The organism is Acuticoccus sediminis (genome assembly GCF_003258595.1).
Classification (GTDB): domain Bacteria; phylum Pseudomonadota; class Alphaproteobacteria; order Rhizobiales; family Amorphaceae; genus Acuticoccus; species Acuticoccus sediminis.
Window position 1 is genome coordinate 1 of record NZ_QHHQ01000015.1, and the last position, 49,732, is coordinate 49,732.

Here is a 49,732-nt window from a genome sequence, read left to right on the forward strand (position 1 = left end):
TCGCCGACGGGATCACCCAGCTTCAGGGGGTCAAAATTGGACGCCGATAAGGGGTCAAACTTCCGCGCCGATTGACAATCGTATGGGCACACGGCTCGAACTCGCGCCCCAGAACCTCCACGCTGCGACCCGCGCGCGCCAAGGCGACGATCTATTCGCGGAACTCCATTGGATAGGGACTTCTCGTTCTCGGCATCGCGGCACTCTCCAGTCAGGGCGAGTGTGTCCAAGAAACCGGGGGAACTCCAACTCAACTCCCCGCACAGTCGTGCGCTCAGACACGGACCTGCTGGCGGGCCGTGATATCGGCCAGCCGAAGACCGCGCCTCAGCACCTCGGCGCGAACTTCGTCATATACCGGCGCAGCGCCTTTCGGATCGGTGATGGTCATCAGCAGGGCGAAGCCGATGCCCTCATCTGGGATTACGGCCCCGGCCCGCGTCAGGGCGGTGAGTGACAAACGCCAGTCGCTTCTATTGCCGACACCCCGCATCTGCCTGAAATATTGCTTGATCGGCGTCCATTTCAGGCCGCTCTCCAGCAGGTATTTCTCCGTGTAGTCCAGATTCTGCGGCAGCTCATTGTCATAGTGCTTCAGCTGCGACACGTAGTTGGGGGTGAGCTCACCATCATCGGTCATTGTCTCGTTGAGCTGATGCAGCGTCGCGGCCAGCTGTACACGCTGACATTCGGCGTCGAATGCCGCATCGACCACCGGCGAATAGGCCAGCGTGATGTCTACGGCCCCGCGGCATTTGCCATCCGGTGCGGTCAGGGAGGGCGGCCAGGTGAAGACAAATGACAGCTCGCGTCTCGCCGGCAGGACATCGGCAAAGACCAGGGTGATGCTGTGGAGATCGTCGGCAAGGCAGGCTTCGGAGTCGCCGGGTACGCCAAAGCCGACGAACTCCCGGGCAATCGAGCGCAGCGGCTTCTCCATCATCGCCGGATGGCGTGTCGAGCGATGCACCGGAAGCGCCATCAGCAGCTCCCGTGACACCTGCCCCCCGAGCCGATGATCCAGGGCCGCCACCGTTGCCGCCACCAAGGGGGCCGCAAAACTGGTCCCGGATTTTTTGACCACCGATCCGTCGGCATCGAGCGAAGCAAGACCCGTGTCGTTTCCTGTTCGCTGCGCAGCACCGCCGTAGTGAACCAGTTCCGGTTTGCGGGCCCCGCCCGCGCCAGGACCCCGTCTTGTGTAGGCCGTGGGCAATCCATCCACCGCCGCCGTCAGCCCCGGTGGGTTCACGGCACCCACCGATAGCCCGAACATGTGTTCGGCCGGTGCCGTGATGCCATCATCGCGCGCACCCCGCTGCGCCAGCATTTCCAGCGCCTTGTCGGTCTCTGCCGGCCATTCCGGCCGTCGCTCAACCCCATCAAGATTGCCGGCAGAGATAACGAAGATGACGTCGTGAAGCCGCGCGATCTCATCCAGCCGGGAGGCAAAAGTTGAATAGCTGTGGCGGGTGCGTGCGTTCGGGGATCCAAGGCTGAAATTGAATATCCGCGTTCCCGCCTCCGTCTTGGCGTGCACCACGAGCTCCTCCAGCTGGTCGAAGAACTCATCCGGCGTGCTGTAGTATTGCCCCAGCAAGGGCTTGCGCGGCATGATTGCCAGATCGAAGTATCGGCACGGCTCGCGTTCCAGGCGATCGGCGAAACCCGGGTTGAGCGCAGAACCTGCCGCCACAAGCCCCGCGATAAACGTGCCATGCTCGTGATCGCTGTCCCCGGGCAGCAGCGGGCCGGCGACCCCGGCGCACCAGGGGTCGAGCGCATCCAAAGCGGAGATACCGCCATCAATCACGCCCACCACAGGATAATCCCGGTCAGCGAGCGGAGCCGGCAGGTCGATGGCTATGCCCGGTTCGGAAGCGCCCGTGGGGGCTGGCTCGATTTCCATCGGCAAGGCGATCCGCCGAACCAGCGGTTCTTCGGCTAATTGCTCGAGCAAGAGCTGATGGCGCCTTACAGACCTGTCGCGGGGGACAGGGGCGACGGCCCGTCGGGCTGAACGATCCGGCGCGGCTGTCGGGCCCTCTGGCGCCAACAGTACGATATCGTTCGGGGTGCCGGCCGGCAGCAGGTCAATACTGAGCGCAAGCCCGGTCGGCCGGCGCTCCCGCAGGCCGGCCACAGGCCGCACCAACAGGCTGCCGACGCTTGCCAGCCGCTGTTGCAGGGCGTCCAGCTGCGCGCGAACGGCATCACCGGTGACCGTGGGATCGGGCCGGAACAGCTCAACCAGATAGCCGCCGATAGCCCCTTCCTTTTCAAGGGCTGCGACGGCCTCGGACGCTGAAAAGTCCAGCCGGTCCGATGCTTCGAGCAAGCCAATGCCGGCGATGCCACTAAGCTCGCTGCGATATCCGGAAACACGTTCTTCGAACTCTCCGGTGCGCGGGTTTTCCCGCTCCTGCGGCACGTCCTCTGCCCGCTCGGCGATCAGCGTGTCGAGCGCGTCCAGCGCGTCCGGCGTGGCCTGGAAGAACATCTCCCCGACACCGCGGCCGCCAACGAGTGCGAACCGGTTCCGCTCGCAGAACAGCCTCTCGATCGGACGATAGCTCTTCGCCAGGGCCTCCTCTCGCATCTGCACTAAAACGAAGCCCAGGGCTGAGTGCTGTTCCCGCAGCCGCAGGCTGCTGTCGCGGAGCTGCTCTCGCATCTTTTGCTTATGACGGCGGAAACCCTCATTATCGCCCTGAAAGAAATCCCTGCTGGGGCCGCGCTTGCCGGGCGCCGGCGGGTGAATGAAGCGCCGGGTGTCGAGGAAGACCTGAACCGGGCGCTGGATACTGTCCCGTTCAGCCATCGCTCACCGCCTCTCTCCCCGATGATGTCTCTCGCGCTGCCTGGCTGCGCTCCCGCAGGCGGCGCGACACCGTCGACTGGGATAAACCGACGATGGCGCCCGCTGCATTCTGGGTCAGCCCGGCCTGCTCAACGAAGGCAGCAGCAAGATCCTCCTCTGGTCCAAGCAGGAGTGCCTTACGAATGCCACCGAACAGATGGCCGTTGAGGGTTGCTTGCCGTCGAAGCCCCGCCAGCATGGATTGGCCGCGACTAGCGCAGCTGCTGCTGGCCTTCGGCTGATGCAGTACCAGGAAGCGTTTGCCCCCGGCGACAAGCGTTTCCAGATCGGCACCGCTCATGCCTTCCGTGAGCCAAACCAGCATGTCGATTTCTTCGCGGGTCAGCTCGATCGGACGCACAAACCGCTCGAGCAGAACCCGGCGCGCGGTTTCATCCGGCAGCGCGATCTCGATGCGCCCGTCGAACCGGCGCCAGACAGCGGGGTCCAGAAGATGCTCATGATTGGTGGCTGCCAAGGTGAAGCCCCGGTCCCCCCGTGCATCGAGGCTTTGCAGAAGCGTATTCACCACCCGCTTGATCTCGCCCACTTCCTGGGCGTCATCGCGAGCCTTGGCGACGGCATCGAATTCATCGAGGAACAGGATGCAGCGATAGCGATTTGCGAAATCGAACAGGGCGCCGATATTGCGTGCCGTGGTTCCGAGGAAGGACGAGACAAGGCCATCCAGGCGGGCTTCGACAAGGGGAAGACCGAGCTGCGCTCCGATATATCGGGCAAGCATGGTCTTGCCGACGCCCGGAGCGCCATAGAGCAGGCAACGCAAATTCGGCTGCACGCCAAGCGCTGCGAGCTCCTTCACGCGGGACCATTCCTCGATCAGATCGGTGACGGCGGCCTTGAGAGCCTCATTGAACACCGGCTCTACATCGGCTGCCTCGTCCGGCTGCACGACGCGCGCCAACGGTGTCCCGGTTTCCTTATCGTGTGGCAGCGGCGTATTCCGGCTCAGCACTTCGCCGGGCAAGGCCTGCGCTGACCCGGCCCGCATGCGCTCCAGAGACATTGGCGCGAACGATTGTTTGCGGACCTCGCGCGAGAGCAGCCGGCTCAGTTTCTCGGCCTGCCGTGGCTCCGACTCCCGCAGCGAGTCCCGCAGCCGCTCGATCTGGTAACGCGCGCGGTTGCTGTCGCCGCCCGCGGCAGCCCGTGACAGGGAAAGGATGATCTCAAAGTGGTCCATATCCGCGATGCGCCCGCTGCATTCATGATTTGCGACACATGATGCGATTCTTGTCTGAATTATGCAACAAGCTACGGTACGATGCAGCGGGTCGGCTACCGTGTTGACGGGCAGCACGCCGACATCGCACGGCGCAAAGGTCAGGCCTCTGGCCGGTCTCGGGCCGATAGCGCGTCGATGTTCGATCCTGGGTGACCGCTGTCGCGACACCATTCGACCCGGCCCTCCTTGATCCAGAAGTGACACCGGCAGTCATTGGTCTGGCGGATCGACGGCGAGATGCTGGGGCGGCCGAACCAGTCGACGGCGATCGACCATCGCGGTCTGCGCTGCTGGCTGAGCGATAGCTGCAACTTCTCGCCGCAGCCGCCCGGGCAGCGGAAACAGCCCCACTTGTCCAGACCGCCACTCCGCACAATGACCAAACGCCCGGATGTGAGACGCTCTGGGTCGGGATGCGCCTCCTGAACCGTGGCGATCAGGTGGCTTCTGGCAAGCCATCTGATCCGCTCCAGAACAACGCGGCAAAGTCCCTTGAGGCGTTCCATCAGCCGATCCGATCGAGAAACGGCTCGACATCGGCACGACCCCAGTAGTGGGTGTCGACGCAGATCGGGCAGTCAGGCCGCTGTTTTGCCCCCTGACGACGCTCCTCGCCCCGGTCCAGCCGCCGGATTCGCTGCCAGGCCCACCGGGCCTCACCCCGATAGTCTACCAGGCCCTGCAGGAGCTCGTTGACCGCCATACTGGCCGTTTCCGTGGTGAACGTAACGACGGCCGGCGCAGGATTGTCGCTGCCTCGGACATACGCTTCACGCTTCTGCCGCTCGTACTCGGCGGGCGCGTTCCGACGCAGCGCCTCCTCGCCGGCGGCCCGGGCATCCACGACACCCCGGCACATCAGGCACGGTGCGCCAGGCGTCAAGACTGTCACACGGGCACTCATATCGCGCAGGCCGCCCTCCGGACTGGGTTCGATTGCCAGGCCCATATCGATCACCGGCACAAGGTAGAAGTGCGCGAACCGGTTCAGGAATAGCCGGCCACCGTGATCGTCGGTGCAGCCGAAGATCACATCGCAGGCTTTGAGCGCATCCCGCACGGACGGGTCCTCAACCCAGCGCTGATAGGCGCGTGCCCGCACCCCAAGTCCTAGCTCGCTGATTTCCCGCGCCACCACTTCGACTTTCGGTTGCATTGCATCGGCATCCGCCCGCCGTGCGCCATGCAGCCGGTTCAGGTTGGTCACCTCAACAATGTCTTCGTCGAAGAGCGCGATCTGGCCGACACCCAGCCGCGCCAGCAGCATCGCCGTCGCGCTGCCCGTGCCGCCGCAACCGACAACGCCGACCCGAAGTCCCCGCAGGATACTGTTCAGCCCGGCGCCGAACGCGCGGGCCTGCCGGTCAAAAGCTGCCTCCGGGGTCGCCGCACCGACCGTCGTATAGATGAGCCGGGTGCCCACAGAGCGGAGCGTGCCGACCTCAAGAGGGATCTTCTCACGACCCAGAGCCGGGCCCGGAACCGATCCTTCCCGATCAGCAGTAAGCTCAGCAACCGGGCCTCATCACCATTCCGGTTCCGCGCCAGCCTGAACAACTCCCGCTCGTTCCGGTCGTCCTGCGTGGAAAAATCCGAGAAGCCGCCCGGGTGACTGTGAACGATGCCGGGCAGCAACCCCTCCTTCGCCGCGCGGCGGCAGAGGCTGACGTAAGAGTCTGTACGCCAGGTGATATGGCGCTCGCTGGCCGAGACGGCATCATGATAGGGTATCGAGATGATCTCGAAAGAGGTCAACCGGAGCCGCGCCTGCCGCGACCAGGGATCGACGCCGATCTGATTCACGCCATACAGCACATAGGCAGCCGCCTCCGTACCATCCTCCCGATGGAGCAGGCGCTTCAATTCCGCCTGATGCGCCTCCTGCAACGTCAGTTCGACATCCATCACGCAGCCTCCTGCAATGCCTGTTCGACCCGCTTCAGCATGGTGCTGAGACCGTCGACACCGGGGCGCCAGCTCGTATTGTGACGTGACCAGCGCTGCCACCGCTGGCCCTCGAACTGCACGGGCTGGTCCGCTGCTTTCGGATATCGCTGGGCGGGGACCAGCTGCAGCCAGGGCAGCGCGTAAAACATGTCCGGCGCCACGTCCGGATAGCCGCTCGGCAACAGGATCAGGATGCTGGCTGCATCCACCTGGTACTTCGCCGCCGGCAAACTGAACCCGGTGAGGATGACGCCCCGCTGGGCGCCATCCGTCACCTCCCGATACGCGAGATCGCGCCCCGCGAGATACCGGCGATCGGCGGAAGGTAGCAGGCTCACGCCGCACCCTCCGTCGTCTGCGTGATCCCCGTGAAGAAGCGCTCCAGCCCCTTGCCGTCCAACCGTACCAACTCACTGTCGCCGACCGGCTGATCTTCGCCGCCCCTGACCTCGAGCCAGACGCCGTAGGTGGCGGGGTCGACCCCGGCCAGCCGCTTCAGGACCCTCCCGCTGATCGCGCAGGCGCCCCACTCGAACACCTTGCGGTCGAGTTCGATGCGATAGGATTCCGCACTGGCGAAAGTCAGGAACCGCTCGACGCCACCGCCCCGCAGATCGGTGGTCTCATCCAGACGCAACTCCTCGAGCTCGCCATTGCTGAGGACCAGGAACAGAAGATGTTCCTCGACCTGCCGGATACCCGCTGCTTCGAGAATCTGGCGGCCCGTCGGAACCGGATCGTCGATCCGCATCGGCCGGAAGGCGAGCTCGGCATCGCCGACCTCCATCCGGTACGGCCCCTGCGGACGGGGTTTGCGGTCGGCGGCAATAGAGGCCGCAACGTCTTCGATATCTGTCGTTCCAGTCGTCATAGCGACCTCCTGTAAGTCTGCGGCCTCTCAGCCCTTGCAAATGTCGTATTCGACATGCCATCAATGTCGATAATATAGGGTCGCCCGAAAAAAACGTCAACCCCACCATGTCGAAAGCGCCATGAATCCCACCTCCGACAACCCATCTGACATCTTCAAAGAACGCCTCCGGACCGCACGGGAGGAACTCCGTAAGCTGAGTCAGGCCGAACTCGCGCGCGAGACCGGCCTGCCCCCGAGCTCGGTTGCCCATTTTGAAGCCGGCACCCGGAAACCGTCCTTCGACAACCTCCGAAAGCTCGCCAACGCCCTCAACGTCACGACCGACTACCTGCTGGGGCGGTCAGAGGATCCGGCCGGCGCCGCCGAAGCCGATCCGATCTATCGCGACGTGCACAAGCTGACCGATAAGAACCGCAAGATGGCGGCTGACTTTATGAGGTTCCTGGCCCAGCAGGACGAGAAGGAGCGCGGGGAGGACGAATGATCCGCAATCCCGATCTGCAGCAACGGAAACTGGTTCGGCTCGCCGAACATGTCCTGCGTGACAAGGGCCTACTTCGCCTGCCGGTCGATCTGGAGGCCCTGGCCGCGGCCTGCAGCATCCCGCTACAGGCGATGGATGCCGACGAGGAAGGCGTATCTGGCATGCTGCTGCGGGTCGGAAACGCTTTCGGTATCCGATATGCGACCCATATCCTGAGCGAGGGCTTCCAGCGCTTCAGCATCGCCCACGAATTCGGCCACTACTTTGCCGAAGGCCATCTAGACCACATCCAGTTCGAGGCCGGCATCCATAGCTCCAGAGCGGGGTTCGTCTCGTCAGACCCATATGAGCGCGAGGCCGACTACTTCGCGTCGGGGCTGCTCATGCCTTCATCGCTTGTCCGCACCCTCCTGAAGCGAGCCCCCGAAGGCCTGCAGGGCATCGAGATGCTCCGGCGCGCGGCTGGAGCCTCCACCGTGGCGGCCGCTATCCGCTACATAAGCGAGACTGAAGACGCCGCCGCGATCGTCGTCAGCCGCAACGGCCATGTCGATTACTGCTTCAAGTCAGAAGCCCTCAAGCAGCTCAGGGGCCAGAGCTGGCTCCGTAAAGGCGCGATCCTGCCCGCGGGTACGCTGACCGCCTCTATCGCCCGGCAGCCTGCTGCAGAGCGGCGGCGGCTTCGAGATAAAGCAGACAGCGACATACTCGACTGGTTCGGCGGCACCCGCGCCGTCCCAGCTACCGAACAGGTTGTTGACCTCGGCCGCTACGATCGTGTGCTGACCGTGCTGTCCTGTGCCCAGCTGCTCGACGACACCTACCGGGATGAGGACGAGCTAGACGAGTCGGACGAGGCCATGGAGGAGCGCTGGACCCCGCGCTTTCGACGATGACTGAGACCGACGGCCCGCTGGATGTTCGCCGCTTCGGCAAATGGTCGGTGTGGGGGGGCGCACCGGGGCTGGATCTGCATCGACATCGAGGACCTCGGCACGCCGGATACGCCGGATGCCGTGTGCGAGATGTGTGAGCGACAAGAGACCGTGCTGCGGGAGGGCGCGCGCCGGCTGCTCGCGCAGGCGGTGGAAGCGGAGGCCGCGATCGGTCTCGCAATAATGGTGACGAGGCCGTCCTCAAAGCGGCGCTGACGCCTTCTTCAACAGCCTGCTAAGTCGTAACTTGCGCAACGGGGCCGGCTGATCCGCAGGCTGAGAAGATCGCGAATGGCGTCGAGCGGGAAACCGATCCCCTCATATGGCGGATCGTGGCACCTTTACCCCGGCCGCATCGCCAAGCCGCTCGACTGTCAGCATCGTCTACCCCCTTGAACCTCTAGTCACCGGAGGAATTACGGTGTCGCCCCGCCGCAACAAGGACGGGAGCGGGAGCCGAATGACCAGGACCTTCGAAGCGCGTGAATGGACGATCACCGGTATGGACTGCGCCGCCTGCGCCGCGAAGGTGAAGGGTGCAGTGGAGCGTCTGCCGGGAGTCCAGGAGGTGGACGTGACGATCATGTCGGAGCGGCTGCGCCTGACGATCGACGCGGAGCGGACGCCTCCGGAGCAGGTCGAGGCGACGGTGCGGGCGGTCGGCTACGGTATTCACCCACGGCCGGCTCCTGGTGCCATGCTGCCCAGCGCGTCGAGCTCCGACCATGTCAATGCGGACGAGCCGGAGACGGGTCGGCCCTGGTGGCGGACCGACAAGGGCCACCTTATGCTGATGACGGGCGCGCTGCTCGCGGCCGCCTGGGTCATCGAGCTCGTCGCACCACCGGACTTCGCGCGCTTCGCATTCATTGCCGCAACGCTGCACGGCGTTCTGCCGGTCGGCCGTCGCGCGCTCGCCTCGCTCCGGTCCGGCATGCCGTTCACGATCGAGATGCTGATGACAATCGCGGCGCTCGGTGCGCTGGCGATCGACGCGTCCGAGGAGGCGGCCCTCGTCCTGTTCCTGTTCGCCGTCGGCGAGGTGCTGGAGGGGGTGGCGGCGAACAAGGCGCGCGACGGCATCCGCAGCCTCGCCAGGCTCGTCCCGAAGACGGCGTTGATAGAGGAGGACGGCGAAACCCGCGAGGTCGCCGCCGCGAGCCTCGCCATTGGCCAGATCGTGCTCGTGCGGCCCGGCGACCGCATTCCCGCCGATGGCGATGTCGTCGAGGGCGCGTCCGGCGTCGACGAGAGCCCGGTGACCGGCGAAAGCGTCCCGCGGTTGAAGGAGCCGGGCGACTCCGTGTTCGCCGGCTCGATCAATGCCGAGGCGGCGCTTCGCGTGCGCGTTACCCGCGCGGCCGAGGACAACACCATTTCGCGGGTCATCAAGCTCGTCGAGGAGGCGGAGACCGCCCGAGCTCCCACCGAGCGGTTCATTGACCGCTTCAGCCGCATCTACATGCCGGCGGTGGTCGGCGTCGCGATCCTCGTCGCGGTCGTGCCCCCGCTCCTCGCTGGTGCGCCATGGGAGACGTGGATTTATCGGGGGCTCGCGCTGCTGCTGATCGGCTGCCCCTGCGCGCTGGTAATCTCGGTGCCGGCGTCGATCGCTTCGGCGCTGTCGTCCGGGGCACGCCGAGGCTTGCTGATGAAGGGCGGCGCGGTGATCGAGGTGGCAGCGCGCACCACCGCCGTCGTGTTCGACAAGACGGGCACGCTCACCGCCGGCCGGCCGCGCATCACAGAGATCGTGCCGTTCGGGGGCACCGAGAAGGCCGTGCTGTCGCTGGCGGCAGCGATCGAGACCGGATCGAGCCACCCGCTGGCGCTCGCCATCCTCGAGCGCGCCAAGGCGGACGGCGTGACGGCGCTGCCGTCAACCGGCGCAAAGGCGCTGGCCGGACGCGGCGCGGAGGCGTTCGTCGGCGGCGAGACGGTGGCGGTCGGCTCGCCGCGCTACGCCGACGAGCGGGGCGTTCTCGAAGCCGCGGCGCGCGAGGCGATCGCGAGGCTCGAAGCCGATGGGAAGACCGTCGTCGCGGTGTTCCGGCCGGGCAAGCTCGTCGGGGTAATCGCGCTGCGCGACGAGCCCCGCGAGGACGCCGCCGACGCGGTGCGCCAGCTGAAGGCGCTCGGCATCTCCTCGACCATGCTGACCGGCGACAACGCCCGCACCGCCGCCGCGATCTCCGGTGGCCTCGGGATGAGCTACCGCGCCGAGCTCATGCCGGAGGACAAGGTCGCGGCAATCCGCGAGATGACTGCGGCCGAGCGGGTGATGATGGTCGGCGACGGCATCAACGACGCCCCGGCGCTCGCAACCGCCAGCGTCGGCGTCGCGATGGGGTCCGGCACCGATGTCGCGCTCGAGACGGCACAGGCCGCGATCCTGCGCAACCGTGTGACGGATGTTGCCGCGCTGATCCGTCTCGCCCGGGCCGCGATGGGCAACATCCGGCAGAACATCGCCATCGCCCTCGGCCTCAAGGCGGTGTTCCTGGTGACGACGGTGCTCGGCATCACCGGCCTTTGGATCGCGATCCTCGCCGACACTGGCGCGACCGTGCTCGTCACGCTGAACGCGCTGCGGCTGCTCGTCTTCGATCCGGAGGAGCGTGCCTAGGCGAGCCGGCATTGCGCCCCCCACAGAAAGCAAGAAATATGCACCTGCAAATCATTCGCAACAGGCGCATACGACCGTATCATCCGATGGCTGGCGCGAACGGCGCGACACGCCTTCGCTCTCCGAGGTTTTCCGCACGATTGCCGTTCCTCGGGGCAGCTCGCAGTTCCGTCGCTTTCTCGCCTTCGTCGGCCCCGGCTACCTCGTCGCGGTCGGCTATATGGATCCTGGCAACTGGAAACGCATATCCCGTTCCATGGCCGAGAAGCGCCAGCTCCGATCATGAACAATCCGAACAGGATCACAATCCCACCGCCGACGATGTTAAGCTCGTAGCGCCAGCGCAGCAGCGCCTGACCGAGCGCCGTGGCGGACGCGCCGAGCGCAATGAAGATCGTGGAGAAGCCGAGGACGAAGCAGAGGCTCAGCCAAACCGCCTGCCCCCTGGCGGGCGCCTGCTTGCCGGACACCGTACGCCCAGCGACATAGGAGACGTAGCCGGGCACGAGCGGCAGAACGCATGGCGATGCGAACGAGATGGCACCAGCCACGAGCGCCGCGGAAAGTCCAAGAAGAGAAAGATCTATCACTGGCGTGCCCCCGCGTCGGTACGCCGCGTCGAGGGAAGCTTGATGGCGGCAAGGTAGGCCGCCGTCGGGACGATGATCCATTGCAGCAGAGGCGTCAGTCCCGCGTCGAGGGTCGGAACCACCGGCATGATCTCACGGTAGGCCCAGGCCGCCCGAACGACGATGTTGAGCCACTCGCTGAAGATTGTATAGGCGACGCCGAAGACGAGCGCGACGATCAAGACCCTGTAATGGCGCTCCAACGGCCAGGTCGCGTTGCCCACAACGAACAACGACAGAAGCAACGTGCTCATGGCGATGAGCAAATCGCCCCCCGTGCAGTGCAGGATCGCGAAGCCGATCTCAGCCCAAGTGCCGTCGACCCAGATCGTGTAGAAGGGGATATGGCCGCTTTCCCCAGGCGAGATGTCCGGCAGCCGAGAATAGACCGTAGCGGCGAAGAACAGCGATCCAGTCTGGCTCCGTACCCCCGGTGAGCGTTGCGACCGTCACTGAAACAGATCCCAGATCCGGTCGAGCAGCCCCGACTCGGGGGGATGGGCATTGGTCAGGCCGTTGATGTAAAGGACCATGTTGACCCACGCGAAGGAGGTGCCGTGAAAGATGCCTGCTTGGCGCGCCCCGCGATCAAGGACATAGGCCATCGGCTCCTCTCCGCCGCGGCTCGACAGTTCCGCCCACTCCGCGCTCATCTCGGCGACAGCCTCGGGGTCTCGAGGCGTCACGGTGAGCCAGTTTGCGTCATTCGCACTCGGAGCGACCGGGCTGTCAGGCGATGCCACGGTCACGAAGGAAATCATGTCGCGCATCGGCGTGATCTCGATCGCCTCCTGAACCTCTACGAGCAGGGCCTGCTGATCGGCGCAGGGGGGCCCGCATCCCTCGGGTAGGAAAGTCAGGACGACGACCTTGTCCTCGAGATCGTGCAGGTCGAACTCCAGATCATCGACGGTTCGCAGCTCGATCGCAGGCGGACGCCGATCGGCTGGTTCAAAGGCGGGCTCCTTTGCGGCCATCGTCTCATCGAGAAGCTCGCCCGGATGGTTGGCGAGCGCCGGAGTGGAGACAGTCAGGACGACCAGCAGCAACAACGCCCTCATTCCGCAGGCCTCTCGGGCCCGGCGGCGGCCACGCCGAGGACGGGAACATCGATTGTGATTTCGCCGGCGGTCTCGAAGCGCAGGGTCAGCGGGAAGGTCATGCCCTCCACGAGTTTTATCGATAGCCCCATCAGCATCAGATGCATGTACCCCGGCGTGAGCGTCACCGACTCTCCGGCCGAAAGATCGAGTGTTTCAATCTGAACCATTCGGCCGACGCCGGCCGCGTCGATCTCCGTCGCATGAAGCGTGACCTCGTCTGCCACGGGTGTTGCGGCGCCGACGAGACGGTCGTCCGCGTCGCTTTCCAAGGTGAAGTAGGCTACTCCGGGGCGGGAGGCGAGGATGCTGGCGCGAGCCCAGGGTTTAGTTATGGCGACCTCGGCATAGGCAGCACTCGGGATCGCGACGCCAAGCGCCAGAGAAATCAGGAACCTCACTGTTCGTCCTGCTCTCGAATGCGTGTGAGAATGTGTTTGGCAAGATCCTCTGGCAGCTGATCTCTTTCCTGAAAGAGCGCGTCGAATCCCCCATCTTGACGCATCAGGAAGATGTGACCGGCGTGGGCCATCATGTACCCGTCAGGTGCCGTCTCGTCTTCGACTCGCTCGTACCAGGTTCGGAAGCTTTTCGCCGCTTCAGCCACCTGCGCCTCGGTGCCGGTCAGGCCGACGAGACGGGGATGAAAGGCTGAAACGTACTCCGCCATCACCGGAACCGTATCGCGCGCCGGATCGACCGTGATGAAGAGCGGTGCCACCCGTTCTGCTTCTGGACCAAGGAGATCGAGAACGCTCGCCATGTACGCCAGCGTCGTCGGGCAGATGTCCGGGCAGTGGGTGAAGCCGAAGAAGACGAGCTGCCAGCGCCCGGCAAAGTCGGCCTCGGTCACGGCGCGGCCCGTGTGATCGACCAGCGAGAACTGCGAGCGGATGTCCGCCTCGCCGGTAAAGGTCGCTTCGGGGGCTGGAGTCAGCCAGTGTGGACGCAGAATCAGCGTGACGCCGGCCACGAGCAGGACGGCCGCCACGCAGGCCCACATCGCCAGCCGGACGCGCCGGAGATAGTATGTTGTGTCTTTCAGGCTCATCGTCTTGAACCTCTGGATGTCCCGCCCGGGCCGTAGCCCGGGCGGGTGTTACGTCAGCCGTCCTGCGGCTCGACTTCCGGTGCCTGCATCTGATCCGCCTTGGCCCGCATCATCTCGGTGCAGGCCTCCATCATCGGGCCCATTTTCTTCATCATTTCCATCATTGGCATCATGCCCTCCATGCCCGACATGTCGTCGCCCATCATGTTGCCGGGCGCGGCGTCCTGCCCCTGCATCATCTGATCGGACGGCTGGTCCCCGGCCTCCTGGGCGAGGGCGGCCGTCGTCAGGAGCGCCGCCAGAGCGGTCGCGGCGAAGCCGATCTTGCGTGTGGTATTCATCATCTTCTCCTTCATGTTTTCTGGTTCAGGTCTTCGTCGGGTCCTGCTCTCCGGCCGGATTGCTCTTGCTCGCGCAAGATTTCGAGCCGCCCATCATGCAGAGCCCGAGCCCGCACATGACGGCGCAAGGCGCGAGGGCGAGGATCAGCGGCGCTGCGCCCACGGCCGTGAGCCAGCCCCAGTTGAGAAAGAGTCCCGCGCCGATCAGCGCCATCGCTGACAGCATCAGGCCCCGGCGGCCCAGCGGCAGTCGCAGCGGGCCGGACCGTGATCTTGCGGGGATGGTTGTCGTCTCAGTGGTCATGGCCTACCGGCTCCTTTCGTTGATGAGTGACTGACCTGGGCGAAAATCGCGCCGACCCATAGAGGGGAGTCGACGCCTCATGAGCCGCGCTCCGTCTGCAGCCGGCGCACGACCGGCAGGATGTCTTCCTCAAGCGCACGCCGGTCGAAAGGGCCGACGTGCTTATAGGCGATGCGTCCTTCGGCATCGATCACGAAGGTCTCGGGCAAGCCGTAGACGCCCCAGTCGATGGCGACACGACCCGATCGGTCCGCCCCGATGCGGGTGAAGGGATCACCGAGCTCATCAAGGAAGGCCAGCGCCTCCTCGGGATCGTCCTTGTAGTTGATCCCATAGATCGGAACGGTGCCTGCTTTGTATAGCTCCACGAGAAGCGGGTTCTCCACGCGGCAGGGGACGCACCACGACGCCCAGACATTGACGAGGGAAACCTTCCCCTGCAGTTCAGCCGAGGACAGGCCCTCCTGCCGCCCTTCGATGGGCGGGAGGGCGAACTCTGGAATAGATCTTCCGATCAGCGCCGACGGCAGCCGGTCATCCTTGTACCAAAGCCCCCAGAAGAGCCCGACGGCCAGACCTGCGAACACCGCCAACGGCAGAAGCAGAACCAAGCGACCGCGCCTCGATACCTGGACGTGATCTCCGCTCGCGCTCATGAGCCGCCCTCGTCGTTCGCGGTAATTTTCGCTTGCACCGCGCGCTCGCGTTCGGGCCACGTGCTTTTGATGTGGGCGAGAACCGCACGGATCTCGGCATCGGTCAGTATGCCTTCGAAGGCTGGCATGTCGCTCTCGTAGTCAGGCACGACCGCCTCGACGCCGCTCCTGGTGATCTTGAATAGATCCTGGTCCGAATGGTGCCAGGTGTGGCCGGTCTCGTCGTGCGGCGGAGCCGGCAGCCGGCCGTTGTTGCGCCGACGCCTCCAGTCGGGTTGTCCCTCGAGACTGGCGCCGTGGCACGACGCGCAGTTGGCGGCATAGAGGTCCTGCCCCAGGGCGATCTCGGTTGCCGTTACGGGCTCGCCAAGGAAAGTCACGCCGTCCACACGCGCTTCGCCGTCCTGCTTCTGCGCAAGCGCGGCAATCGCTATCAGGCCCGCGACAGCGGCGCCGGCGAGGACCATCGCTCTGCGCTTCATCTCGGCCCTCGAACGTACTTCACCAGCGCCACGAGGCTGAGAACGAGAACCGCGAGGACGAGCAGCAGCACGAGACCTCCGCCGACCATCATCGCGCCCATCATCGGCCCGTCCATCATTCCGCCCATGCACTCACTCATCCGAATAAACGGCGACCCCACCCTCGCCGAAGGCGTAGGTCTTCAGTGTGCCGGTCTTTTCGGGCGCCATGCCGGGGGCGTTCGCCGGCATACCCGGCAGCGTGATGCCCGTGATCTCCGGGCGCTCGGTCACAAGCCGCTCGATGATCTCCGCTGGCACGAGCCCGCTGACGTAGTAGCCGTCGATCGCGGCCAGGTGGCAGCCGAGTCCCTGCTCCGGAACGCCGGCTTCGACGGAGCGCCGGTCGAAATCCGGGTCGTCGATGCGCGTCACCTGATAACCATTCCCTTCGAGGTATTCGGCATAGGCGTCGCAGCAGCCGCAGCTTGGTTCGCGCCAGATCGTGATCTGCTTGGAGGGCACCGTCTGTTCCCTGGCGGGGGCATCAGTGGTGACCACCCGACCCGAATCCTGCGCTGAGGACAACGTGGCGAAGACGATACCCCCAGCGATGGCAACGGCTGCAAGTGAGGTGAATGCAAGAACGTTCTTCATGATGAACTCCTTCAGATAGCCGCGAGCGCGGACCAGTTGATGCCGCCGTCGCGGCTCTGCATCAGGCCGCCATCCAGCGAAGCAACGATGTGATCAGGATCGGCCGGGTGCACCGCTACTGCGGTGACGAACCCATCTGCGGCGTGTGACCAGGTGGCGCCGGCGTCGCTGGACGTCCAGATGCCTGACGGCAGGGCGGCATAGAGAGTTTCGGGCGCGGAAGGGGCGCTCACCAGCGCATGAACCGGCTCGCCCGTCGGGAGCGGTGCCACGGAAGACGGCGCATCGCCGGAAACCAGAGCGTCCATCGCGTTGCCGGGCTGGACGTCCTGCCAGCGGCATAAACAGTCGGGGACACGTGTGAGCCCCTTCTCGGTGCCGGCGTAGATCCAGATCCCACCCATGCCGGTCAGGAGATCGACTGAGGCCAGCGCCAGAAGCTCACGTTCGGCGTCTTTGAGCCACGGGCGGTCCATAGCAAGGCTCCAGCTTTGGCCGGCGTCCTCGCTCTTCCAGAGGCCGTCGCCTCGGACCGTTGCGTAGATCATATCAGGCTGCCCGGCCGCGATGGCCACAGCGTCGACTTCACCTTCGGCGAGCCCGCGAGAGAGGCCTTCCCAGGTGCGTCCACCGTCTTCAGACAGCGCGACGCCGCCAGAGGCGAGACCGGCAATAATTCGGCCAGGTCGTTCGGGGTGCGTTGCGAGAGCCAGGACGGCGGCAGGGACCGGCAGCGCCGTCCACGAGCTTCCGCCATCATCGCTGCGGATTAGATCTGAACGCGCCGCGAGCAAGGCGTCACCGGCGAAGGCTAGTGCCACCACTGCTGAGTTTGCCGGTTCGGCACCAAGCAGAACCTTTGGTAGCGCAAACACTCCGGCCGCGGCGCCGGACGAGAAAAGGAATCTGCGACGCGTTAACGTCAAATACGATGGGCCGGGCATGGCAACTCCTCATCAAACCCTCGGTCCTCCGCCGCGGCCGGAAGGCGCGCTAAGCGGTGGAAGCACTACGCATCGGGGCACACGCGCCACCGAGGCACGGGATGACGTGCCGGCTGCGCTCGTGCGGCCGGGCGTCAGATCAGATGAGGTTTCGAGGAGGGTGTTTGGCTGGAGGGCTTGCAATGCCGCGGAAATCCTGCGTCACCCCTGGCCCAAGCGCCTCGCGTAAAGCCGAGACGATGACGTGTGGCTGCGGCGCAAGCACAACTGCGAAACCGCCCGCTCCGCAGACGAAGCCGCACGCGAGACCCATTTCGCCTGCGTCGGTGTCGTCACAGGCGTCGCAGTCGGGCATGTGCATCGCAGCATCATCGGAGGCGATCATGGCGGCGGCCATCTCCGCCGAGCCCGCTGCTTGCGCAACCGAGCTCGCCGCGAATGCGGCGAGGACGGCAACGCGGATCAGGCGGGCCACGAACTTCATGAGATGAGCCTATCCTGCAGTGAGCCGGGTTTCCACCAGGCAGTGCTGGCAATCGGATGAGCGACTGAACGGCCGCGTTATCGATGGTGTCAGTCCGTTCCGAAGTTCGCCAGATCGTTCATAATCGGACAGTCGGGGCGATCGTCGCGGTGACAGCGCATCACGAGATCACAAAGCGTCGCGCTCAGCGCCTGCAGTTCCCCGATCTTGTGCTCGATACGAGCAAGATGCTTTTCGGCGATTGCGTGGACATCTGAACTCGATCTCTCGCGATCGTCATAAAGTGACAGGAGGGTCCGGCACTCCTCAATGCTGAATCCGAGAGATCGGGCGCGGCCCAGGAACGCCAGCTTGTGCAGGTCGTGAGGGGCAAAATCCCGGTATCCATTCTCGCTACGCGAGGGTCGCACGAGACCGATGTCCTCGTAGTAGCGGATGGTCTTTGCGGGCAAACCGCTCTGTTCCGCCACATCTCCGATGTTCATAGGCGATACTTCTCGCTCTGTCCTGGACGAGCACATACAGATTCCACCTGCTGGAAGGTCAAGTGCGTGAGAGCCATTTTTTTTCGCGGTTGACCTTCCAGCAGGTGGAACCCCTACTTTTCGCGGCGATATCAATCGGAGGACCGAAGGTGGATGCAGCGCGTGCTTCAACGGGAATGGCCAGAGACCCGGTCTGCGGCATGGCCGTCGAGCCGAATGACAGCAGTCCGCATTATGAGCATGAAGGCCACGTCTATCACTTCTGCTCCGAGAAGTGCCGGTCCAGGTTCGCCGCCTCGCCTGGCGACTTCATCGAAGCAGTTGATCCGGTCTGCGGCATGTCCGTCGATCGCGCGACGGCTAAGCACCGGTCCTCGCACTCGGGGGAAAAGTTCTACTTCTGCTCAGCCCGCTGCAAGGAGAAGTTCGACGCGGCGCCCGAGACCTACCTGAAGGGCAAGCCGACGCCGGAGCCGATGCCGGCGGGCACGATCTACACGTGCCCGATGCATCCCGAAATCGAGCAGGTCGGACCCGGAGACTGCCCGATCTGCGGAATGGCACTCGAGCCGAAGGGCGTGCCTCAAGGGGACGTGGGCCCGAACCCCGAGCTGGTCGACTTCTCCCGCAGGTTCTGGATCGGTGCCGCGCTGACAGTGCCGGTACTCCTCCTCGCGATGGGGGGCTATGTCGGCATGCCGGTCCGCACTTGGGTCGGCGAGCGTCTTTCCCATTGGCTCGAACTCATCCTGGCCACGCCGGTGATCCTTTGGGCGGGCTGGCCCTTCCTGGTGCGCGGATGGAAGTCCTTTCGCAGCAGGAACCTGAACATGTTCAGCCTGATCGGCATGGGCATCTTCGCGGCGTGGGCGTTCAGCACCGTCGCCGTGATCGCCCCCGGCCTCTTCCCGAGCGGATTCCGCGACGCCGAAGGAAACGTCGGCATCTATTTTGAGGCCGGTGCGGTCATCGTGGTGCTCGTGCTGCTTGGCCAGATCCTTGAGCTGCGTGCGCGCGAGCGAACTGGTTCCGCGATCCGAGCGCTGCTCGACCTCGCGGCGAAGAACGCGCGCGTCATCCGTGAAGACGGCAGCGAAGAGGAGGTGCCGCTCGAGGAGGTGCAGCTTGGCGACCGCCTCCGCGTTCGCCCCGGCGAGAAGGTGCCGGTGGACGGCGAGGTGGTCGAGGGGCGGTCGTCAGTCGATGAATCGATGCTCACCGGTGAGCCGGTGCCGGTCGAGAAGGTCGCGGGTGATCCTGTCACCGGCGCCACGATCAATGGCACCGGCAGCTTGGTCATCGAGGCCAGGCGTGTCGGCAAGGACACGATGCTCGCGCAGATCGTGGAGATGGTCGCGGCTGCGCAGAGGTCGCGCGCCCCGATCCAGAAGCTGGCGGACGCGGTGGCGGGCCACTTCGTGCCGGCTGTCATCGCCATTGCGGCTCTCGCATTCATCGCCTGGTCGTTCTGGGGGCCGGCGCCGGCGCTGGCCTACGCCCTGGTCTCTGCGATCGCGGTCCTCATCATCGCATGTCCCTGCGCGCTCGGCCTCGCAACGCCGATGTCGATCATGACCGCGACGGGGCGCGGTGCGCAGGCAGGCGTGCTCATCAAGAACGCGGAAGCCCTTGAAGCCTTCGCCAAGGTCGACACGCTGATCGTCGACAAGACCGGAACCCTGACCTTGGGCAAGCCGGAGCTTTCCGCCGTCCTGCCCGAGAGCGGGCACGACGAGGCCGAGATCCTGCGCCTTGCGGCGAGCCTCGAGCGAGGTTCCGAGCATCCCTTGGCGGAGGCCATCGTCCGAGGTGCCGAGGCGCGCGGCCTTGCGTTCCTCAAGGCCGACAAGTTCGAGGCGGTCACCGGGATGGGCGTGAAAGGCACGGTCGACGGCAAGGCGGTCGCCTTGGGCAATGCGAAGATGCTCGCGGAGCTCGGAGTCCAGGCGCCGGCCGCGGCCGAGACCGCAAACGCCCGGCGCGACGAAGGAGAGACCGTCATGTTCGTCGTCGTCGACGGACAGGTCGCGGGTCTCGTGAGCGTTGCGGACCCGGTCAAGGAAACGACGCCGGCCGCGCTCAAGACGCTGCATGACCTCGGCTTCCGGATTGTCATGGCGACGGGCGACAACGAGCGGACGGCTCGCGCCGTCGCAGGCCGTCTCGGCATCGAGGAGATCCGCGCCGACGTGCTGCCTGAGGACAAGGCGCGGATCGTTCGCGAGTTGCAGGCGGAGGGTTACAAGGTGGCGATGGCCGGGGACGGCGTGAACGATGCGCCGGCACTCGCACAGGCCGATGTCGGCATCGCCATGGGCACCGGGGCCGATGTCGCAATCGAGAGCGCCGGCTTCACCCTGGTCAAGGGCGATCTCGGCGGGATCGTGAGGGCCCGCCGCCTGTCGCTCGCCACGATGCGGAACATTCGGCAGAACCTGTTCTTCGCGATGGTCTACAACGCCGCCGGCGTGCCCATCGCAGCAGGGCTCCTGTATCCGTTCTTCGGGCTCCTGATCTCGCCGATGTTCGCTGCCGCGGCGATGAGTCTCTCGTCCATTTCAGTCATCGGTAACGCGCTTAGGCTGCGGGCCGTGCGACTCTGACTAGATGTTTCGTCCCAGGCTTTGATGGTGCAATCTTTTCGCCATAGTGGAAGGAGGCACTATGGGCCAGGTTCACCACGCAAGCGCCACAACGACTGCGGCAGTCCGTCGAGCGATACAGCATAGTTAAGAGAGCCTGAGGACCTTGGCGAAGCGCCAAGTGATCAACTGTGGCGAACCAGAAGAAGCGCTCCAGGTCGGTGCGGCGCCGCATTGGCGTAGCGATGACTTCGGTGGTATTGTGTTTTCCGTGGATGCGCCCGGGCTCGCTGATCCAGCGCTCGAACAGTTCGGCAATGATCAGCGCGGCTGTCTTCAGACAAGCCGCTCGTCGGACCGGCAAGAGCCCTGCCGGTGTTCTTTTCAAGATGCCAAAGCGGCCCATGCGCTCAACATTTACCTCAAGGCCCGCGACAGATCGGATCAGTAATAGAACGACACGGATACTCTAGAGCGGGTCCCCCTCGATCAGACTCAGGGGGGATTCCCGAATCAGCGGGGATCTGATTCACAGTGATGGCTGGTGATGGAGGCCAGCCATCATGCCGAAAATTCTTTCGCTGGATCTTCGCAACCGGGTCGTTCGAGCGATCGAGGGCCGGCTTTCGTGTCGGCAGGCTGCCGCGCGCTTCGATGTCAGCGTGTCAAGCGCGATCCGCTGGCACAGCGCGTGGCGCAAGAGCGGGTGTTGCGCGGCAAAAGCCCAGGGCGGCGATCGCTGGTCCCACCGAAGCGCATGCGCACGCCATCCGCGCCATCCTGGACGCGAAGGCCGACATAACGCTGCGCGAGTTGAAGGCCGAACTCGGCCGGCGCGGCAGATCCGTGTCGGTCGCAGCGTTGTGGCGCTTCTTCCGCCGGCACGACATCAGCCTGAAAAAAAGACCGGCCACGCCGCCGAGCAGGAGCGGCCCGACATTCTCCTGCGCCGGCAGGCCTGGTTCGAGACCCAGCTCGACCGCTCGACCTCGACCCGGAGCGGCTGATCTTCATCGACGAGACCTGGACCAACACGAAGATGGCCCGCACCCACGGGCGCTGCCCTCGCGGGACGAGGCTGCGCCTGGCGCTGCCCCATGGCCACTGGAAGACGACGACATTGGTGGCGGGCCTGTCATCCAAGGGCATCGTGGCGCCGATGGTGCTCGGCCGTGCCATCAACCGCGTCTGGTTCGAGGCCTATGTGGAACAGGTTCTCGCTCCCGTCCTGTCGCCCGGCGACATCGTCGTCATGGACAACCTCGGCAGCCACAAGGGCCGACGGGTTCGCGCCATGATCGAGGCGGCAGGCGCCGAGCTCCGCTTCCTGCCCCCCTACAGCCCCGACTTCAACCCGATCGAGAAAGCCTTCTCACAAATCAAAGCCCATCTGAGGAAGGCCGCCGAGCGCACCGTCGGCGGTCTCTGGAATCGGATCGGCGAGGTCATCGAACTCGTCACGCAGCAACACGCCCGAAACTACTTCGCCGCCGCCGGATATGAACCAAACTAAACGAATCACGCTCTAGCGCAAATAAACAGAGCTGCTATTCCAGCGTTCGGCCCCGATGCACCAATACTGGCGCGGTGATACCATCAATTTCCATCTCAACGAGTATATGATCTAAATCTTCGGGCGTGATTTCGTTTGCCGGGACCGTCGCGACGAGATGGGACGTCGAAAAGTCGAGTTCCTCGTCATACTGCATCAAGAGACCGGGCCCCGAAGGATCCAGTGGATTTTCGCCGACGACAATGGTCGAGACAGTGCCGCCGACCGTGAGGCCGTTCAAGCGCGCAGGCTGGGTGCCGGAGTTCTCAAGCGTAAATGAAACTCGCAATTGACCCTGGTTGTCCATCCGACGAACTGTGACGTTGGTGATGTCGATCCCATCGCTGACCTTGGCGTCGGGAAAAGATCCGGCCGCTTGGACGGCGTCTCCTAAAAGCAGCATTCCTGCAATTATCACGAACTTTTTCGCGGTCATCTTGTAGTTCCTTCTGACGACTCGGAATCCCGAGCGTAGTTTGCGTTAACTGGCCAAGGGCGGGCTCTTAGTGAATGGAAGACCCCAAGTGCCTTTCTAGCTCAATACATCGAACGGACACGTCACAACACATTTGCCTATAGCGTAATAATTCGCGAAACGCGCTCGATAGATCTTTGTGCGCACCAAGAGCTACCGCGATGACTCCCACAGTGAGACCGTCGTTCATTACAAGATAGCCTCCCAATCCGATAACAATGACACCGGAAACTCCGATTGAGTATGCGTTACCTGCTTTCATCAAAAATTTTATTCTGTAAGTATTGCATCTATTATTCTGCATTTGGCAGAATACGTGCTCCATTCCCGTTGCGCCGGAAGACGCCCTGGACACCTTCGCTGCGAGTATTCGCATCAATCGGATACGATCACGCCAGGTCCGACTGAGTTTGGTCTGCATCCATGCTGTCCAACAGAGCTGGAGCGGGATGAGCGCAATCATGGCGATCGCCAAGATAAAACTCTGTGCCATGATGAATACCACCACGGTTAAGAACAGACCGACCTGGATTAGTGGAAGAATTATCATCTCACCGGCAAAACCACCGATCGGCTCAACTTCCTGTGAAAGAAGCGGAATAATCCCACTCCCACCTCGCTTGACGCGGCGCTGCGTCCAAACGGAATAAATATTCCGCCGGAGGACGATCAGGATCTGCTCGCACATTCGCCCCTGCAGCATATTTACTGCGAATCGGAACCCAGATTGGATTGCAGCCAAAACCATCATCGTTCCGATCATTATCAATAACATTGCAAATTGCGATACGTCTGACCCAAAAATTTCAACTGGAAAATGGCCTGAATCTATAACAGAATTGATAGTTGTTTTAACAAGCTCAAGATTTATGTACGTCAATACCAATATCAACAGCCCAAGCGCGCTTGCGATGACTTGGCTTCGCCATGTCGTTCGGATCGCAAAGATGCAAAAGTTATGAAACAGCTGTCTCTCGGGAGAGGGAAACGTACCGGCGCGACCAACACGAGATTCGGTGGCGGCCTTATAAGTTGCGGGGTTTATAGCAGCATCTGACATCGGCTAGGCTCCATCCCTGGCGCCGCACGCACGGGTACAAAACAAGTTCAGAGGGACGCCGCCTATCCGGCGGCGCCCCGGTTTCTTTATTCGATTTCAACGATTGTAAGTTTTCCCTTCACGCGATCAGCTGTGAAGCTAATGGAGCGGCCAACTGATAAGTTTTCGATCATTGAAGGCTCTGCAACCTCGAAAACCATCGTCATTCCGGGCATGTCGAGGTTGGCGAGCGGTCCATGCTTCACCGTAACCCGATTGCGCCGGGCGTCAATCTTGGTCACTTCACCCTGTGACGTCGGTTCGGCGACTGCGGGGCTCAAGGTGAAGCTTCCGATCAAAGCGGCCGCGAGTGCGATTTTTTTCATGATTTAATCCTTCAGGATTCGCTGACAGTCAGGGGACCATGCATTCCCATTTCGTAGTGACCGGGGATGAGGCAGGCGAACTCGAAGCTACCGGCTTTGGTAAAGCTCCAGATAATTTCTCCGGCAGCGCCAGGCTCCAGCCGCACGGCATTCGCATCGTCGTGCATCATCTCCGGGAAGCGCCGCATAAGGTCCTTGTGCTCAGCGATCTCTGGCGAAGCGTCCATGACGAACTCATGTTCGAGCACCCCTCTATTCGTGATGGCGAAACGCACGGTTTCACCGCGTTTCACCTCGATCACTGCCGGTTCGAAGACCATTGCTCCGTCGTCAGTCTCTTTCATCGTGACGTCGATTGTTCGCGATGCCTTAGATGCGTCCCCGGGTGAACCGATCGCCATCTCGTCGTGGTGGTCGTCGCTCTCAGCACTCGCATGGCCATCGTCGTGGCCACCAGAGTGGCTGCCAGCGGCGAATGCCGTAACCGGAGCGATCATGAGCGCGGCAGCAAGCCACGCAGCAGTGTAAAGCTTCATGTTGTCCTCGTGTGTTGAACTTGCTTAGTCGACGCGCCGGGGAGAGCCGGCGTGCTGCGGCGGAACCGTGTTGGCGTCCTCCGTGAAGGCGACCTCCGGAAGGGCACCGGTCCATTCGTAGGCAACGGTGCCGGGGGGGTGATCGAACCAACCGGGGTCCGAATAGTCGTCCGCGGCCAGGCCCTCGCGGACCTTCATCACCGTGAACATACCGCCCATCTCGACCGAGCCGAACGGCCCCCAGCCGCCCATCATCGGCTCGGTATTGTCAGGGATGGGCATCGCCATCTCGGCCATGTCGGCCATACCGTTGGTGCCCATCGGCATGTATTCCGGCTGGATCAGGCGGATTTTGCGGGCGATGTTTGTCTTGTCAGCGCCGATAAATGTCGGCACGTCGTGACCCATCGCGTTCATCGTATGGTGCGACTTATGACAGTGCAGCGCCCAGTCGCCTTCATGGATCGCGTCGAACTCGTAGGCGCGCATTCCGCCGACCGGGATGTCGATCGTCACTTCCGGCCAACGTGCCTCCGGACGCACCCAGCCCCCGTCCGTGCCCGTCACCTCGAAATGGTAGCCATGCATGTGGATCGGGTGGTTCGTCATGGTGAGGTTTCCGACGCGAACTCTCACGCGATCTCCCTTGGCGGCCACAAGAGGATCGACGCCGGGGAAGACGCGGCTGTTGATGGCCCACAAGTTGAAGTCGGTCATCTCCATGACACGCGGCATGTAGCTGCCGGGGTCAATGTCGTAAGCGGACAGCAGGAACACGTAGTCCCGATCGACCCGCATGAAATTCGGATCCTTAGGATGGATGACGAAGAAGCCCATCATGCCCATCGCCATCTGGACCATCTCATCGCCATGCGGGTGGTACATATGCGTCCCGGACTTCGTCAGATCGAACTCGTAGACGAAAGTCTTGCCGGCCGGGATGCCGGGCTGCGTCAGTCCCGTCACACCGTCCATACCACAGGGCAAAATCACCCCGTGCCAGTGGACGCTGGTGTGTTCCGGCAGGCGATTGGTGACGAAGATCCGCACCCGCTCGCCCTCGACCGCCTCTATGGTCGGGCCGGGCGACTGGCCGTTGTAGCCCCATAGATGGGCGATCGTGCCATCGGAAAGCTCGCGCTCGACGGGCTCGGCGACAAGATGGAATTCCTTGACATTGCCATTCATACGGAACGGAAGCGACCAGCCGTTCAGCGTGCAGACCGGATTGTACGGCAGACCTCCGCTCGGAGCTTGCGGCGGCTGTGTGAGAGGGCTCTCCATGACGGGCGCATCGGGCAGGCTCATGTTGGCCGTCCGCGACCAGGCCGATGTGCTGACGAGTGCGCCAGCGGCGGCGCCAGCCCCTAGCAACTGACGTCGCGATAAACCGGCGACGTTCTTACGATCGGTCATTCTTCGTCTCCCTCGGCTGCTGCGACCTCGGTCTCGGCGGGTTCGGTGCCGGCGACACCGCCGCCCCAGATCGCAGCCGCGACGTCCACCTCTGCGAGGAAGAAGTCACGCCGCGCTTCGAGCGCTGCGCGCACGGACGCTATTCGCGCGCGGGTGTCGGCGAGGAGGTCAAAAGTGTTGGTGATCATTCCATTGTAGGAGAGGACGGCCTCGTCCTCGACCGTCTTGCGTAGCGGTACGATTGCGTCACGGTAGTGCTTGGCAATTTCGTATGTGCCGCGGTAGGCGGTGTGGGCGGCGCGTGCTTCAGAGCGAACCGCAACGGCGCGGGCGGCGAGAAGGTTCGTCGCTCTCATCAATTGGAGTTCTGCGGTCCTGAGGCGGGCCGCTCCCGTATCGAAGATCGGAATCTCGAACTCTGCCTCAAACCTCGGTGTCAGACGATTTGTCACCGTCGTATCGCCGTCTTCGACCTCCTCCTCGCGCTCCAACTCCAGTCCGGCTGCAATTTGAAGATCGGTGACGTACCGCGTAGCCTTGGTAAGGCCGTAGCTCCGCGCAAGCGCTTCTAGTTCCAGCTTGGCGATCTTGAGATCAGCGCGATTCTGAAGCGCTAACCGCTCAATGGCGGATTGGTCGCGGATCGAGCGCGGCAGGTTCGGCAATCCATTTGGCACTTCGTAAGAGAGTGTGGCGCCCCAGAGCCCAAGACGTCGTGTCAGCTGCTCTTTGGCAAGTCGGGCTTCCAGAACCGCACGCGCCTTCTCAGAGGTTAGCTCCGCATAAAACGCCTGCTGACGGGCCTGCTCGACCTTTGAAAACGCTCCCGTTCGGCCCAACTCGCCGGCCAATTCAGCAGCGGCATCCGCCGCCACCAATGCGCGGTTCAGCTCAATGACCACACCCCAGGCCGCAGCAGCCTCGTAGAAGGCCCGCCGTGTCTCATGAGCGAGATTCAACGTCGCCTCGATCGCACGTTCTTGCGCCTGGCGAACGCGCGTCTCGGCGATGGCAACCCGCCGTTGGCGGGTAGCGTAGGAGAGGACATTGGCGATCAGCGCCCCCTCCAGTGTTTGCCTGACGGTATCTGTGCTGGCGTTTACGCCTAGCGCAACGGTCGGATTCACTGGCAGGCTCTCCTGCCATAGTTCAGCAATCGAGAGACCAAGTTCGGCATAGGCCGCCTGCAGTTCGCGGTTGTTGAGAAGAGCGACGCGTACTGCAGTGTCCGCGTTGATCGTCTTCCCGGCCACGAGAGCATGGACTTGGGCTTCGTTCTGCGCCTGCTGAACCGCGTTCGTCGCCCAAACGCTATGAGTTTTCGTAACAGGTTGCGCGCCGGTACTCACAGCCATGAAGCCCCGGTCGATCGGGAAGTCCTCCGCGGACACACAGCCGCCGAGGAACCCGACAAGCGCTGTCGCGCCAGCCGCGCGGAACCAGCGGCTCATGACCCGACCCTTGGACGCGCGAACCCTTCACTCGGCGGTGTCGTGTCACGCGGTAACGCCGGTTCGACCGGGGTTCGATGGGTGTATCCCGCCGTGAGGGGGGATGGTGGTGGTGAGGCGGAGGCGAGCGTAGGCACGGCAGCCGGCGGGGGCGGCGCGGCCACGTAAGGCGCACTCGCACAGCCGGCCACCGACGCGGCAAGCGCGCCAGTGAGCAAACGTTTCATGAGATCAATTCAGAATAGAGCGATCGGATGTCTGACGGACAGCGTCCGTGAAAGGACGCGCTTCGGTCAGATCGCTCGGGGCGGGCGCTCTAGATTCGCCGCGTCGCTCGCGAGCAATTGCTCCGACAACGTGACGGGCAGTCGCCCTAAGCGAAAAGTCATCGTCATCGACGATCCATCCATCGCGGCGATTGCCGAGCAGTGGATGGCGCAGCCAACACAGGGATCGGTATCGGAGCAGTCGCCAGCGTCAGAGGTATCGCTTGTGGGGCCGCGCTCGGTCGAATGATCGCTGTGATTATCCACCGGTCCGGCGTCGGGGCTATCCATGGCGACAGCCGTGCTTCCGCCTTCGTAGGCCGCAACGTGTCCGATACCGGCCGTGCCAACGGCCAGTACGATCAACGTCACAAGAAAGAAGCGAGCAATAGCCAACGTCTTCTCCAAACCAGCCGTCACCAAGTACCGCTCGGACATTGCACTTGCAAGGCCACCACGACACCGCGGCTCCCGCGTGTCCAATAAGTCACACAACACTCATAGGTTGCTCAAAGTGAATTCCAGGACGAAGAGCAGCGATCGTCCCAGGCTTCGATCCATCCGGAGTCTCAGCGAGAACGCCAAAGGCTGGACATAGGACGATCGCTACATGCGCCGACCGGGCCAGCATTGACAGAGCGATCCGAAGCTGTCTATTCGCTGGACTATGCGTCTGTTCGCTTTCATCCTGACGGTGGCTGTGGTGGCGAGCCTCATCGGCTCGCCTGTCTACGCCGGCGCATCCGGCGGCATGATCGCGATGAACGAACTTCCTGGTGCTTCGGATATGGCAGATCAAACGTCTATGACGGTGGATCACTGCCTCGGTGGCCGTTGCCAGGATGGATCACGCGAGCAGCCGGTCTGTATGTCAGGTCTTGGCAACTGCGGACCGGGTTCTCTGATCGCCGCGCCGACGATCGCCTTCCCAACACTTTCGGCAGCTTGCGTTTACTTCGCAGAAGCGCCGGATTTGATCCGCGCCCTGATGTGCGCCGACCCACCCCCTCCAAGACCTTTTCGCTTTTAGCGTCTGAGCTTTCCGCCTGTCATTTTTGCGGCCATGGCAAAGCACAGACTACCGCTCCGCCGGTTGATCGTCGGCGCGAAAGCGGGTGCGCTCGCCCTTTCGGGGTGGGGATGTGGGCCATGAGCCCGTCTGTCTAGGCCGGCAGCCGGTTCGGCGCGGCATACGGAAAACCCAATGACTTTCCCACTTCGCGCAGCGACCGTGACACGGCGCGGCGTTATCTTCGGCGCCGCCGCCGGGCTTGCAAGCCTCAGCATGGCGGCCAATCGAACTTTAGCGGCATCGGCCCCGCGCCGCCTCATAGCCGCGCCTGGCCGGCAAGCGCTTGGATACGGCAACGCCACGCGCCTCGCCGATACCTGGAGCTACAACGGAACCGTACCCGGTCCACTCTTGCGCTATCGCGTTGGCGATCGGCTTGAGGTCGACTTCCAGAATCGCCTCGATGAACCGACGGCGGTGCACTGGCATGGCCTTCGTCCGCCAAATGCCATGGACGGCGCCGCTCCGCTTACTCAAGCGCCCGTCGAACCCGGCGGCTCTATGACTTATGCCTTCGATCTGACCGATGCCGGAACATACTGGTATCACACGCATTTTCGCGGCTGGAACCAGCAGGATCGGGGTCTTTACGGCATTTTGATTGTCGACGAACGCAAGCCTCTCCAGGTCGATCAGGACATCCTTCTCGTTCTGGACGATTGGGTCGTCGACAAAAACGGCCAGCTCGACCCCGCATTCGGTCAGATGCACGAGTGGGCGCACGCCGGCCGCCTCGGAAACTTAGCGACGATCAACAACAGCGCTGACGCCGCCGTCCAACTGACGGCGGGAGAACGCGTGAGGCTGCGACTCGCCAACGTCGCCAACGCGCAGATCTTCGCCTTGCTCTTCTCTGGTCACATACCGGTGATAGTCGCGGAGGACGGCAACCCGGTGGAGCCCCGATCGCTCGGCGACAAGCTGCTCGTCCTAGGACCTGGCCAACGCGTCGACCTCGTTCTCGATGCAACCGGAGCGCCGGGGTCTACCCATCCAATAACGGCCTATACGCTGACGGACGAGGTCCGTCTCGGCCGCTTCGTGTATGGAGCGGAGGCGGGAGGTAGCGGCCTCGTCGGGAATGACGTCAAGCCGCTGGACGGGAACGCGCGCCCCATTCTCGACCTCGCGAATGCTCGCCGCCTCGACCTGACGATGGAGGGGGGCGCGATGGGTCGCATGCGCGGCGCCATGATGAGTGGGCGCATGATGGGGATGCGCGAACTCGTCTCCAACGGGCGGATTTGGGCGTTCAACGGCATCGCGGGCGACATGGATACGCCTCTCGCCGTCCTGAAACGCGGTGAGACTGCTATCGTCGATATCGTCAATGACACCGCGTTTCCGCATGCGATGCACCTGCACGGCATGCACTTCCGTGAGATCGCCAGGAACGGAGAGGCCATCGACGGCTCGTGGCGGGACACGACCGTCCTCGCTTCCGATGATCGAGTGTCCATTGCATTCGTTGCGGAGGCGCCCGGCAAGTGGATGCTCCACTGCCATATGATCGAGCATCAGGCCGGCGGAATGATGACCTTCCTCGAAGTCGAGGGCGAAGCGGGATGAGCGGCCTGCCGAGCGCTGAGCGCTGAGCGCCCAGTGTGGAACAGCGGCAGCCTACCGCTCAACGCGCCCCATCACATGCACGTTTGCGTCGGCGCCCGCGTGCACACTCGGAAAACCCGAAGACCATCCACGACACCGGAGCATTCGACAATGTCAAGGACAAGCCTTCTCCGCGCCGCAATGCTCGCCGTTGCGGCCATGGGAGTCACCCCGGCAATCGCCGCCGACCCGTCCGAGCACACCATGCACGTCTACAAGACGCCCTGGTGCGGCTGCTGCGGCTCGTGGACTGACTACATGAAAAGCCTCGGATACAGGGTCGAAGTGACAGAGCTGGACGATCTGACCTCACTTCGCCGCCAAGCGGCGGTTCCTGACGAGGTTCGGGGATGCCACATCACTGCTGTCGACGGCTACGTGCTGGAGGGACACGTCCCACCCGAGGCCATCGCCAAACTGCTCGACGAGCGCCCGGATGTTCACGGAATCGCAGTTCCCGGAATGCCGCGCGGTTCGATCGGCATGGGAGATGATCCGAAGGCAAGGTACGATGTCGTGACCTTTGGCGCGGGCACCGCACAGAATAGCTCAATATTCTACCAGGCGGGCCGCTGACATGATCGACCGGCGGACCTTTCTTCTCGGCGGCGGGACAGCGCTTGTCGGCGGCTGCACGATGGCGCAGACGCCGCCTCCGCAGACGGGTGGCACCGGCCAGGTGCCCCCCGTCTACCAGGCGATCTATGGCCCGCGTCCGGACGAGCGGTTCCCCATCCCGGCCGTGGATCTCGCCCGTGTAGACGCGATTTACTGGCGCCGAGAAGTGGCGAACCCCACGGGCGAGCGGCCCGGCATGGTCGTCGTCGATACCGGTAGCTTTTATCTCTACTGGACCATGGGAGGCGGCCGGGCGATGCGCTATGGCGTCGGACTCGGTCGCGAAGGGTTCGGATGGGACGGCACCGCAACGATTGAGCGCAAGCAGGCGTGGCCGACCTGGACGCCGCCGGCCGAGATGATCGCTCGCGAGCCGGAGCTTGAGCAATATCGCAACGGCATGGATCCCGGCCTCGGCAACCCGCTTGGCGCCCGTGCGCTCTACCTCTACCAGGACGGCCGCGACACGCTCTACCGCCTGCACGGTACGCAGGAAGCGCATTCGATCGGCCGGGCCGTCTCCTCAGGATGCGTGCGCCTTCTGAACCAGGACGTCATCGATCTCTACGAGCGCGTCCCGGACGGCACCCGCGTCGTCGTCCGTCCCCCCAGCAATCCGCTTCTCGGGTAAACGCTTATGCAGAGAAAACGTGCCGTCATCATGATCGGCGTCGGCATTGCGATTGGTATCGCGGTAATGGCAGGTGCTGTGCTGTGGCTCGATCCTGGCCCAGCTCAGTCTATCGAGTTGAAGTCGGGCGATACTGCTGTGATCGCGGAGGGAGAAAAAGTCTACGCGGCGCAATGCGCCGCCTGCCACGGTGCAAACCTCGAGGGCCAGCCGAACTGGCGTGATCGCGGACCCGACGGGCGACTCCCTGCGCCGCCGCACGACGAGACGGGTCATACCTGGCACCACGCCGACGTGCTGCTCTTCGAGCTGACCAAGTACGGCCCTCCGAAGGAGATGGGCAACGGTGAGCCGTACTACTCGAATATGCCAGCTTTCGAGAATGTCCTGACGGACGACGAGATCATCGCCACCCTTTCCTACATCAAGAGTCGCTGGCCGGCCGATATTCGCCGCCGCCACGACCAGATGAATGCCCAGATTGCGGCGCAGCGATGATCGCCGCGACGCGCTTTATCCTATCACTCAGCCTCGTCCTGTCGTTGACGGTTGCGGCCGTCGCAGCGACGCCGTGGCAGGAGCGATCGAACAGCGCGGCCCGCCTGCACGTGGCCGTCAATGACGACGGCCAGATTGTCGCGGGCCTTGAGGTCCGGCTCGATGACGGGTGGAAAACCTACTGGCGTTCAGCGGGATCAACGGGGCTGCCGCCGCAAATCGACACGGAGGGCTCTGTCAACGTCGCCAGCTTCCGCGTCGCATACCCCGCGCCAGAGCGGTTCGTCGCGTTCGGCATCGAGGCTCTAGGTTATTCGCACACCGTGACGTTCCCCGTCACAATCGAGCGGTCCAACGCCGACCAAGGCGCACGCCTCGCGCTCCGGGCAGGTCTCCTCGTCTGCGGTAGGGTGTGCGTGCCGGAACGGTACGAGTTCAGTACTCCGGTTCCGGCCGATCTAGCGCTTCTTCCGCGCGCCGAGGATACACCCATCGCCGACGCGATGGCCAAGGTTCCGGTCCCGGCGCTCGACGCCGATGTCGCTCTGGCCCTTCTCGCGGCGACGGAGGAGGGACTGTCCGTCACGCTTAAGGCGTTCGGCGACCGCGCTCCGCGTCTCGACGATGCGCTGATCGTGGCGGAAGTCGAGGGCGAGGATCCCTTAATCGGCCGTCTGGCGCATAGGGGTGGAGGTCGCTTCGCCGCCACGCTTGCTGGTCCGACGCTGCCGTCTCCGGGCACTGAAGTGCGCCTGACTGTGGCCGGAAAGGGACTCGCGCTGGATCTGTCCGGCACCGTCGCGACCGCCGTCATTCCCACAGCAGCGCCAACGGCCGAGCCCGCGCGAGGACTGGTGGCAATCTTCCTCATCGCATTCCTCGGCGGCCTGATCCTCAACGCGATGCCGTGTGTCCTTCCTGTGCTGTCTATCAAGGTCGCAGCGCTCGGGCGCGCGACAATCCTGGAACGGCGGCAACAGCGGCTCGCCTTCCTTGCGACCGCCGGTGGCATTGCCGTCTTCATCATCCTTCTCGGCTCGGTCCTCAGCGCGTTGAAGGCGCTCGGGCGAGATGTCTTCTGGGGCATGCAGTTCCAAGAGCCTGTCTTCGTGGCACTGCTGTTCGGGCTCTTCGTGCTCATGACGCTAAATCTCGCTGGAATCTTTGAATTCCGTCCGCCGGCTGGGCTACAGAACCGGCTCGGTCGGTTCGGTCGTACGGGAGATTTTGCGGACGGCTTCGTCATAGCGCTCGTCGCAACGCCATGCAGCGCGCCGTTTCTCGGTACTGCGATCGGCTTCGGTCTCGCTGGCGGGCCGGGCGAGCTGGCGGTTGCGTTCGCTGCGCTCGGAGCCGGGTTCGCAGCACCCTACCTCGCCATAGCCGCTATCCCTCAGACGGTGTCGGTCCTGCCTAAGCCCGGGCAGTGGATGGCGTGGCTCCAGCGGGCACTCGCCCTTCCAATGCTCGGCGTTGTCGTCTGGCTGGCCTGGATCCTCGACTCGCAGGCGGGCGCGGACGCGCTTGCCGCCGCTGCAGTCGCCGCGCTCGCGGTCGCCGTGGCAGCTAACCGTCCTCGTCGCGTGACTGTTGTCCTTGGAGCCGCGGTCGTAGTCGCCTCGACCGTTTACGTCGCGACCGACGTCGGATCGACCACCCCCCCAGAGCACACGGTAGAGGCCGGGGAGTGGAAGACATTCGACCGCGCAGCGATTGAGAGCCACGTCACCAAGGGTCATGTGGTTTTCGTGGATGTGACCGCCGACTGGTGCATCACGTGCGTCTACAACAAGGCTGCTGCGCTGGACCGCGATGCAGTGCGTATCGAACTCGCCCGCCCCGACACGGTCGCCATGCGTGCCGACTGGACGCTTCCGGACGACGCGATTGCCGATTTCGTAAAGGCGCAGGGCCGCTACGGCATTCCCCTCAATGTGGCTTTCGGTCCAGCCGCGCCCGAAGGCATCCTTCTACCGGAAATTCTGACCGTTAGCACCGTGCTCGATGCCATTGCCACCGCGCGAGGCGACCGCGCTTCTGGCTCATCAAATAGGAAATAGACAATGCTCAGAACCGCGATCATGGCGGCAATGCTTGCAATCACGGCAACTGGTGCCGCCGCCGAAAGCCTGACAGACCTCCAGAAGGATGAAGTGCGCGCGCTGATCCGTGATCATCTCATCGAAAACCCAGAAATTCTGGCCGAAGCGTTTGAGGCGCTCCAGGTACGGCAGCAAGCGGCGGAGACGGAATCCGTCAAGAACGCTCTCATCGAGATGGGCGACGCGATCCGCACCGCCGACAACGATCCTGTCGGTGGTAATCCCGACGGAATGATCACAGTCGTCGAGTTTTTCGACTACAATTGTCCATTCTGCCGCCGGGTAAAGCCTGAGGTCGCCGAGTTTTTGAAGAACGACGACCGTATTCGCTATGTCTTCAAGGAATTTCCCATCCTGTCCGCGTCATCCGCGCAGGCATCCCGTGCAGCACTCGCAGTTTGGAATTTGGCCCCGGAAAAGTATTGGGAGGTGCATCAGGCGCTCATGGGGCACGATGGCAACCTCACCGAGGATCAGATCCGCATGGCAATCGAGGACGCTGCACTCGATTGGGACGCGATCGTTGCCCGAGGTCAAGCCGACGATATTACTGAGAAAATCCGTCAGACCCTCCGGATTGCCGAGCGTCTGAACATTAATGGCACGCCAACCTTCGTCATCGGCACTGAGATCATTCCAGGCTTTGTGGAAGCCGAACAGCTTGAGGCTGCGGTAACTCGGCTCGATGACTGATTTCAAGGGCTGCGGGTCCGGCCGACACGCAAGCCCGGTTCGGCGTTAAGGAAAATTGTAACTTTGTTTTCTCGTCCGGAAAGCGCGCCAGAGGATGAGTGCAAGGCATTACTGTACTCGGCGGTGATGAACCCTTCGGTGGCGGGCAGGTTGGTGTGACCGGGCCGCAGTGCGGCAGTGTCGGATCAAATGGGGGCATGACGCGTTGACCCACGAGTGTGCCTGACAGGATCGGAATACCGATGAGATTGATTGTGAGCGGGATCATCGGCGGGGTCGGGCTCGTCGCCATCGTTGCGGTTACGGGGTTCGTCATCGTTTACACCGGCGCCTATAACGTCGCGGCCAGCGACGAGCACGCCGACTTCATTCGCTGGGCCTTTTCGACAACCATGCACAGCTCAGTCGAGCGCCGCGCCGACGGTATCGCAGCGCCGGAATCCTTTTCCGATGACATGATCGCTGCCGGGGCGAGCCGGTACAAGGCGATGTGCGCCCATTGCCACGCCGGGCCTGGCGTCGAGCGCGCCGACTGGGCAGAAGGGATGCGACCGCAGCCACCGCACCTCATAGAGGCGGCCGCCGAGTGGGAAGCGCGGGAGATCTACTGGATCGTCGCGAACGGCATCAAGATGAGCGGCATGCCGGCGTTTGCCGCCAGCCACGATCCCGAGGAACTTTGGTCCCTCGTCGCCTTCGTCGACCGTCTGCCGGGTATGACGGCCGAAGACTATGCCGGTTACCCAGACCCGGACGAAAGCAGCCAGACCCGATAACTTCGCTGAGGAGCCCTGCGATGTCCTATTTCCGATTCGGCGCGATGATCGCGACCTCGACCGTCGTCATGTTCGTGCTGATGTACCTCAATACATACGCTTGGGAGCACGTCTTCTACTCCGAGACGCGAACCTACATGGCGTTCCTGATGGGTGCGACGATGGCGGCCATCATGCTCGCCTTCATGTTGGGCATGTACACGAACACGAAGGCCAACATCGCGATCTTCGTGGGCGCGGTGGTGGTGTTCGCACTCTCGCTCTGGCTGGTGCGCAGCCAGGCGACCGTGAGCGGCGTCAGCTATATGCGGGCGATGATCCCGCACCATTCGATCGCGATCATGACCAGCGAGCGGGCGCAGATCACCGACCCGCGGGTGCGCAAGCTCGCCGACGAGATCATCGAGGCGCAGCGCCGGGAGATCGCGGAGATGCGCTACCTGATCGCCGACATCAGCGGCGCAGGCGGCGTGGAGCGGCCCGAGACGATGGACGAGCCGCTGCCGGAGGTCGTGCCGGCGGAGGAGGCCGTCGAATCGCCCGTCGTCGCGGCGATGGACCCGGCGCCGCTGCAGGATGCAGACGTGGAGAAGGTTCTCGGCGCCGGTGCGGCTTGCCGATTCCACCGCTCGGCGGAGGCCGACCCGATCCTGGTCGCCGTCCCGGGCCAAGGTGGCGCGCGCGGGGTGATGAAGCTCAACGGGAAGCTTGTGGAGCTGGCTTCGGAGACCGGCGGGCTCGACGGGTTCGCGAACGGGACGATGCTGTCGGCGGGTCCGATCCACATGCGCGTCATGCCGGTCGCGGGTGCCGAGACCGAAACCGAGGGCGACATGGCGAGCCGCAAGGCAGACCTCGTCTTCCAGCTCGATCAGGGGCTGACCGTCGGCTACCGTGGCCTCCTGAACTGCGAGGTGTGACGGCTCAGAGTCGGTCCGCGGCCGGAGCCTTGGCGGGGCCGGATCAGCCCGCCCGGGCATCATAAGGAAACATTCCCCCGGCACAGGTGTTCGCCAAGAGAGCAGCAGCAACGGAAGGTCGAACAGCAATGACGACGCTTCTCGCCGTCCTCGGACTGACGGGCCTGTCCCTGGCGCTGGTGCTCGGCTCGCGGAAGGCGCTGGGCGGACACGATTCGCCCTGGCCGCAGCGGGCGCCTTTCCTCGGTGGCGGGTCGCCCGCGACACATGCCTGGCAGCGCTACCACGTGCGCTTCTACACGATGACCCTAGTCTTCATCGCCTTCGAGATGGAGATGATGTTCATGTACCCATGGGCGGTCGTCTTTGTCGAGGAAGGGCTGAAGGCGCTCGCCGAAATGGGGATGTTCCTCGCGATCCTCTCGATCGGCATCCTCTACGGCTGGCGCGAGGGGGTGTTCCGGTGGCAGTGACCCCTCTCCCGGTCTTCCCGGCCATCGGCGAAGGTGCGCTGGGTGCGGTCGAGCGGCTCGCGCTGGACCCGCACTTGCGGCTCGTCGCGACGCCGCGGGCGGCGCGGGTGCTTCTCGTGGCCGGGGCGCAACGGCCCGCCGATCGGCTCGCGCTCGCCAGCGTTCACGATCAGCTGCCGGCGCCGCGGCGCACGCTCTGGTGGCGCTCAGATCCGCTGCCCGGCCTCGATGCAGGCCGCCGCCTGCCGGACGACCTAGACGCGGCGGCAGCGACCCTTACCGCCGGGCTGGGCGAGGACGACGAGCCGGCAATCCTCGACGACCGGCCGCCGAACCCGTGGGAGGGCATCGGCCCGCACGGACAGGGCGGCGAGGGTATGATGGGCGGCACACCCTACGGCCGGCCGATGCCCATGACCGCCGACGACCTGCGCGATGGGCTCGCGCTCGATCCCTATTCGGCGATGTTCGGGCCATATCTCGCCGCCTTCCCGCCGGGGCTTTCGCTCAGGATCACGCTTCAGGGGGACGTCATCCAGTCGGCCACGCCCATGTCGGCGCCCTATACGCAGGATGGGTTCGCCGCGACGCCGCACTGCGCCCTCGCCCGCGTGCTGCGCCTCATGGAGCTGCCAGCGCTTGCCGAGCGTCTGGTGCGTGCGGCCGCGGCGGATCCGGACGCGCCGAGGCCTAGACTGGCACGCGCCGTCCGCTGGTCCGGCTTGCTCGCGGCGATCCCGCCGGGGCTCGGGGCTGTCGGTGGCCGAGATGTGCGCGGGCGCGTCCGCGGGTTGATCGATGCGCTAACGAAAGGCACCCGTCGGGACGATGACGCCGTTCCGGACCTTGCCGGGCTTCTGCCGGGGCTCGAATGGCAGGAGGCGGTGCTTTGCCTGGTGAGCTTCGATCTCGCGCGGCTGCGTGAAGCGGCGGTGCCCCCGGCTGCGGCGCACGGGGGGAGAGCGGCAGCATGAGCCTCGCGGCGGTCCCGGCACTCTTCGTCTTCCTCGCGCTCGGAGCCGCGTTGGCCGCGGTGCTCGACGCAATGGCGCGGGCTGCGGTGGCGGGCGCCCCCGTCGCGCAGGCCGCCGGCGCTCCGTTTCGTGTCGGCCGGGCGCTCCTTGCCCGGCAGACCATTTCAACCGAAGCGCCAGACCGGGCGAACTGGCGGCTCGCTCCGGCGTGGTATGGCGCGCTCGCGGCGGTGGGTCTTTCGGTGGTGCCATTTGCCGATGGCCTCGCGCTGGTGCAGCTGCCGAGCGGCATCGTGCTGTGGGGCGCTGTCGAGGCGCTGACGGTTGTCGTCGTCTTCCTGCACGGCTGGTCGCCCAACGCGCCGTTCCCGCTGATCGGCGCCTATCGCTACGTGGCGACGGGGCTACCCGTGATGCTGCCGTCGATGTTCGCGCTGATCGCGGCGGCGCTGCCGGCCCGCTCGCTCGACGTGGTGGCCATCGTAGAGAGCCAGCGCGGGATGTGGAACCTCGTGCCCCAGCCGCTCGGCCTGCCGCTGTTCCTCATCGTCGGCCTCTCCCTCACCTTGCGCGGGCCGATGGACTATGCCGATTCCGCCGACCTTTCCGGCGGCACCAGCGCGGAAGACTCCGGCGCCGCCCGCGCGCTCTGGCAGGCGGCGCGGCTCGCCATGCTCGTCTCGTTCGCGGCGATGGGCGCGACGGTCTTCCTCGGCGGCCATCTCGGCCCGGTGCTGCCGGGGCCGCTCTGGCTGGCCCTCAAGACAGCGATCGTGATGGCGCTGCTGGTGGCCCTCACCCACCTCGTGCCGCGCATGCCGGTCTCGCGCATGGTGACGCTCCTGTGGGTCGTCCTCCTGCCGCTGTCGTTCCTCCACCTCCTGCAGGCCGGGCTGGCGGCGCTATGGCTGTGACGGACATTCTGTTCATCGCGCTCTCGGCGCTCGCGCTCTGGGCGGGCTGGCGGGTCTTCCGCGTCGACTCCATGGTGCGGGCGAGCTTCTGGCTCATGCTCTCCTTCTTCGCCGTGGGCGGGATCGCGCTCTTGTTGTCGGCGCCCTATATCGGCGTCGCCACCGTCTTCATGATGGCGGTGGAGATGATGGTCATGGCCCTCTTCATGGTCATGTTCATGATGAACCCTGCCGGGCTCAACCCGATGCAGATGGTCCACCAGCATCGCCTGTCGATCGCCGCCGGTGCGCTCGCCTTCGCCGGGCTCGCCGCTGCCGTGCTTCTCACCGAGCTGCCCTCCGACCCTGTCGCGGCCGACACGCGCGTGGTCCACGATCTCGGCATCGAGCTTCTGGGCTCGTCCATGCTGATCTTCGAGACGGCCGGCGTCACGCTGCTCGCCACGATGGTCGCCGCCGTCATCCTGTCTGCCAGGAGCGGGCGCTACGGCGACGCATGGGAAGGCGCCGTGCCGCCGGGGCTGGAGCCGGGTGGCACCCCCGCCGGCCGCGTACCGGACGAGGAAGGTGGCCACCATGCCCACCATGGCCACGACGACGGCGGGCACGGACACGGCGGTCACCACCACGGGGGGCACGCATGACCTTGGCATCCGTTCTCATCGTCGCCGCCGGGCTCGTCGGGATCGGGCTCTACGGGGCGCTGTCGCAACAGTCGTTCGTGATGCTGATGATGGGCATCGAACTGATGCTGAACGGCGCGCTGCTGGCGACGCTCGGCTTCTGGTCATTCGCCCTCGGCGGCGCGCCGGAGGGGCAGCTTCTCGCCATCCTCATCATGGCAGTGATGGCGGTCGAAATGGCGGTGGGCTTCGCGCTGGTGGTCGCGGTCTACCGCGCCCGGCAGGCTGACGTCATCGAGAGCCTAGGGACGCTGAAGGAATGATGCTCGCCCTCGTCGCCGCCCTCCCCGTCCTCTCCGGTTTCGCCCTCGTCCTCGCCGTGCCGGAGCGTAGCCGCGCACTCGCCGCCGCGGCTGGCCTCGTGCTCGCGCTGGTCGTCGCGCTCGCCGCGGCGGTCGCCATCGCGGACGCTCGCCTCGCCATCGTGTGGACGGGCGCGCTTGGCCTTCATGCAGGGCTGACGCCGCTGTCGGCGGTGATGCTCGTCCTCGTGCCGCTTGTCGCCCTCCCGGTCACCGTCCACGCCGCACTGAACGAGGAGGAACCCGCGCTCGCCCGCCTTGTCGGGCTGATGCTGGTGTTCGTCGGCGGCATGGAGCTGGTCGTGATGGCGGACGACCTGCTGACGCTTCTCATCGGATGGGAGGTGATTGGCGCGGCGTCCTGGGCGCTTGTCGCCCACCGCTGGCGGGACAGCCACGCCGTTTCGTCCGGCGCCTGGGCCTTCCTCGTCACGCGCACCGGCGACGTGGGGCTGTTCCTCGCCGTGATGGTACTGTTCGCCGCCACGGGTTCGCTGGGCTTCGAGGCGCTCGGCGAACTCGCCGGGTGGCCCCTCGCCCTCGCGGCCAGCGGGCTGCTCGTCTCGGCGGCGGCGAAGGCGGGGCAGGTGCCGTTCTCGCCGTGGCTCTTCCGCGCGATGGACGCGCCGGCCTCTGTCTCGGCGCTGCTGCACGCCGCGACGCTCGTCGCCGCCGGCGCCTACCTCGTCGCGCGGGTGGAACCTCACCTCGCCGGCACGGGATTCGGCGACGTGGCCATAGCCGTCGGCCTCGTTACCGCGATCGCCGGCGGTGTGGTCGCGATGCTGCAGAACCACGTCAAGAAGCTGCTCGCAGCCTCCACTTCGGCGCAGCTCGGCCTCATGTTCGTCGCGGCGGGAGCGGGATACCCGGCCGTCGCGATCCTCCACCTCGTCGCCCACGCGCTCTACAAGGCGCCGCTGTTCCTCGCTGCCGGGCTCGCGCACGAGATTCGCGGCACCTACGCGCTCCATCGCCTCGGCCTCGGCAGGTCCACGCCGCTTCTCGCGCTGGCGGCTCTGGCCCCTGCGCTGGCGCTCGCCGGCGTGCCGCCGCTGGGCGGAGCGTGGACGAAGGAAGAGATCGTTTCCGCCGCGGGACATGCGAGCCTTTGGCTCTCGCTTCTCGTCACCCTCGCTGGCGGGCTGAGCGCAGCCTATGCGACGCGATACCAGAGGCTCGCCTTCGGCCGCGGGGCGGAGACGCCGCGCGACCGGCTCCCCTCCGTCGCCGCTCTCGCGCCGATCCTTGCGCTGTCAGCGGCTTCGCTCGGCCTCGCTGTCCTGTGGTTGCCGGCTGTTTCCGAGCGGGTGGCGCGTTGGCTGGGGGGCGAGGTTCCGGCCGGGACCGTCCTCGAGCTTGTCCTCTCGCTCGCGCTGGTCGCGGTCGGGATCGTTTTCGGCCTCGCCCTCGCGGCCCGCGCGCCGCGTCTCGGCGCCGAGGGGCGAAGCGCGGCCTTCTCCGACTGGCTGGGCCTGCCCTGGCTCCTCGAGCATGCCATTGCCCGGCCGGTGCAGGGGCTGGCGCACCACCTCGGGCGGATCGACGACCGCGCGCTTGACGCCCTGCCGCGTGCGGTGCGCGACGCGTCGGCGGCCGTGCCGCAGCGGCTGGCCGCGGTGGACAACGCCGTGGTCGACGGCGGGGTGCGCCTCGCGGCCGCCCTCTGGCGGTGGCTGGCGCGCGTGCTCGACCGGTTCGGCGAATTGGGGGCGGAGGGGCTTCCCTCCGGCAGCGCCTTCCTCGTCGGCCTCGCCGGGGCGGAAGCGCGGCGGGTGCAGACGGGCTTTTCTCACCACTATTACGTGATCCTCGTGGCGGGCCTCCTCGCGGCGGTCGCCGTGCTCGCGATCGGAGCGTGACATGCTGACACTTGCCATCTTCCTCCCGCTCGCCGGCGCTCTCGTCCTCCTCACCGCGCCCGGGCTGACGGAGCGAACCCTGCGCCAGCTCGCGGTGGCGCTCGCCGCGGTGCCGTTCCTCCTGCTTCTGGTGGCGTGGACGCGGTTCGATACCGGCGGCGCCGCCTTCCAGCTCGTGGAGGAGGCGCCATGGGTGCCGGCGCTCGGCGTCGCCTGGCGCGTCGGCGTCGACGGCATCTCGCTGGCGCTGGCGTTGATGACGGCGCTGGTGTTCCTCGCCGCCGTCGCGTGGCCGATGGAGCGCGCCGAGCGGGTGCGCCAGTACTACGCCTGGTTCCTGTTCCTGGAGGCGATGTCGCTCGGCCTCTTCCTGACGCTCGACCTCCTGTTTTTCTACGTCTTCTTCGACCTCTCGCTGGTCGGCATGTTCTTCCTGATCGGCCGGTGGGGGCACGGCGAGCGGCAGGCGGCGGCGCTAAAATTCTTCATCTACACCTTCGTCGGCTCCCTCGCGATCCTGCTCGCCATCATCGCGCTCGTCCTGTCGACGGACCCGCTCACCTTCGACATGCGAACCCTCATCGCCGAGCAGCCGCTGGCCGGCGCCGGGCCGATGGCAACGCTCGTCTTCCTCGGCTTTGTCGCCGGCTTCGCGATCAAGACGCCGCTCTTCCCGGTGCACACCTGGCTTCCGCCCGCGCATGTCGACGCGCCCGGGCCGGCCTCGGCGATCCTCGCGGCCGTGCTCCTCAAGATGGGCACGTACGGGATGGTGCGCATGCCGCTCCAGATGCTGCCCGAGGCGTTCGCGGCCTATGCGCTGCCGCTTGCGGTGCTGGCGCTCGTCTCGATCCTGTGGGGCGCACTGGTCGCCTTCGGCCAAACCTCCATTAAGCGGCGGATCGCCTACACCTCCGTCAACCACATGGGCTACACGGTGCTCGGCATTGCCGCGGCGGGGGCGCTTCTGTCGGGCGAGGAGGCCGCCCGGCAGCTCGCGCTGACAGGCGCTGTGGTGGAGATGGTGGCGCACGGCCTCATCACCGGGGCGCTGTTCCTGATCGCCGGCGGCATCTGGGCGCGGGCCGGGACCTATGAAATGGACCGCTTCGGGGGCCTCGCCGCCGTCGCCCCGAAGCTGACAGTGGCGACGGTGGTGGCCGCCTTCGCCAGCCTCGGCCTGCCGGGCCTCGCTGGGTTCGTGGCCGAGGTGCAGATCTTCGTCGGCACCTTCGCGGTGTTCCCGTGGCTCGCCGCGATCGGACTTCTGGGCATCCTCGTCACCGCGGCGCTGTTCCTGACGATGCTGCGGCAGGTCTTCTTCGGCCCGCTCGCGCAGGAGCGGCGCGCGTTCCCCGACGTCGGCCGCGTCGAGCTCGCGGTGCTGGCGGGGATGATGGCGCTGGTGATCCTGATCGGGGTCTATCCGACGTGGCTGCTCGACATGGTGAACGCGGCGACCGGCGCCATCGTCGCCTCGGCCGCACCCGCAAACGGGGGCTGAGGCAATGCCCGTCGGCGACCTCGCACCGGAGATCGCCGTCCTTCTGACGGCGGCCGCGGCGCTCCTCTTCGCATCGTTCGTGTCGCGGTCGTGGCACTGGTTTAGCGCCGTGATCGCGCTGTCCGGCCTCACCGTCGCGGCCATCCTGCTCGCCCAGCAGGTCGGCCGCACCGGGACCACCTTCAGCGGCACCTGGGCCATCGACGGCGCGAGCGTCTGGGCGCGGTTCGCGATCCTCGGCGCGAGCGGCCTCTGCATCATGATCTCGCCCGGCTGGTTCGCCACCGACAGGCGGCACGGCGAGGTCTACACGATGTTCCTCCTCTCCACCCTCGGCGCGATGGCGCTCGCCGGCGCGGCAGACCTCCTGCAGCTTGTCGTAGCGGTGCTGCTGTCGTCCGTCACCGGCTATACGCTGGCCGCCTACCATCGCGGGTGGGCGATCTCGGTGGAGGCGGGGATGAAGTACTTCCTCGTCGGCGCGCTGGCCAACGCCGTGCTGGTGACCGGTGTCGTCCTCGTCACCGGCATGGCGGGCGCGACGGGCTACGAGCCGCTCGCATCGGCCTTCGCGGCCGGCCTGGAAGCGTCGCCGCTGCTTCTCGCCGGCCTCGCGATGGTGGTCGTAGGCATCGCCTACAAGCTGGGCGCCGTGCCGGCGCACGCCTGGGTGCCCGACGTCGCGGAGGGAGCGCCCGTGCCGGCGGCCGCGTTTCTCACGATCGTGCCGAAGATCGGTGCGGCGGTGGCGCTCGCCCGCCTCGTCGCCGTGGTACCGCCCGACGCGCTGCCGATCCGCTCGCTCGTCGCCATCCTCGCCGCCGCCACGATGACGCTCGGCAATCTCGCCGCGCTGTGGCAGGACGATGTGCGCCGGCTGATCGGCTGGTCCTCGGTCAGCCAGGCCGGCTACGTGATGATGGCGGTCGCGGTCATCGGGCTCGACGCGGGGGCCGTTCACGCCCTCCTTGCGATGGTCGGCGCCTATGCGCTCGCCAACCTCGCCGCATTCGCCGTGGTGGCGGACCTTCGCGGCCGCACGGCGCTGGTCGACTATCGCGGCCTGTTCGCGGCCCGGCCGCTCGACGCGCTCGTCCTGACGCTCGCCTTCCTGTCGCTGGTCGGGATCCCGCCGACCGTCGGGTTCTTCGGCAAGTTCACGGTGTTCAGCGTGACCATCGGCGCGGGCTACGGCTGGCTCACGCTCGTCGCGGCGGTCAACACGGCCGTCTCGCTGGCCTACTACGGCCGGGTCCTGAAGCACGCCGCATTCGAGGAGCCGGCAGGGACGATGGCGCGCCTGGACAGTGCGACGCTCACCGGAGTCGTCGCATCCGGCGCGGCGATCGTGGCGCTCGGTCTTGCCGCCGGGCCTGTCCTCGGTGGGCTGGTCGATGCTACCCTTCTACCATGAGGTAGCTGACCGGGGAGCCCCCATGCACATTAGTCGTTACTACCTGGCGCCCGATTACGTCGGGTAAGCGCCACCGGCAAGCGTATCGCCATGGACGAATTACTTTCAACTATATACGCGAATATATCTGGTAATATTCGTCCCGAAGGGATGCGCGCTGGAACGTTGCGTCAGACGTAAGCCGACAATATAGCTACCCCGTTCATTCGCCCTCCTCCTCAGCCGGCGAGGCGCGCGGCTCGGCCGGACGCGCGCTCCTGATCGCGGTAGTAGCGGACGGCGGCCTGGACGGAGCGGTGCAGCGAGTGGCGCATGGCGGCCTCGATAGGAACGCCTTGCAGCGAGGCTTCGGTGAGATAGCCCGCCCGCAACCCGTGCGCCGAAACCCGAGCCGCGTCGATGCCGGCACGCGCGGCCCGCGCCTTGACGATGGCGTTGACCGCATGGCCGGACAATGCGCCCTCGCCCACCGCCCCCCAGCGATCGATGGCGCGGAAGATCGGGCCTTCGCGTGTGCCGGGCCGCACAGCGCCGAGCGCCGCGATCCAGGCCTCGAGGTGGGCCTGCGCCCGCCCCGTCACCACGAGGAAGGTGTCGTCCTCGGCCGACGTCGTCTTCGTGCGGCCGAGGATGATGGCAAGCCCGTGCGCCGCTTGCGCCGGCGCATCGACGAGCGCCGCGCCGCGCGCCCCGTCCTGCTCCAGGCGGACCACCCGTTCCAGCCGCAGGAGGCCGAGCTCGGAGCGCCGCCGCCCGCCCGTGGCGAAGGCGACGAGCAGCAGCGTGCGGTCGCGCAGCTCGCGCAGGGACAGGGCGTCGCCGGGCAGCGGATCGGCCCCGATCATCCGGTCGAGAAGGGCGCGCGTCACCGCCGTCTCGCTGTGGCGTTGCCGCGGCCGGTCGGCGGCCTTGCGGGCGGCGGCCAGCGTGCGGCGCACCGTGATGGAGGAGAGCGCCGCGTCGAACCCGCGCAGCTGCGCGATGCGCCGCCAGGAGGCGAGACGCCGCGCGACGGTCGCGGGCGCATGGGGCAGGGTCGTGCGCAGCATGCCCTCGGCCACCAGCGCCGCCTCGACCGCGGCCGGCATGCCGTAGCCGTCGCCGCGGACCGCGCGCTCCTCGGCCCGAAAAAGGTGATGGGCGATGAAGGCGAGCCCATCACCGTCGGCCGGCGGCCAGGCGAGGGGCGCGCCGCGCGCGGCCCGGTGCCAGGCCTCCAGATAGGCAAGGTCGGAGACGACGGCACGGACGGTGTTGTCCGGCACGGATGCGCGCACGAGGTCCCGGAGTGTCTCGACATCGCCGGCCGTCAGGTGGCCGGCGAGCCGGTCCGCGGTGGCGACCGGCAGAAGGTCGACGAGGGCGTCGGCGACGCTCATCGCCGGTCCTGCAAGGGCGGGGGGAGGGAACCGCTTTGCATCATCCTGTGCCGTTGGCATGGCGCTCCTCGCAGCTGAGGCCGTTTCCGGGGCTGATCGTCGTCCCGGAGGGGGCGATTCGGCATGCTATCGTGGCACACGATAATGGGGTCTTATCGTCGGCCAGCGCGGAAACCGGACCGGCGAGATGTGTTGGACAGGAACAACGTGTTACTGTCCGCAAGAGAGTCGCGCCGCTCCGGAAACCCGCCCCATGCACCGCCCCATGGACCGCCATGCACCGTCCCGCTCCGGCCTCGATCCGGAGCCCATCGCCGCGGCATCCCTGGCCCTCGGCCGCCTCGCCGAGGCGGTGCGCCGGTCCCCCATGGCCGCCGCCTTCCGCCTCCGCGAAACCGCCACCGTCGCTGCCGAAATGGCCGCGCGACGCCTCGGGCCGGCGCGGGCGCAGGACCTCTTTGCCATCGTCGCCGGTGCGCCGGGCGCCCATGTCGACGCGGGGGACGAGCTCCACGCCGCCCTGTGGTTCTGGCGGCAGGGCCTGCGCGCCTGGTACATGCAGCCGCTTCCCGCCCCCTGGGGCGGCGCCGAGCCCGACGACTACGGCGACAGCGAGCGGGCGCGCGACTGGCAGGCCGACGATGGGGCCACCCTCCACCCCGAGATCGCCACCGCCCTCGCGCGTATCGGCCCGCTGCAGCCGCACGCCGGTCTCGTCGCGCGCCTGCAGGCGATCCGTCGCGCCGGCCCGCGCGAACGCGTCGTCGGCGCCTTCGACATCGCCCTCGTGCTCGCGCTGCGGCCGGTCACCGGATCCGTCCTTCCCTGCCTCGCCACCATCATGCCGCCCGCCGGCGCGGCAACGGCGTTCGAGCCCTGGCTGGCCCGCACGGCGCTCCGCATGGCCCGTGCGGCCGACGCCAGCCGCGCCCGCCTTCTCACCCTCGAAGGGGCCTGGCGACGCTGGCAGGGGAGGGTGGGGGCGCACCGGACGAGCTCGCAGCGGCCGGCCGTCCTTGCCCTGCTCGCCCATTCGCCCCTCCTCACACCATCCGCAGTGGCCGCCTCCCTCGATGTGGCCTCAAGGACCGGGTTGCGGCATCTGCAGGCGCTGGAAGCGGCCGGGGTGGTGCGTGAGGTGACGGGGCGCGCCCGCTGGCGCCTCTACGCCGCCTCCGATCTCGGGCTTTCCCCCTGGGCACCGCGGCGCCGGCAGCAGCCCGAGCCGCCATCTGCCGAAACCGGGGCTGGTTTCTCAGTTCCGCCCGCCGATCCGCTCCCGCCCGTGGACTTCGACAGCATCGATCGCATGCTCCACGATGCCTACCACGCCGTCGATCGCGCCATGCTCCACATGGAAGCCCGGTTTGCCGACCCGGCGGGACACCCGCCGGGTCGGTCGCGGTGAGCCTCAAGCCAGCCGCGCTCCCAACACGAGCGATCCCAGCGCGAGGCGCTGAAGGCCGCCGGCTGCGAGAAGGTGTTCAAGGAGAGGGTTCCGGCGCAGCGTGACCGCCGCAACTCGCTGCAGCGATCGACGACATGAGGAAGGGCAACACCCTCGTCGTCTGGAAGTCCACCGCCTCGCGCGCTGCATAAAGCTGCTCCTAGAGACCGTCAAAGGCCTCGAGGCCGAAAGCATCGATCTTCGCTCTCGCTGCGACGATGCGTTGCCGATGCCATTGCCTCTGGTCAACGATCAAGCAAAGGCGAATGAATGCATGCCACGTGTCAGTCGCGACCAACGGTTCAGGCGCCTTCGCGACAAATTATCCTTGGCGTCGTGCTTCAAGTGGCAGCGTTGGCAAAGCGCGGCGAGGTTTGACGGTGCGTTGTTGAATGGATCGTGGTCGAGATGGCAGCACGCAAGGGACACCATCGAGCGGCGCAGACCGATCATCGCCGCATCCCTCTCCGGCGAGACCAGTTCGGGCCAGAGCCACCCTTGTTGAAGCGCCCGATCCCGGAGCACCGAAGGCGGCGCCAAAACGACCTTCCTTCCTCTCTCGTCGCGCCAGGCATCGCCGTTCCACCAGAGACCGACGCGTCCTGCAACGCGCATCTCGCCAAGATGCCAAACACGCGCTCCGTGCGGTCTTGCGCACCGTTCACAGCATCCCCCCGCACGCTCGAAGCGAATGACATGACTGAGCTCCGTCCAATCGATCGGATAGAACGTAAGCGCTCACGGTGGGCCGTCTACGCGGGGAGCGGGTGCCAGGGCATGAGGTCGTCGAGCTGACGGTTGCTCCAGCCGCTCGCGATGCGCTCGAGGGTGAGGGTCAGCCAGGCGTGCGGGTCGATGCCGTTGAGCTTGGCGGTCGTCAGCAGCGTGGCGAGTGTGGCCCAGGTTCGGCCGCCCCCATCGGAGCCGGCGAACAGAGCGTTCTTGCGGGTAATGGTCTGCGGGCGGATGGCGCGCTCGACGATGTTGGAGTCGAGCTCGACGCGGCCGTCGTTGAGGAAGCGCTCCAGGTCGGCGCGGCGTGGCAGTGCGTAGCGGATGACCTCGGCGGTCTTCGCCTTGCGGAGGATGCGTGCGAGCTCGGCGAGCCAGCGCTCGAACAGTTCGGCGACGATCGGCGCGGCGGTCTTCTGACGGGCGGCCTGGCGGGCCTCGGCGGGACGTCCGCGGATCTCGGCCTCGAGGTGCCAGAGTGCGGCCATGCGCTCCACGGTCCATGTTGCGGTCTGCGATGAACCGGCGACGTGAAGCTCGTAGAACTTGCGCCTCAGATGCGCCCAGCAGGCGGCGAGCGTCATCGGTGCCTCGGACCGCGCCGGGTCGGCGAGGCGCCTGTAGGCGGTGTAGCCGTCGACCTGCAGGATGCCGGTGAAGCCCGCGAGGTGTCGCGCGGGGTGGTCGCCGCCGCGGCCGTCCTCGAACCGGTAGGCGACCATCGGCGGATCGGTGCCGCCGAAGGGGCGGTCGTCGCGCGCGTAGGCCCACAGCCACGCGCTCTTCGTCTTGCCGCGGCCGGGGTCGAGGGTCGGCAGCGTCGTCTCGTCGGCGAAGATGCGGGGGCCGGCGCGGATGTGATCGAGGACGCGGGCGGCCAGCGGCTCGAGGTGGAAGCCGACGCGGCCCATCCAGCCGGCCATCAGGTTGCGGCCGAGCTCCACGCCGTCGCGGCGATAAATATTGCCCTGGCGGTAGAGCGGCAGGCCGTCGGCGTATTTGGAGACGGCGACGTGTGCGAGAAGCGCTTCGGTCGGCAGCCCCGCCTCGATCAGCCGGGCCGGTGCCGAGGCTTGGACGACCCCGTCGCGGCACGTCTTGCAGGCGTACTTCGGCCGGCGGGTGACGATGACGCGGCGAGGAGCATCGCCTTCAGCGTCTCGGGATCATCGGGGAGATCGGCGGCCGGGCTCATGGCGCGATTGAATCATGCCGTGCCGATTCGCGCCCGCATCAAGCCGCGCCCTGAGTCACCTCGCCGCAGGTTGTGATCCGGCGTGGAATTTTGACCCCATAGAGCGGGGGATCGGCGTCCAATTTTGACCCCCTGAGGCGCGGGTTGC

Annotated in this window: 51 protein-coding genes and 4 pseudogenes; 25 read left to right on the top strand and 30 right to left on the bottom strand. The window is 65.6% G+C overall.

Going from position 1 to position 49,732, the window contains the following annotated elements; translation table 11 throughout:
* Positions 1-274 precede the first annotated feature (274 nt).
* The 7 genes from DLJ53_RS32995 to DLJ53_RS35670 form a co-directional block, all read right to left on the bottom strand.
* Entirely contained in the window at positions 275-2,821 is a 2,547-nt protein-coding gene (locus DLJ53_RS32995; RefSeq protein ID WP_111352573.1) for a S8 family peptidase, read from the bottom strand.
* On the bottom strand, positions 2,814-4,064 hold the full coding sequence (locus DLJ53_RS33000) for an AAA family ATPase (RefSeq protein ID WP_162409801.1): 1,251 nt from the start codon (positions 4,062-4,064) through the stop codon (positions 2,814-2,816). The genes DLJ53_RS32995 and DLJ53_RS33000 overlap by 8 nt, the downstream gene beginning before the upstream one ends.
* 140 nt (positions 4,065-4,204) lie before the next feature.
* Positions 4,205-4,612 carry a ubiquitination-like system serine protease family protein gene (locus DLJ53_RS33005; protein WP_111352575.1) on the bottom strand — a complete coding sequence of 136 codons (408 nt, stop codon included), beginning with the start codon at positions 4,610-4,612 and terminating at the stop codon, positions 4,205-4,207.
* Complete coding sequence (locus tag DLJ53_RS33010) at positions 4,612-5,529, bottom strand: HesA/MoeB/ThiF family protein (protein ID WP_244935220.1); 918 nt, start codon at positions 5,527-5,529, stop codon at positions 4,612-4,614. Before DLJ53_RS33010 ends, DLJ53_RS33005 begins: the two co-directional genes overlap by 1 nt.
* Positions 5,439-6,011, bottom strand: coding sequence for a Mov34/MPN/PAD-1 family protein (locus tag DLJ53_RS36250; protein WP_244935221.1), 573 nt, complete (start codon positions 6,009-6,011; stop codon positions 5,439-5,441). Before DLJ53_RS36250 ends, DLJ53_RS33010 begins: the two co-directional genes overlap by 91 nt.
* Positions 6,011-6,391: an E2/UBC family protein gene (locus DLJ53_RS35665; RefSeq protein WP_202913490.1), complete on the bottom strand. Its 381-nt coding sequence runs from the start codon at positions 6,389-6,391 to the stop codon at positions 6,011-6,013. The genes DLJ53_RS36250 and DLJ53_RS35665 overlap by 1 nt, the downstream gene beginning before the upstream one ends.
* Positions 6,388-6,924 (bottom strand): multiubiquitin domain-containing protein, encoded by a 537-nt coding sequence (locus DLJ53_RS35670; protein ID WP_202913491.1) that lies wholly within the window; start codon positions 6,922-6,924, stop codon positions 6,388-6,390. Before DLJ53_RS35670 ends, DLJ53_RS35665 begins: the two co-directional genes overlap by 4 nt.
* A 121-nt stretch (positions 6,925-7,045) precedes the next feature.
* Here DLJ53_RS35670 and DLJ53_RS33020 point away from each other — a divergent pair, with 121 nt between their 5' ends.
* From DLJ53_RS33020 to DLJ53_RS36255, 4 genes and pseudogenes are all read left to right on the top strand, one after another.
* A complete protein-coding gene (locus DLJ53_RS33020; RefSeq protein WP_111352576.1) occupies positions 7,046-7,411 on the top strand; it encodes a helix-turn-helix domain-containing protein in 366 nt (121 codons plus the stop codon).
* Positions 7,408-8,307, top strand: coding sequence for an ImmA/IrrE family metallo-endopeptidase (locus DLJ53_RS33025; RefSeq protein WP_111352577.1), 900 nt, complete (start codon positions 7,408-7,410; stop codon positions 8,305-8,307). Before DLJ53_RS33020 ends, DLJ53_RS33025 begins: the two co-directional genes overlap by 4 nt.
* Before the next feature lie 499 nt (positions 8,308-8,806).
* The gene (locus tag DLJ53_RS33035; protein WP_211100723.1) at positions 8,807-10,972 is read left to right on the top strand and encodes a heavy metal translocating P-type ATPase; all 2,166 of its coding nucleotides are present in this window, start codon (positions 8,807-8,809) and stop codon (positions 10,970-10,972) included.
* 76 nt (positions 10,973-11,048) lie between these two features.
* Positions 11,049-11,210 (top strand): annotated as a pseudogene (locus DLJ53_RS36255) (Nramp family divalent metal transporter); the annotation flags it as partial.
* A gap of 52 nt (positions 11,211-11,262) precedes the next feature.
* Here the strand turns inward: DLJ53_RS36255 and DLJ53_RS33040 are convergent.
* From DLJ53_RS33040 to cueR, 14 genes and pseudogenes are all read right to left on the bottom strand, one after another.
* Positions 11,263-11,643: pseudogene (locus tag DLJ53_RS33040) on the bottom strand (cytochrome c biogenesis CcdA family protein); the annotation flags it as partial.
* Positions 11,559-11,855, bottom strand: a complete 297-nt coding sequence (locus DLJ53_RS35815; RefSeq protein ID WP_211100724.1) for a hypothetical protein — start codon at positions 11,853-11,855, stop codon at positions 11,559-11,561. The pseudogene DLJ53_RS33040 and the gene DLJ53_RS35815, both read right to left, overlap by 85 nt.
* A 195-nt stretch (positions 11,856-12,050) precedes the next feature.
* Positions 12,051-12,650, bottom strand: a complete 600-nt coding sequence (locus DLJ53_RS33050; protein ID WP_146620173.1) for a peroxiredoxin family protein — start codon at positions 12,648-12,650, stop codon at positions 12,051-12,053.
* 8 nt (positions 12,651-12,658) lie between these two features.
* Positions 12,659-13,102: a copper chaperone PCu(A)C gene (locus DLJ53_RS33055; protein WP_211100725.1), complete on the bottom strand. Its 444-nt coding sequence runs from the start codon at positions 13,100-13,102 to the stop codon at positions 12,659-12,661.
* The gene (locus DLJ53_RS33060; RefSeq protein WP_111352580.1) at positions 13,099-13,752 is read right to left on the bottom strand and encodes an SCO family protein; all 654 of its coding nucleotides are present in this window, start codon (positions 13,750-13,752) and stop codon (positions 13,099-13,101) included. The genes DLJ53_RS33055 and DLJ53_RS33060 overlap by 4 nt, the downstream gene beginning before the upstream one ends.
* 53 nt (positions 13,753-13,805) lie before the next feature.
* Positions 13,806-14,093, bottom strand: coding sequence for a hypothetical protein (locus DLJ53_RS33065; protein ID WP_111352613.1), 288 nt, complete (start codon positions 14,091-14,093; stop codon positions 13,806-13,808).
* Positions 14,094-14,118: 25 nt separating this feature from the next.
* On the bottom strand, positions 14,119-14,397 hold the full coding sequence (locus DLJ53_RS33070; protein ID WP_111352581.1) for a hypothetical protein: 279 nt from the start codon (positions 14,395-14,397) through the stop codon (positions 14,119-14,121).
* 77 nt (positions 14,398-14,474) lie between these two features.
* Positions 14,475-15,053 (bottom strand): DsbE family thiol:disulfide interchange protein, encoded by a 579-nt coding sequence (locus DLJ53_RS33075; RefSeq protein WP_202913492.1) that lies wholly within the window; start codon positions 15,051-15,053, stop codon positions 14,475-14,477.
* A complete protein-coding gene (locus DLJ53_RS33080) occupies positions 15,050-15,535 on the bottom strand; it encodes a c-type cytochrome (RefSeq protein ID WP_111352582.1) in 486 nt (161 codons plus the stop codon). Before DLJ53_RS33080 ends, DLJ53_RS33075 begins: the two co-directional genes overlap by 4 nt.
* Entirely contained in the window at positions 15,532-15,663 is a 132-nt protein-coding gene (locus tag DLJ53_RS36470; RefSeq protein ID WP_280525538.1) for a hypothetical protein, read from the bottom strand. The genes DLJ53_RS33080 and DLJ53_RS36470 overlap by 4 nt, the downstream gene beginning before the upstream one ends.
* Positions 15,664-15,667: 4 nt before the next feature.
* Positions 15,668-16,171 carry a DUF411 domain-containing protein gene (locus tag DLJ53_RS33085; protein WP_111352583.1) on the bottom strand — a complete coding sequence of 168 codons (504 nt, stop codon included), beginning with the start codon at positions 16,169-16,171 and terminating at the stop codon, positions 15,668-15,670.
* 11 nt (positions 16,172-16,182) lie between these two features.
* Entirely contained in the window at positions 16,183-17,115 is a 933-nt protein-coding gene (locus DLJ53_RS33090; RefSeq protein ID WP_211100726.1) for a sialidase family protein, read from the bottom strand.
* Positions 17,116-17,254: 139 nt separating this feature from the next.
* Positions 17,255-17,599, bottom strand: a complete 345-nt coding sequence (locus DLJ53_RS33095) for a hypothetical protein (RefSeq protein ID WP_111352584.1) — start codon at positions 17,597-17,599, stop codon at positions 17,255-17,257.
* Between the two features lie 89 nt (positions 17,600-17,688).
* On the bottom strand, positions 17,689-18,084 hold the full coding sequence (cueR, locus tag DLJ53_RS33100) for a Cu(I)-responsive transcriptional regulator (protein ID WP_111352585.1): 396 nt from the start codon (positions 18,082-18,084) through the stop codon (positions 17,689-17,691).
* 176 nt (positions 18,085-18,260) lie between these two features.
* Between cueR and DLJ53_RS33105 the strand changes: the two genes are divergently transcribed.
* From DLJ53_RS33105 to DLJ53_RS33110, 3 genes and pseudogenes are all read left to right on the top strand, one after another.
* Positions 18,261-20,687 carry a heavy metal translocating P-type ATPase gene (locus DLJ53_RS33105; RefSeq protein ID WP_111352586.1) on the top strand — a complete coding sequence of 809 codons (2,427 nt, stop codon included), beginning with the start codon at positions 18,261-18,263 and terminating at the stop codon, positions 20,685-20,687.
* A 145-nt stretch (positions 20,688-20,832) separates the two neighbouring features.
* A complete protein-coding gene (locus DLJ53_RS34960) occupies positions 20,833-21,117 on the top strand; it encodes a hypothetical protein (RefSeq protein WP_146620174.1) in 285 nt (94 codons plus the stop codon).
* A gap of 112 nt (positions 21,118-21,229) precedes the next feature.
* Positions 21,230-22,179 (top strand): annotated as a pseudogene (locus DLJ53_RS33110) (IS630 family transposase).
* Positions 22,180-22,213: 34 nt separating this feature from the next.
* Here DLJ53_RS33110 and DLJ53_RS33115 read toward each other — a convergent pair.
* The 7 genes from DLJ53_RS33115 to DLJ53_RS33140 form a co-directional block, all read right to left on the bottom strand.
* Complete coding sequence (locus DLJ53_RS33115) at positions 22,214-22,654, bottom strand: hypothetical protein (protein ID WP_111352587.1); 441 nt, start codon at positions 22,652-22,654, stop codon at positions 22,214-22,216.
* A 67-nt stretch (positions 22,655-22,721) separates the two neighbouring features.
* Positions 22,722-23,753: an ABC transporter ATP-binding protein gene (locus DLJ53_RS34965; protein WP_146620175.1), complete on the bottom strand. Its 1,032-nt coding sequence runs from the start codon at positions 23,751-23,753 to the stop codon at positions 22,722-22,724.
* A gap of 86 nt (positions 23,754-23,839) precedes the next feature.
* Positions 23,840-24,118 carry a copper-binding protein gene (locus DLJ53_RS33120; RefSeq protein ID WP_111352588.1) on the bottom strand — a complete coding sequence of 93 codons (279 nt, stop codon included), beginning with the start codon at positions 24,116-24,118 and terminating at the stop codon, positions 23,840-23,842.
* Positions 24,119-24,129: 11 nt separating this feature from the next.
* Positions 24,130-24,654 (bottom strand): cupredoxin domain-containing protein, encoded by a 525-nt coding sequence (locus DLJ53_RS33125; RefSeq protein ID WP_202913493.1) that lies wholly within the window; start codon positions 24,652-24,654, stop codon positions 24,130-24,132.
* A gap of 24 nt (positions 24,655-24,678) precedes the next feature.
* Positions 24,679-26,070 (bottom strand): multicopper oxidase family protein, encoded by a 1,392-nt coding sequence (locus DLJ53_RS33130; RefSeq protein ID WP_111352589.1) that lies wholly within the window; start codon positions 26,068-26,070, stop codon positions 24,679-24,681.
* On the bottom strand, positions 26,067-27,521 hold the full coding sequence (locus DLJ53_RS33135; RefSeq protein ID WP_111352590.1) for a TolC family protein: 1,455 nt from the start codon (positions 27,519-27,521) through the stop codon (positions 26,067-26,069). The genes DLJ53_RS33130 and DLJ53_RS33135 overlap by 4 nt, the downstream gene beginning before the upstream one ends.
* A 293-nt stretch (positions 27,522-27,814) precedes the next feature.
* Complete coding sequence (locus DLJ53_RS33140; RefSeq protein WP_146620176.1) at positions 27,815-28,195, bottom strand: hypothetical protein; 381 nt, start codon at positions 28,193-28,195, stop codon at positions 27,815-27,817.
* Between the two features lie 259 nt (positions 28,196-28,454).
* On the opposite strand from DLJ53_RS33140, the gene DLJ53_RS34970 reads away from it, so the two are divergent.
* The 17 genes from DLJ53_RS34970 (at position 28,455) to DLJ53_RS33220 (ending at position 44,831) form a co-directional block, all read left to right on the top strand.
* On the top strand, positions 28,455-28,817 hold the full coding sequence (locus DLJ53_RS34970) for a hypothetical protein (RefSeq protein ID WP_146620177.1): 363 nt from the start codon (positions 28,455-28,457) through the stop codon (positions 28,815-28,817).
* Between the two features lie 174 nt (positions 28,818-28,991).
* The gene (locus tag DLJ53_RS33145; protein ID WP_111352592.1) at positions 28,992-30,428 is read left to right on the top strand and encodes a multicopper oxidase family protein; all 1,437 of its coding nucleotides are present in this window, start codon (positions 28,992-28,994) and stop codon (positions 30,426-30,428) included.
* Between the two features lie 150 nt (positions 30,429-30,578).
* A complete protein-coding gene (locus DLJ53_RS33150) occupies positions 30,579-31,043 on the top strand; it encodes a DUF411 domain-containing protein (RefSeq protein WP_111352593.1) in 465 nt (154 codons plus the stop codon).
* A gap of 1 nt (position 31,044) precedes the next feature.
* Positions 31,045-31,716, top strand: a complete 672-nt coding sequence (locus DLJ53_RS33155; protein ID WP_111352594.1) for a L,D-transpeptidase — start codon at positions 31,045-31,047, stop codon at positions 31,714-31,716.
* Positions 31,717-31,722: 6 nt separating this feature from the next.
* A complete protein-coding gene (locus DLJ53_RS33160; RefSeq protein ID WP_111352595.1) occupies positions 31,723-32,214 on the top strand; it encodes a c-type cytochrome in 492 nt (163 codons plus the stop codon).
* Complete coding sequence (locus DLJ53_RS33165) at positions 32,211-34,274, top strand: protein-disulfide reductase DsbD family protein (RefSeq protein ID WP_111352596.1); 2,064 nt, start codon at positions 32,211-32,213, stop codon at positions 34,272-34,274. Before DLJ53_RS33160 ends, DLJ53_RS33165 begins: the two co-directional genes overlap by 4 nt.
* 3 nt (positions 34,275-34,277) lie before the next feature.
* On the top strand, positions 34,278-35,009 hold the full coding sequence (locus DLJ53_RS33170) for a DsbA family protein (protein ID WP_111352597.1): 732 nt from the start codon (positions 34,278-34,280) through the stop codon (positions 35,007-35,009).
* A 254-nt stretch (positions 35,010-35,263) separates the two neighbouring features.
* Positions 35,264-35,785 (top strand): c-type cytochrome, encoded by a 522-nt coding sequence (locus DLJ53_RS33175; RefSeq protein ID WP_202913494.1) that lies wholly within the window; start codon positions 35,264-35,266, stop codon positions 35,783-35,785.
* A gap of 20 nt (positions 35,786-35,805) precedes the next feature.
* Positions 35,806-36,705, top strand: a complete 900-nt coding sequence (locus DLJ53_RS33180; RefSeq protein ID WP_111352599.1) for a DUF6692 family protein — start codon at positions 35,806-35,808, stop codon at positions 36,703-36,705.
* 128 nt (positions 36,706-36,833) lie between these two features.
* A complete protein-coding gene (locus DLJ53_RS33185) occupies positions 36,834-37,178 on the top strand; it encodes an NADH-quinone oxidoreductase subunit A (RefSeq protein WP_111352600.1) in 345 nt (114 codons plus the stop codon).
* Positions 37,169-38,152 carry a hypothetical protein gene (locus DLJ53_RS33190; RefSeq protein ID WP_146620178.1) on the top strand — a complete coding sequence of 328 codons (984 nt, stop codon included), beginning with the start codon at positions 37,169-37,171 and terminating at the stop codon, positions 38,150-38,152. Before DLJ53_RS33185 ends, DLJ53_RS33190 begins: the two co-directional genes overlap by 10 nt.
* Entirely contained in the window at positions 38,149-39,066 is a 918-nt protein-coding gene (locus tag DLJ53_RS33195; RefSeq protein WP_111352602.1) for a complex I subunit 1 family protein, read from the top strand. Before DLJ53_RS33190 ends, DLJ53_RS33195 begins: the two co-directional genes overlap by 4 nt.
* Positions 39,057-39,710, top strand: coding sequence for an NADH-quinone oxidoreductase subunit J family protein (locus DLJ53_RS33200; protein ID WP_111352603.1), 654 nt, complete (start codon positions 39,057-39,059; stop codon positions 39,708-39,710). Before DLJ53_RS33195 ends, DLJ53_RS33200 begins: the two co-directional genes overlap by 10 nt.
* Positions 39,707-40,012, top strand: coding sequence for an NADH-quinone oxidoreductase subunit NuoK (nuoK, locus tag DLJ53_RS33205; RefSeq protein ID WP_111352604.1), 306 nt, complete (start codon positions 39,707-39,709; stop codon positions 40,010-40,012). Before DLJ53_RS33200 ends, nuoK begins: the two co-directional genes overlap by 4 nt.
* Positions 40,009-41,913: an NADH-quinone oxidoreductase subunit 5 family protein gene (locus DLJ53_RS33210; RefSeq protein WP_202913495.1), complete on the top strand. Its 1,905-nt coding sequence runs from the start codon at positions 40,009-40,011 to the stop codon at positions 41,911-41,913. The genes nuoK and DLJ53_RS33210 overlap by 4 nt, the downstream gene beginning before the upstream one ends.
* A 1-nt stretch (position 41,914) precedes the next feature.
* Positions 41,915-43,417, top strand: coding sequence for a complex I subunit 4 family protein (locus tag DLJ53_RS33215; RefSeq protein WP_111352605.1), 1,503 nt, complete (start codon positions 41,915-41,917; stop codon positions 43,415-43,417).
* Between the two features lie 4 nt (positions 43,418-43,421).
* Complete coding sequence (locus tag DLJ53_RS33220; RefSeq protein WP_111352606.1) at positions 43,422-44,831, top strand: NADH-quinone oxidoreductase subunit N; 1,410 nt, start codon at positions 43,422-43,424, stop codon at positions 44,829-44,831.
* Positions 44,832-45,049: 218 nt separating this feature from the next.
* Here the strand turns inward: DLJ53_RS33220 and DLJ53_RS33225 are convergent, their stop codons facing one another.
* Positions 45,050-46,210, bottom strand: coding sequence for a site-specific integrase (locus DLJ53_RS33225; protein ID WP_111352607.1), 1,161 nt, complete (start codon positions 46,208-46,210; stop codon positions 45,050-45,052).
* Positions 46,211-46,463: 253 nt separating this feature from the next.
* Between DLJ53_RS33225 and DLJ53_RS33230 the strand changes: the two genes are divergently transcribed.
* Positions 46,464-47,618 carry a winged helix-turn-helix domain-containing protein gene (locus DLJ53_RS33230; protein WP_146620179.1) on the top strand — a complete coding sequence of 385 codons (1,155 nt, stop codon included), beginning with the start codon at positions 46,464-46,466 and terminating at the stop codon, positions 47,616-47,618.
* A gap of 791 nt (positions 47,619-48,409) precedes the next feature.
* Here the strand turns inward: DLJ53_RS33230 and tnpC are convergent.
* Positions 48,410-49,525, bottom strand: a pseudogene (tnpC, locus tag DLJ53_RS33240) (IS66 family transposase); the annotation flags it as partial.
* Between the last annotated feature and the right edge of the window lie 207 nt (positions 49,526-49,732).

Bases quoted from the DNA above. Each gene is read 5' to 3' on its own strand.
- DLJ53_RS32995 (WP_111352573.1), bottom strand. From the start codon at position 2,821: ATGGCTGAACGGGACAGTATCCAGCGCCCGGTTCAGGTCTTCCTCGAC.
- DLJ53_RS33000 (WP_162409801.1), bottom strand. From the start codon at position 4,064: ATGGACCACTTTGAGATCATCCTTTCCCTGTCACGGGCTGCCGCGGGC.
- DLJ53_RS33005 (WP_111352575.1), bottom strand. From the start codon at position 4,612: ATGGAACGCCTCAAGGGACTTTGCCGCGTTGTTCTGGAGCGGATCAGA.
- DLJ53_RS36250 (WP_244935221.1), bottom strand. From the start codon at position 6,011: ATGGATGTCGAACTGACGTTGCAGGAGGCGCATCAGGCGGAATTGAAG.
- DLJ53_RS35670 (WP_202913491.1), bottom strand. From the start codon at position 6,924: ATGACGACTGGAACGACAGATATCGAAGACGTTGCGGCCTCTATTGCC.
- DLJ53_RS33020 (WP_111352576.1), top strand. From the start codon at position 7,046: ATGAATCCCACCTCCGACAACCCATCTGACATCTTCAAAGAACGCCTC.
- DLJ53_RS33025 (WP_111352577.1), top strand. From the start codon at position 7,408: ATGATCCGCAATCCCGATCTGCAGCAACGGAAACTGGTTCGGCTCGCC.
- DLJ53_RS33035 (WP_211100723.1), top strand. From the start codon at position 8,807: ATGACCAGGACCTTCGAAGCGCGTGAATGGACGATCACCGGTATGGAC.
- DLJ53_RS35815 (WP_211100724.1), bottom strand. From the start codon at position 11,855: ATGAGCACGTTGCTTCTGTCGTTGTTCGTTGTGGGCAACGCGACCTGG.
- DLJ53_RS33060 (WP_111352580.1), bottom strand. From the start codon at position 13,752: ATGAGCCTGAAAGACACAACATACTATCTCCGGCGCGTCCGGCTGGCG.
- DLJ53_RS33065 (WP_111352613.1), bottom strand. From the start codon at position 14,093: ATGAATACCACACGCAAGATCGGCTTCGCCGCGACCGCTCTGGCGGCG.
- DLJ53_RS33070 (WP_111352581.1), bottom strand. From the start codon at position 14,397: ATGACCACTGAGACGACAACCATCCCCGCAAGATCACGGTCCGGCCCG.
- DLJ53_RS33075 (WP_202913492.1), bottom strand. From the start codon at position 15,053: ATGAGCGCGAGCGGAGATCACGTCCAGGTATCGAGGCGCGGTCGCTTG.
- DLJ53_RS33080 (WP_111352582.1), bottom strand. From the start codon at position 15,535: ATGAAGCGCAGAGCGATGGTCCTCGCCGGCGCCGCTGTCGCGGGCCTG.
- DLJ53_RS36470 (WP_280525538.1), bottom strand. From the start codon at position 15,663: ATGGGCGGAATGATGGACGGGCCGATGATGGGCGCGATGATGGTCGGC.
- DLJ53_RS33085 (WP_111352583.1), bottom strand. From the start codon at position 16,171: ATGAAGAACGTTCTTGCATTCACCTCACTTGCAGCCGTTGCCATCGCT.
- DLJ53_RS33090 (WP_211100726.1), bottom strand. From the start codon at position 17,115: ATGCCCGGCCCATCGTATTTGACGTTAACGCGTCGCAGATTCCTTTTC.
- DLJ53_RS33095 (WP_111352584.1), bottom strand. From the start codon at position 17,599: ATGAAGTTCGTGGCCCGCCTGATCCGCGTTGCCGTCCTCGCCGCATTC.
- cueR (WP_111352585.1), bottom strand. From the start codon at position 18,084: ATGAACATCGGAGATGTGGCGGAACAGAGCGGTTTGCCCGCAAAGACC.
- DLJ53_RS33105 (WP_111352586.1), top strand. From the start codon at position 18,261: ATGGCCAGAGACCCGGTCTGCGGCATGGCCGTCGAGCCGAATGACAGC.
- DLJ53_RS33115 (WP_111352587.1), bottom strand. From the start codon at position 22,654: ATGACCGCGAAAAAGTTCGTGATAATTGCAGGAATGCTGCTTTTAGGA.
- DLJ53_RS34965 (WP_146620175.1), bottom strand. From the start codon at position 23,753: ATGTCAGATGCTGCTATAAACCCCGCAACTTATAAGGCCGCCACCGAA.
- DLJ53_RS33120 (WP_111352588.1), bottom strand. From the start codon at position 24,118: ATGAAAAAAATCGCACTCGCGGCCGCTTTGATCGGAAGCTTCACCTTG.
- DLJ53_RS33125 (WP_202913493.1), bottom strand. From the start codon at position 24,654: ATGAAGCTTTACACTGCTGCGTGGCTTGCTGCCGCGCTCATGATCGCT.
- DLJ53_RS33130 (WP_111352589.1), bottom strand. From the start codon at position 26,070: ATGACCGATCGTAAGAACGTCGCCGGTTTATCGCGACGTCAGTTGCTA.
- DLJ53_RS33135 (WP_111352590.1), bottom strand. From the start codon at position 27,521: ATGAGCCGCTGGTTCCGCGCGGCTGGCGCGACAGCGCTTGTCGGGTTC.
- DLJ53_RS34970 (WP_146620177.1), top strand. From the start codon at position 28,455: ATGCGTCTGTTCGCTTTCATCCTGACGGTGGCTGTGGTGGCGAGCCTC.
- DLJ53_RS33145 (WP_111352592.1), top strand. From the start codon at position 28,992: ATGACTTTCCCACTTCGCGCAGCGACCGTGACACGGCGCGGCGTTATC.
- DLJ53_RS33150 (WP_111352593.1), top strand. From the start codon at position 30,579: ATGTCAAGGACAAGCCTTCTCCGCGCCGCAATGCTCGCCGTTGCGGCC.
- DLJ53_RS33155 (WP_111352594.1), top strand. From the start codon at position 31,045: ATGATCGACCGGCGGACCTTTCTTCTCGGCGGCGGGACAGCGCTTGTC.
- DLJ53_RS33160 (WP_111352595.1), top strand. From the start codon at position 31,723: ATGCAGAGAAAACGTGCCGTCATCATGATCGGCGTCGGCATTGCGATT.
- DLJ53_RS33165 (WP_111352596.1), top strand. From the start codon at position 32,211: ATGATCGCCGCGACGCGCTTTATCCTATCACTCAGCCTCGTCCTGTCG.
- DLJ53_RS33170 (WP_111352597.1), top strand. From the start codon at position 34,278: ATGCTCAGAACCGCGATCATGGCGGCAATGCTTGCAATCACGGCAACT.
- DLJ53_RS33180 (WP_111352599.1), top strand. From the start codon at position 35,806: ATGTCCTATTTCCGATTCGGCGCGATGATCGCGACCTCGACCGTCGTC.
- DLJ53_RS33185 (WP_111352600.1), top strand. From the start codon at position 36,834: ATGACGACGCTTCTCGCCGTCCTCGGACTGACGGGCCTGTCCCTGGCG.
- DLJ53_RS33195 (WP_111352602.1), top strand. From the start codon at position 38,149: ATGAGCCTCGCGGCGGTCCCGGCACTCTTCGTCTTCCTCGCGCTCGGA.
- DLJ53_RS33200 (WP_111352603.1), top strand. From the start codon at position 39,057: ATGGCTGTGACGGACATTCTGTTCATCGCGCTCTCGGCGCTCGCGCTC.
- nuoK (WP_111352604.1), top strand. From the start codon at position 39,707: ATGACCTTGGCATCCGTTCTCATCGTCGCCGCCGGGCTCGTCGGGATC.
- DLJ53_RS33210 (WP_202913495.1), top strand. From the start codon at position 40,009: ATGATGCTCGCCCTCGTCGCCGCCCTCCCCGTCCTCTCCGGTTTCGCC.
- DLJ53_RS33215 (WP_111352605.1), top strand. From the start codon at position 41,915: ATGCTGACACTTGCCATCTTCCTCCCGCTCGCCGGCGCTCTCGTCCTC.
- DLJ53_RS33220 (WP_111352606.1), top strand. From the start codon at position 43,422: ATGCCCGTCGGCGACCTCGCACCGGAGATCGCCGTCCTTCTGACGGCG.
- DLJ53_RS33225 (WP_111352607.1), bottom strand. From the start codon at position 46,210: ATGAGCGTCGCCGACGCCCTCGTCGACCTTCTGCCGGTCGCCACCGCG.
- DLJ53_RS33230 (WP_146620179.1), top strand. From the start codon at position 46,464: ATGCACCGCCCCATGGACCGCCATGCACCGTCCCGCTCCGGCCTCGAT.